The organism is Microcoleus sp. AT8-A3 (assembly GCF_036705675.1).
Taxonomy (GTDB): Bacteria; Cyanobacteriota; Cyanobacteriia; order Cyanobacteriales; family Microcoleaceae; genus Microcoleus.
The window spans coordinates 1-57,671 of sequence record NZ_JAUBVD010000003.1 but is presented as its reverse complement, the minus strand read 5'-3'; the positions used below and the strand labels follow the sequence as shown (position 1 = coordinate 57,671).

Annotated in this window: 54 protein-coding genes and 2 pseudogenes (1 of these 56 running past the window's edge); 34 read left to right on the top strand and 22 right to left on the bottom strand. The window is 44.5% G+C overall.

Features of this window, described 5'->3' with window-relative positions:
* A protein-coding gene (locus QUB51_RS02875; protein WP_333259243.1) for a DUF4336 domain-containing protein crosses the window boundary here: on the top strand, positions 1 to 116 show its 3' portion. It extends 1,090 nt beyond the left edge of the window; the window shows 116 of its 1,206 coding nt (coding positions 1,091–1,206); its start codon lies beyond the left edge, outside the window; it ends in the stop codon at positions 114 to 116.
* Positions 117 to 341: 225 nt separating this feature from the next.
* Here QUB51_RS02875 and QUB51_RS02870 read toward each other — a convergent pair whose 3' ends face one another.
* The 3 genes from QUB51_RS02870 to QUB51_RS02860 form a co-directional block, all read right to left on the bottom strand.
* Positions 342 to 983: a HEPN domain-containing protein gene (locus tag QUB51_RS02870; protein ID WP_333259246.1), complete on the bottom strand. Its 642-nt coding sequence runs from the start codon at positions 981 to 983 to the stop codon at positions 342 to 344.
* A gap of 13 nt (positions 984 to 996) precedes the next feature.
* The gene (locus QUB51_RS02865) at positions 997 to 2,244 is read right to left on the bottom strand and encodes a DUF262 domain-containing protein (protein WP_333259249.1); all 1,248 of its coding nucleotides are present in this window, start codon (positions 2,242 to 2,244) and stop codon (positions 997 to 999) included.
* Positions 2,245 to 2,361: 117 nt separating this feature from the next.
* Positions 2,362 to 4,185, bottom strand: a complete 1,824-nt coding sequence (locus QUB51_RS02860; RefSeq protein ID WP_333259252.1) for a metallophosphoesterase family protein — start codon at positions 4,183 to 4,185, stop codon at positions 2,362 to 2,364.
* A gap of 322 nt (positions 4,186 to 4,507) precedes the next feature.
* Between QUB51_RS02860 and QUB51_RS02855 the strand changes: the two genes are divergently transcribed.
* Together QUB51_RS02855 and QUB51_RS02850 are read left to right on the top strand one after the other, a co-directional pair.
* Positions 4,508 to 5,485 (top strand): acetamidase/formamidase family protein, encoded by a 978-nt coding sequence (locus QUB51_RS02855; protein ID WP_333053653.1) that lies wholly within the window; start codon positions 4,508 to 4,510, stop codon positions 5,483 to 5,485.
* 155 nt (positions 5,486 to 5,640) lie between these two features.
* On the top strand, positions 5,641 to 5,925 hold the full coding sequence (locus tag QUB51_RS02850) for a hypothetical protein (RefSeq protein ID WP_333053652.1): 285 nt from the start codon (positions 5,641 to 5,643) through the stop codon (positions 5,923 to 5,925).
* A 246-nt stretch (positions 5,926 to 6,171) separates the two neighbouring features.
* On the opposite strand, the gene galT is transcribed toward QUB51_RS02850, so the two are convergent.
* Together galT and QUB51_RS02840 are read right to left on the bottom strand one after the other, a co-directional pair.
* Positions 6,172 to 7,218, bottom strand: a complete 1,047-nt coding sequence (gene galT / locus QUB51_RS02845) for a galactose-1-phosphate uridylyltransferase (protein ID WP_333053651.1) — start codon at positions 7,216 to 7,218, stop codon at positions 6,172 to 6,174.
* Between the two features lie 229 nt (positions 7,219 to 7,447).
* Positions 7,448 to 8,128, bottom strand: coding sequence for a restriction endonuclease subunit R (locus QUB51_RS02840; protein WP_333053650.1), 681 nt, complete (start codon positions 8,126 to 8,128; stop codon positions 7,448 to 7,450).
* Between the two features lie 105 nt (positions 8,129 to 8,233).
* Here QUB51_RS02840 and QUB51_RS02835 point away from each other — a divergent pair, with 105 nt between their 5' ends.
* The 3 genes from QUB51_RS02835 (at position 8,234) to acs (ending at position 11,181) form a co-directional block, all read left to right on the top strand.
* The gene (locus QUB51_RS02835) at positions 8,234 to 8,749 is read left to right on the top strand and encodes a DUF433 domain-containing protein (protein ID WP_445243013.1); all 516 of its coding nucleotides are present in this window, start codon (positions 8,234 to 8,236) and stop codon (positions 8,747 to 8,749) included.
* Positions 8,727 to 9,089 carry a DUF5615 family PIN-like protein gene (locus tag QUB51_RS02830; protein WP_333053649.1) on the top strand — a complete coding sequence of 121 codons (363 nt, stop codon included), beginning with the start codon at positions 8,727 to 8,729 and terminating at the stop codon, positions 9,087 to 9,089. Before QUB51_RS02835 ends, QUB51_RS02830 begins: the two co-directional genes overlap by 23 nt.
* 121 nt (positions 9,090 to 9,210) lie before the next feature.
* Positions 9,211 to 11,181: an acetate--CoA ligase gene (gene acs, locus QUB51_RS02825; protein ID WP_333053648.1), complete on the top strand. Its 1,971-nt coding sequence runs from the start codon at positions 9,211 to 9,213 to the stop codon at positions 11,179 to 11,181.
* Positions 11,182 to 11,284: 103 nt separating this feature from the next.
* Here the strand turns inward: acs and QUB51_RS02820 are convergent, their stop codons facing one another.
* Positions 11,285 to 11,572 carry a hypothetical protein gene (locus QUB51_RS02820; protein WP_333202092.1) on the bottom strand — a complete coding sequence of 96 codons (288 nt, stop codon included), beginning with the start codon at positions 11,570 to 11,572 and terminating at the stop codon, positions 11,285 to 11,287.
* A 91-nt stretch (positions 11,573 to 11,663) separates the two neighbouring features.
* Between QUB51_RS02820 and QUB51_RS02815 the strand changes: the two genes are divergently transcribed.
* From QUB51_RS02815 to QUB51_RS02795, 5 genes are all read left to right on the top strand, one after another.
* The gene (locus QUB51_RS02815) at positions 11,664 to 12,080 is read left to right on the top strand and encodes an element excision factor XisH family protein (protein ID WP_333053641.1); all 417 of its coding nucleotides are present in this window, start codon (positions 11,664 to 11,666) and stop codon (positions 12,078 to 12,080) included.
* Positions 12,068 to 12,403 carry a XisI protein gene (locus QUB51_RS02810; RefSeq protein WP_190740648.1) on the top strand — a complete coding sequence of 112 codons (336 nt, stop codon included), beginning with the start codon at positions 12,068 to 12,070 and terminating at the stop codon, positions 12,401 to 12,403. The genes QUB51_RS02815 and QUB51_RS02810 overlap by 13 nt, the downstream gene beginning before the upstream one ends.
* A 3-nt stretch (positions 12,404 to 12,406) precedes the next feature.
* On the top strand, positions 12,407 to 12,985 hold the full coding sequence (locus QUB51_RS02805) for an ACP phosphodiesterase (RefSeq protein ID WP_333053640.1): 579 nt from the start codon (positions 12,407 to 12,409) through the stop codon (positions 12,983 to 12,985).
* A 96-nt stretch (positions 12,986 to 13,081) separates the two neighbouring features.
* The gene (locus QUB51_RS02800; RefSeq protein ID WP_333259257.1) at positions 13,082 to 13,978 is read left to right on the top strand and encodes a thermonuclease family protein; all 897 of its coding nucleotides are present in this window, start codon (positions 13,082 to 13,084) and stop codon (positions 13,976 to 13,978) included.
* A gap of 291 nt (positions 13,979 to 14,269) precedes the next feature.
* Positions 14,270 to 15,058, top strand: a complete 789-nt coding sequence (locus QUB51_RS02795) for a class II glutamine amidotransferase (protein WP_333053638.1) — start codon at positions 14,270 to 14,272, stop codon at positions 15,056 to 15,058.
* Positions 15,059 to 15,133: 75 nt separating this feature from the next.
* Here the strand turns inward: QUB51_RS02795 and QUB51_RS02790 are convergent.
* The 3 genes and pseudogenes from QUB51_RS02790 to QUB51_RS02780 form a co-directional block, all read right to left on the bottom strand.
* Positions 15,134 to 15,556, bottom strand: a pseudogene (locus QUB51_RS02790) (ISAzo13-like element transposase-related protein); the annotation flags it as partial.
* A gap of 107 nt (positions 15,557 to 15,663) precedes the next feature.
* Positions 15,664 to 16,924, bottom strand: a pseudogene (locus tag QUB51_RS02785) (ISAs1 family transposase).
* A 133-nt stretch (positions 16,925 to 17,057) separates the two neighbouring features.
* A complete protein-coding gene (locus QUB51_RS02780) occupies positions 17,058 to 17,375 on the bottom strand; it encodes an ISAzo13-like element transposase-related protein (RefSeq protein WP_333055873.1) in 318 nt (105 codons plus the stop codon).
* Between the two features lie 717 nt (positions 17,376 to 18,092).
* Between QUB51_RS02780 and QUB51_RS30340 the strand changes: the two genes are divergently transcribed.
* Complete coding sequence (locus tag QUB51_RS30340; protein ID WP_445243083.1) at positions 18,093 to 18,443, top strand: ISAs1 family transposase; 351 nt, start codon at positions 18,093 to 18,095, stop codon at positions 18,441 to 18,443.
* Between the two features lie 353 nt (positions 18,444 to 18,796).
* On the opposite strand, the gene xseB is transcribed toward QUB51_RS30340, so the two are convergent.
* Both xseB and xseA read right to left on the bottom strand, forming a co-directional pair.
* Complete coding sequence (gene xseB / locus QUB51_RS02775) at positions 18,797 to 19,024, bottom strand: exodeoxyribonuclease VII small subunit (protein ID WP_190740787.1); 228 nt, start codon at positions 19,022 to 19,024, stop codon at positions 18,797 to 18,799.
* Entirely contained in the window at positions 19,021 to 20,190 is a 1,170-nt protein-coding gene (xseA, locus tag QUB51_RS02770; RefSeq protein ID WP_333055874.1) for an exodeoxyribonuclease VII large subunit, read from the bottom strand. Before xseA ends, xseB begins: the two co-directional genes overlap by 4 nt.
* 258 nt (positions 20,191 to 20,448) lie before the next feature.
* Between xseA and QUB51_RS02765 the strand changes: the two genes are divergently transcribed.
* A complete protein-coding gene (locus tag QUB51_RS02765) occupies positions 20,449 to 21,240 on the top strand; it encodes a hypothetical protein (RefSeq protein WP_333055875.1) in 792 nt (263 codons plus the stop codon).
* 116 nt (positions 21,241 to 21,356) lie between these two features.
* Here the strand turns inward: QUB51_RS02765 and gmk are convergent, their stop codons facing one another.
* The 3 genes from gmk to QUB51_RS02750 form a co-directional block, all read right to left on the bottom strand.
* Positions 21,357 to 21,911, bottom strand: a complete 555-nt coding sequence (gene gmk / locus QUB51_RS02760) for a guanylate kinase (RefSeq protein ID WP_333055876.1) — start codon at positions 21,909 to 21,911, stop codon at positions 21,357 to 21,359.
* Positions 21,912 to 21,989: 78 nt separating this feature from the next.
* On the bottom strand, positions 21,990 to 22,256 hold the full coding sequence (gene remA / locus QUB51_RS02755; protein ID WP_172193250.1) for an extracellular matrix/biofilm regulator RemA: 267 nt from the start codon (positions 22,254 to 22,256) through the stop codon (positions 21,990 to 21,992).
* 865 nt (positions 22,257 to 23,121) lie between these two features.
* Positions 23,122 to 24,660: a PAS domain S-box protein gene (locus QUB51_RS02750; RefSeq protein ID WP_333055877.1), complete on the bottom strand. Its 1,539-nt coding sequence runs from the start codon at positions 24,658 to 24,660 to the stop codon at positions 23,122 to 23,124.
* Between the two features lie 320 nt (positions 24,661 to 24,980).
* On the opposite strand from QUB51_RS02750, the gene QUB51_RS02745 reads away from it, so the two are divergent.
* The 7 genes from QUB51_RS02745 to QUB51_RS02715 all read left to right on the top strand — a co-directional run bounded on the left by QUB51_RS02745 (position 24,981) and on the right by QUB51_RS02715 (position 33,899).
* Entirely contained in the window at positions 24,981 to 25,631 is a 651-nt protein-coding gene (locus QUB51_RS02745) for a DUF3386 domain-containing protein (protein ID WP_333259261.1), read from the top strand.
* Positions 25,632 to 26,292: 661 nt separating this feature from the next.
* Positions 26,293 to 26,529: a NifU family protein gene (locus QUB51_RS02740; RefSeq protein WP_006632519.1), complete on the top strand. Its 237-nt coding sequence runs from the start codon at positions 26,293 to 26,295 to the stop codon at positions 26,527 to 26,529.
* Between the two features lie 255 nt (positions 26,530 to 26,784).
* On the top strand, positions 26,785 to 29,031 hold the full coding sequence (locus tag QUB51_RS02735) for a glycoside hydrolase (RefSeq protein WP_333208143.1): 2,247 nt from the start codon (positions 26,785 to 26,787) through the stop codon (positions 29,029 to 29,031).
* 350 nt (positions 29,032 to 29,381) lie between these two features.
* Positions 29,382 to 31,943, top strand: coding sequence for a PAS domain S-box protein (locus QUB51_RS02730; RefSeq protein WP_333259264.1), 2,562 nt, complete (start codon positions 29,382 to 29,384; stop codon positions 31,941 to 31,943).
* A 564-nt stretch (positions 31,944 to 32,507) separates the two neighbouring features.
* Complete coding sequence (locus QUB51_RS02725; RefSeq protein WP_333055881.1) at positions 32,508 to 32,900, top strand: response regulator; 393 nt, start codon at positions 32,508 to 32,510, stop codon at positions 32,898 to 32,900.
* 461 nt (positions 32,901 to 33,361) lie between these two features.
* Positions 33,362 to 33,580, top strand: coding sequence for a hypothetical protein (locus QUB51_RS02720; RefSeq protein WP_333055882.1), 219 nt, complete (start codon positions 33,362 to 33,364; stop codon positions 33,578 to 33,580).
* Between the two features lie 106 nt (positions 33,581 to 33,686).
* Complete coding sequence (locus QUB51_RS02715; RefSeq protein WP_333055883.1) at positions 33,687 to 33,899, top strand: hypothetical protein; 213 nt, start codon at positions 33,687 to 33,689, stop codon at positions 33,897 to 33,899.
* 198 nt (positions 33,900 to 34,097) lie between these two features.
* On the opposite strand, the gene QUB51_RS02710 is transcribed toward QUB51_RS02715, so the two are convergent.
* Positions 34,098 to 34,241 (bottom strand): chlorophyll a/b-binding protein, encoded by a 144-nt coding sequence (locus QUB51_RS02710; protein WP_096831166.1) that lies wholly within the window; start codon positions 34,239 to 34,241, stop codon positions 34,098 to 34,100.
* Positions 34,242 to 34,902: 661 nt separating this feature from the next.
* Between QUB51_RS02710 and QUB51_RS02705 the strand changes: the two genes are divergently transcribed.
* The 3 genes from QUB51_RS02705 (at position 34,903) to QUB51_RS02695 (ending at position 37,131) form a co-directional block, all read left to right on the top strand.
* Positions 34,903 to 35,433 (top strand): NYN domain-containing protein, encoded by a 531-nt coding sequence (locus QUB51_RS02705; protein WP_333208141.1) that lies wholly within the window; start codon positions 34,903 to 34,905, stop codon positions 35,431 to 35,433.
* Between the two features lie 369 nt (positions 35,434 to 35,802).
* On the top strand, positions 35,803 to 36,483 hold the full coding sequence (rnc, locus tag QUB51_RS02700) for a ribonuclease III (protein ID WP_333246263.1): 681 nt from the start codon (positions 35,803 to 35,805) through the stop codon (positions 36,481 to 36,483).
* Between the two features lie 219 nt (positions 36,484 to 36,702).
* Positions 36,703 to 37,131, top strand: a complete 429-nt coding sequence (locus QUB51_RS02695) for a DUF1824 family protein (protein WP_333259267.1) — start codon at positions 36,703 to 36,705, stop codon at positions 37,129 to 37,131.
* Between the two features lie 329 nt (positions 37,132 to 37,460).
* Here QUB51_RS02695 and glgA read toward each other — a convergent pair whose 3' ends face one another.
* Complete coding sequence (glgA, locus tag QUB51_RS02690; protein ID WP_333259270.1) at positions 37,461 to 38,888, bottom strand: glycogen synthase GlgA; 1,428 nt, start codon at positions 38,886 to 38,888, stop codon at positions 37,461 to 37,463.
* 494 nt (positions 38,889 to 39,382) lie between these two features.
* Between glgA and QUB51_RS02685 the strand changes: the two genes are divergently transcribed.
* From QUB51_RS02685 to QUB51_RS02665, 5 genes are all read left to right on the top strand, one after another.
* A complete protein-coding gene (locus QUB51_RS02685) occupies positions 39,383 to 40,000 on the top strand; it encodes a COP23 domain-containing protein (protein WP_333259273.1) in 618 nt (205 codons plus the stop codon).
* A gap of 1 nt (position 40,001) precedes the next feature.
* Complete coding sequence (locus QUB51_RS02680; protein WP_333259276.1) at positions 40,002 to 40,808, top strand: serine protease; 807 nt, start codon at positions 40,002 to 40,004, stop codon at positions 40,806 to 40,808.
* A 229-nt stretch (positions 40,809 to 41,037) separates the two neighbouring features.
* Complete coding sequence (locus tag QUB51_RS02675) at positions 41,038 to 41,937, top strand: serine protease (protein ID WP_333259279.1); 900 nt, start codon at positions 41,038 to 41,040, stop codon at positions 41,935 to 41,937.
* Between the two features lie 245 nt (positions 41,938 to 42,182).
* The gene (locus QUB51_RS02670) at positions 42,183 to 44,567 is read left to right on the top strand and encodes a VWD domain-containing protein (RefSeq protein WP_333259282.1); all 2,385 of its coding nucleotides are present in this window, start codon (positions 42,183 to 42,185) and stop codon (positions 44,565 to 44,567) included.
* A gap of 164 nt (positions 44,568 to 44,731) precedes the next feature.
* Entirely contained in the window at positions 44,732 to 44,974 is a 243-nt protein-coding gene (locus tag QUB51_RS02665; RefSeq protein ID WP_015176446.1) for a DUF4926 domain-containing protein, read from the top strand.
* 397 nt (positions 44,975 to 45,371) lie between these two features.
* On the opposite strand, the gene QUB51_RS02660 is transcribed toward QUB51_RS02665, so the two are convergent.
* Positions 45,372 to 46,196: a S1C family serine protease gene (locus tag QUB51_RS02660; protein ID WP_333208137.1), complete on the bottom strand. Its 825-nt coding sequence runs from the start codon at positions 46,194 to 46,196 to the stop codon at positions 45,372 to 45,374.
* Between the two features lie 357 nt (positions 46,197 to 46,553).
* Positions 46,554 to 47,525 carry a hydroxymethylbilane synthase gene (gene hemC, locus QUB51_RS02655; protein ID WP_333055890.1) on the bottom strand — a complete coding sequence of 324 codons (972 nt, stop codon included), beginning with the start codon at positions 47,523 to 47,525 and terminating at the stop codon, positions 46,554 to 46,556.
* 542 nt (positions 47,526 to 48,067) lie between these two features.
* On the opposite strand from hemC, the gene QUB51_RS02650 reads away from it, so the two are divergent.
* Together QUB51_RS02650 and QUB51_RS02645 are read left to right on the top strand one after the other, a co-directional pair.
* On the top strand, positions 48,068 to 48,523 hold the full coding sequence (locus QUB51_RS02650; RefSeq protein ID WP_333055891.1) for a type II toxin-antitoxin system antitoxin SocA domain-containing protein: 456 nt from the start codon (positions 48,068 to 48,070) through the stop codon (positions 48,521 to 48,523).
* Complete coding sequence (locus QUB51_RS02645; RefSeq protein WP_333055892.1) at positions 48,524 to 48,964, top strand: MAG6450 family protein; 441 nt, start codon at positions 48,524 to 48,526, stop codon at positions 48,962 to 48,964.
* Positions 48,965 to 49,063: 99 nt separating this feature from the next.
* Here the strand turns inward: QUB51_RS02645 and QUB51_RS02640 are convergent, their stop codons facing one another.
* On the bottom strand, positions 49,064 to 50,068 hold the full coding sequence (locus QUB51_RS02640) for a hypothetical protein (RefSeq protein ID WP_333055893.1): 1,005 nt from the start codon (positions 50,066 to 50,068) through the stop codon (positions 49,064 to 49,066).
* Between the two features lie 144 nt (positions 50,069 to 50,212).
* Positions 50,213 to 50,773, bottom strand: a complete 561-nt coding sequence (locus tag QUB51_RS02635; protein WP_333208134.1) for a hypothetical protein — start codon at positions 50,771 to 50,773, stop codon at positions 50,213 to 50,215.
* 192 nt (positions 50,774 to 50,965) lie between these two features.
* Between QUB51_RS02635 and QUB51_RS02630 the strand changes: the two genes are divergently transcribed.
* From QUB51_RS02630 to QUB51_RS02620, 3 genes are all read left to right on the top strand, one after another.
* On the top strand, positions 50,966 to 52,051 hold the full coding sequence (locus QUB51_RS02630; RefSeq protein ID WP_333055895.1) for a T4 RnlA family RNA ligase: 1,086 nt from the start codon (positions 50,966 to 50,968) through the stop codon (positions 52,049 to 52,051).
* Positions 52,052 to 52,352: 301 nt separating this feature from the next.
* The gene (locus tag QUB51_RS02625) at positions 52,353 to 53,201 is read left to right on the top strand and encodes a phosphatase domain-containing protein (RefSeq protein ID WP_333208132.1); all 849 of its coding nucleotides are present in this window, start codon (positions 52,353 to 52,355) and stop codon (positions 53,199 to 53,201) included.
* A 70-nt stretch (positions 53,202 to 53,271) separates the two neighbouring features.
* The gene (locus QUB51_RS02620) at positions 53,272 to 53,856 is read left to right on the top strand and encodes a Uma2 family endonuclease (RefSeq protein ID WP_333055897.1); all 585 of its coding nucleotides are present in this window, start codon (positions 53,272 to 53,274) and stop codon (positions 53,854 to 53,856) included.
* Between the two features lie 253 nt (positions 53,857 to 54,109).
* Here QUB51_RS02620 and QUB51_RS02615 read toward each other — a convergent pair whose 3' ends face one another.
* Both QUB51_RS02615 and QUB51_RS02610 read right to left on the bottom strand, forming a co-directional pair.
* Complete coding sequence (locus QUB51_RS02615; protein WP_333259288.1) at positions 54,110 to 55,645, bottom strand: mercuric reductase; 1,536 nt, start codon at positions 55,643 to 55,645, stop codon at positions 54,110 to 54,112.
* A 16-nt stretch (positions 55,646 to 55,661) separates the two neighbouring features.
* A complete protein-coding gene (locus tag QUB51_RS02610) occupies positions 55,662 to 56,393 on the bottom strand; it encodes a TVP38/TMEM64 family protein (protein ID WP_333055899.1) in 732 nt (243 codons plus the stop codon).
* 77 nt (positions 56,394 to 56,470) lie between these two features.
* Here QUB51_RS02610 and QUB51_RS02605 point away from each other — a divergent pair, with 77 nt between their 5' ends.
* Positions 56,471 to 57,499, top strand: a complete 1,029-nt coding sequence (locus tag QUB51_RS02605) for an isochorismatase (RefSeq protein WP_333055900.1) — start codon at positions 56,471 to 56,473, stop codon at positions 57,497 to 57,499.
* Positions 57,500 to 57,671: the final 172 nt, after the last annotated feature.

The following is a 57,671-nucleotide window of genomic DNA, read 5'->3' as shown; positions in this document are numbered from 1 at the left end:
TGGAAAAACACTCGCCTGTTAATTCTTTACCCGAAGATGATTTTAAATTGCTCAGGCAGATTGATGCGGGTTTGAATAAAACAGGTTTGGTTCCGCCTGCGAAAGACAAGGTTTAATCGGAAATTTTGCACCATTCTGAATAAGCTGTTTGAGCACAGGCAAGATGCCTGTGCCACAAAAAAATAAAGTATTGTGGAACGGGCCGGAGAGCCCGTTTGAGCACAGGCAAGATGCCTGTGCCACAAAAAAATAAAGTATTGTGGAACGGGCCGGAGAGCCCGTTCCGGCTAGAAGCCTACCAAAAAGATTAAACTCTTGACAATTGGTGTCGGTTTATTCATTTATCTCATTAAATTATTAATCATCTCATCCACCCTCAAAAGTTCTTGAATAATTTGCTCTACCCTCTGCAGTTCATGTATAGGATTTATGCTTCTAATAGTTTTCGGGGATGTAGCTGAAGTATGTGCCGCCACACCTCTTTCTTCCCCTAACGTATTCATGGTAGCCAGCCAAACAGAATCTAAATCATCGGTATCTATTCCTATTGGCAAAAGCAACGCCAGAAGATTAGATTCTTTGATGCCATGATTCTGGTCAATACTTCGCTTAAAACTATTAATAGCTAAATCTATTTTTTTGTTGACTTTTATTTTTTCCGGTGGCAAAGCTTTACTTCCCTTAGTTGGAGTCAGTGTATCTGGTGGTGCTTCCATCATTTGACCAGAAAAGCCAAGCAAGCAGATTAAAGTACGGCAACTCTTACCCTGACTATCCCAATTCTTTTTAGCATTAAGGGCTACTTCCCAAACTCTGTCCTCAAAATAAGCCTCAATTTCGGCATGAACTAAAACTCTGTAGGCAAGAGTTAAGGCTAGCTGCCGCTCGGAATATGAACCTAGAGGATTAATCTTAGGAAAAAATTGTTTTTTTAACCTATTTAACTGCTGGGTTAGAGTACGAAATCTAACGGATTTTGGCATACCTCTTAATAACTTACCTCAAACCGTTAAAGATAATATGGTTATCTACGAGTTCAGGTACATTAAACTCTACATCCAAAACCTTTAACAAAGCTTTGCCCCACAGTGAGAGACGAGTATGAGTTTCGCGAATGCTAGTTGTGCTTTTCTCAACAGCTTCTCTGAATTCGCTATTAGATGATGAACATAACTCTTTAAAAGCTTTTTGCACACCCGCCGGATTCTTCTCAGCAACTTCACTAATAACTGGATCTGAAAAATAAAAAACCATTACATCTAAAATAGCTCGATTAAACTTGCCTCGGTAACTATTAGAACTACTCAACCACACACGAAATATATTTTCTTCTCCAAATATTGTAGTGGTTGTTTGCACTGCCTTTTCAAATTGGCTAACTGTATATCTGACCTCAGTTTCTTTCTCTTTCCAATCCTTGTTGAGCTTTTTGCAAGTCATATCCAGGAACACTTTAAGATTACCGCGATAATCGGATAAAAAATGATGGAATCCTACATATCGCAGTAATAATTCGACATCGCGCATCCGAGGATCGGGATTTTGGGATTTAAGTATTTTTCTTAAAGCCTGATTTTTAATTGATTCGTCATCTAAAAAATTGATGAAATCACCTGGATGCAATGCTTGCCTGAGTTCTTGTGGAGATAGCGGAGTATTTTCTACATTCAGACGGAGAAAAATTTTGTAGAGTAAACTTTCTGTATGCCAATTCCGAATCAATGTAGTACGAAGAGTTTGATTATCCAGTGCATCAAGTACAGAACTATGGAGAAGATCGTTTTTTAGATCCTCATGCGTACAACCATTGAGTTCAGGTCTAAATTCTAAGTTTTTCAAAGCAAAACTATCGTTGGGAGTTTCGCTCCTTCCATAAAATTGCAGAATCGTAAGCAAGCGTTGCTTGCCGTCAAGAACTACAAATTTTCCGCGTTTTTTATCTTGAGAAGCCAAAACTATATCTGGAATGGGAAATCCTAGAAAAATAGATTCAATAAACCTGCTTTTACGAGTTATATCCCAAGCATCTCGCCTTTGAAATCTTGGATTAAGTTGAATATTGTCACGAACAAGTTGATCGAGTATGGTGGCTGTCGTCCAGTCATTTCCAGCTACAATTATTTCGGAAATTTCGTCTAAGACTGATTTGGGATTACCATTAGATTCAAGCTCATAATCTAGAGCTTCCTCTTCCTCATCGAAGCTTACTTCTTCTTGTTTTTCTAAGAGGTTTAGTTCAGGCATGACCGCGCTCTACTGGGTAATTTTAATTTGGATACATTATACCTAAGTATAGCAGAAGTCAGAAGCCTTAAGTTATCATAGCAGTAACTAATTTATCGATTATGAAAACGATCGCTTTTAATTTTTACGGATTTTTAAGCTAGATGGCGAATTTTTCAACTTAAACTCATCAAACTTCACCACTTCCGACTCCGGTTTCCGCGTATCAAAATAGTAGCTGCTAACCGTACCCTCCCCCGTATCAAAAATAGTAAAAGCCGTAATATCATTGCTATCAATATAAGGCAGCGGCCGCCCGTCTTCTCCCAACAAAGGCGCAACAGTCGGCACCACAGGTTCCAATCCGTTCGGGTCTCCAATAGCGCTGTAATCTTCCCGATATGCCGGCGGCACAAATCGGCGCTTTTCCCCCGCAAAAGCACCGTAACTGTTGCCCACATTAGAACTCTCCAAAAAGTGCATTCCGCTGGAACTTACAAACCGATTCCACAAGTGCGAATGTCCGTAAAATACCAACTGCACGCCCGCTGTTTCTAGTAGCGGCACTACATCCCGAATCAGATAATCTTGCTGTTTCGGATACTCGTAACGCACCATTTTAATCTCGCCATCGAGAGCGCGATCGACTATTTGCACAGGGTCAGTATAAGCAGGTACAATATTGTCACCCAGAGAATGGGGCGGGTGGTGAAACATCACAATTTTATATTTTGCCTGCTGGAATTCCGAGCTTTTTAACTCTTGTTGCAGCCAATTATATTGAGCGCTGCCCTTGACAATCGGCTCAAAAATATGCTGTCCGTATCCCCATTTTTCGGGATGATTAAAATCTTCGTCCCGTTCCCGATACCTGCCTCTCGCACGCGGATCTAAATTCGGAGTCCGCCAGATATTCGTAACATACAAAGTCACTAAGCGTACATCCCCAAAAGTCACAGCATAGTAATTTTTGCCTCCAGGTAAATTGAAAATTTCGTCATAGGTATCGCTATTAAAACTCTTGTTTTTTAGCCAGATTTCCCGCACTGAAGAGTCATTATTAAGATTCAAAGAGGCAGCACGTTGAGCGTATATTTTCTCCGCAGCGGCGCGGGGAAAAGGATCGTTAAATTGGTCATCGAGTTTGCTGTTGGTTGCAAAGCGACCCATGATTTCGTGATTGCCAATGGCCGGAAATAAAGGCGCGTGTTGAATCAGTTCGCCGCCGCTGTAAACGGTTTTGATGCCGTTTTTGTCGAGTTCGGAAAATGCGCGACCTTGCAGAGACGGAAAGAAGGCGCGGCCTCGGTAATCGTCAAACCATTCAGAAGCGCGATCGGGTATATTAATTAAATCCCCTGCCATAAAAACCGCGTCAACTCTCCCAATTGTTTCGGCTACTTTCTGGAGATTTGCTGCTGTCATCGGCATCAATTGATGGTCAGAAGTGAGGAGAATTTTGAGCGCACTTCCTGCTGCTGGCGTGGGAGAAAGAGTGAAAATTTTGCTACTGACAGATGCGCCGTCTTTCCTTTCGCTGGTGACTCGATAAGGAATGCGAACACCGGGCATTAAATTGGGGACTTCTGCTTCGTGGCGCCAGATGTCGCGGACAATTGGATTGCTGTCAATGATGCTTTGTTTCATTTCATCGGAAATGCGCGAGTCTTTGTCTTCGCGAGTGCGGCTTAGCTTGGTAGTATTTGCCGTCACGACTTGATTCAATTTTTCGCCGTAATCAACTGTGTTGCGAGTACCGGCAAACTCTGTGAACCAGACAACTCGCACCGAGTTTGCTGTTGGGACTTGCAGAAACGGGTCGGTTAAAAGCTGAGGTTTGTTAAGGTAAGATTGCATCATGAAACCTAGCAATAGGACAATCAAAATCAAAACACCAAAAAACCAGGGATTGCGAGAATAACCTTGAGAAAATTCTACTTTATTGGGCAAAGGCGTTAACATAATTCATTAGTCATTAGTTTGTAAGGGCGGGTTGCACCAGCCAAACAGAACTCCCCACCCCAATAATATATAAACCCGCGCCACCCACTTTAAATTTTAAACTACCCACGTTATCAAAAAGTTAAGAAATTAGTAAAATATTTCCGATAAAAGAAACCTCCACCCTTTTTGGAAATCTTCTGAGTTCTCCATTCTCTTTCTCTGTGCCCTCTGCGCCCTCTGCGGTTCATAAAAAAAAATCAAAAATGACTGAGACTTGCGATATAACATTCTTAACACCCTGACTTCAATCTAAAATCTAAAATCTAAAATCTAAAATCCCATGACCCGCCACCTTCTCAAGGCTAACTGCAAAACCGTACACTTGGGCGGTTTTTCTCCGAATATCGAACCTGCTTTAACTGTCGATTCGGGCGATCGCATCGATATCGAAACCTATTCAGGATATTATGTTGCTGACAAGGCCCCGCCCGAATTTCTCACCCCCGAATTTTTAGATATTTGTCAGAATTTGCCTCCCAACCGCAAAGTTGGGCCGGGGCCCCACTTGCTGACAGGCCCGATTTATGTTAACCATGCCGAACCGGGAGACGTTTTAGAAATTCACATTGAGGATGTTTACCCAAGTTTGCCCGTAGGATTTAATGCAATTCGCGCCGGATGGGGTTCTTTACCTGAGTATTTCCCCGAACCTAAATTGCGGTTTATTCCGCTAGATTTAGAGCAAAAAACTGCTGAATTTCCCACAGGTAGCGGCATTCGGATTCCCCTGCATCCTTTTTTTGGAATTATCGGCGTTGCTAATGCACAAATCAACCGTTCTTCTATTCCTCCAGAGCGCTACGGCGGCAATATGGACAATCAGGAACTCCAAGCAGGAACGCGGTTATTTTTACCTGTTTTTCTGCGCGGCGGTTTACTGTCCATTGGCGACGGACATTCGGCACAAGGAGATGGTGAAGTTGACGGTACTGCGATTGAAACTTCGATGAACGGGACTATTCAGATCATCTTACGCAAGGATTTATTTCTGATATTTCCGTTTGCGGAAACGCCCACTCATATTGTGATTATGGGATTCGGTAGAACATTAGATGAAGCGTTTGAGCTGGCAGTAAAACAGACGGTTTATTGGCTGCAAAAGTTTGCAGGTTTCCAAGAGGAAGATGCTTATGTTTTGTGTTCGCTTGCGGTAAATTTTCGGATTACGCAGGCTGTTAACAATCCTCAAAAAGGAGTTCACGGAATGATTCCCAAGTGTATTCTGCTCGATGTGAACATTATTGACCACCGAGTTTGAGGTAATATGATAACACGCGAGCGACCAAAAAATTAGGATCGCGATCGCACAAACTACACAAATTTGTCACTGCTGTGGTCGATCGGGATCGCGTTCCTGTTGACAATTAAGCTTAAAATGGATAAGTTACCAGTTCTACCTCAATCGAACTCAACATGAAAAACCAGACTGACGATGTTGCCAAAAAAGATTTAGTCGATCGAGCTTTTGGGAGTGCAGCAATACCAGATCCAACAGCGTGGGTGCACGAACATTATTTTCTGGCTAATTTCGCTGATACTCTGGCCCACATCCAAGAACATATGTCTGAAGACAGTTGCGAAATCGGCGAGAATGTTGAATCGGGTGAGGGAATATTATCGATCGATGCTAAAATTAGAGATATGTTGAGAGCTACTTTTAGCGACGACGGCTGGCAGTATGTCGAAAGTTTATTGTGAGTTTGGTAAAATCCATAAGTATTTGTACGTTCATAATTTGAGAGCGTAAGTTATAGCAGTTTAAAAAAGAATCCAACTTTATGCCGGTGATCTAAACCATTAGATCATGCGTTATGCCCAATTCTTTAATCTCAAATCTCAAATAATATCAATTTCTTCCCTCAACGCAGACTCGCAACTCAGAATAGCTGGGTGCATTTCCACCCCCAGTTTAAGTAAACTTGACCTATTGTGATGTAGGATACTTTAGATGGGGGGGAAATTACTGTCGCTAGGAATTTCGATCGATCGCAAAAACGCTGCACTTTCTTCGGGCAAAGCAGTATTGATAAACATCCCGCTGCCCAACTCAAATCCAGCTTGCTTGGTGACTCTGGGAATAATTGCGATATACCAGTGAAAGTATTTTGTTCCCCCTTCGGCGATCGGTGCCGATCGAATAGTATAGTTGTAATCGGGATTGTTTAATCCGTAATAAAGCTTAGCCAGTACAGTTTTCAAAGTATCAGCAAGATCCGTAATTTCCCCATCAGTAAGGTCATCAAATGAAGAGGAATGTCGGCGCGGAAAAATCCAAGTGTGAAACGGTGAAAGTGCAGCGTAAGGGATAAAAGCCACAAAATGTTCACTCTCACAAATCACTCTTTCCTCCGCCGCTAATTCATCTTCCAAAGTTCGGCAAAACAGACATTCTCCGGTGTCATCAAAATATCTAATAGCTTCGTCGATGCGGCTGCGAAATTGGCTGGGTACAACGGGCGTCGCTGCTATCTGCGAGTGGGGGTGTTCGAGAGAAGTTCCGGCAGTTTCCCCGTGATTTTTGAAGATAATAATAGTTTCAATGTGGGGATTTTTTCTAATTTCTACATAGCGCTGGCGGTATACTAAAAGTATGTTTTCAACTTCTTCAACACTCAACAAAGCTGTCGTCAAATCGTGTCGCGGATGTTCGACAATTACTTCGTGCACGCCGATTCCCGCCATCGTGCGGTGAATTCCCGATGATATCCTCATCCATTTGGCTGTCGGGGAGAGGGCGGGATATTTGTTGTGAATTGCCCGGACTTTCCAGCCCGTGCGTGAAGCGAAGCTATCCCGTAGGGAATCGCCCAAACGGCAAGTTTCTAAGGTTCCGTCTTCCTCATTTCCCACGCAAAACGGGCAATCGGCACGGTGCGGGGGCACTACTGCAGCCGACTTTTTTTTGTTAGCGAATTGATCCGGTCTTGTCGCCCGTTCGGTGGCGATGATTACCCAATCTCTGGTAATTAAATTTTGTCTAAGTTCAGACATTTTTTTACCTTCAGTTGCAGGGTTTAAACGTTGATAATTCTATAAAATAATTGGTATTATGTCACTAGCTATTGCATTTCTTTAACAGATATTGATTTATAAATTTTCCAGCATTTTTCCAACAGAAATTAACAACATTTGGCATCGACGATAGAGGGCGATTACGACTAAATTGGTACAGAATATCTGTCTAGGCAGTACGGGTAAGCACAGATTTTAACTGCAGAGATTAAGCCAACTGCAACTGCACATTCTGCAACTTGCAAATCGCTTTCAACACTTGCGCCAACAAGAGCGATCGCTCTCGGTCAATCAAATTCAATTCCGGTAAAATCTGATAAGTACAAGGATTTCCCCGCGTCAGATACACAAACTGATAGTTACGTCCATTCGTGGTCAATCCCCAAACAGACGATTGCTGCTGCAAACTTTTATAAGCATAAGTCAGCAATTGCGGCAAACCGGCCCAAGGATCGATCCTCTTCGAGGGCTTCGCTAACGCACTATTTTTCGCCTCCACTACCAAAATCCAAAACTGTGCCGCCGCGAGCTCTGCATCCGGCTGATTTACCGCTAAGACATCCAAGCGGCCTTTAATTAAAGTATCCGCATCCTCAACCTCGATGGGGATGCTATCTTCCATTGTCAGCACCACAGGAACTTTAAAAAATCCCGTTAATTTCATTAACGGTGAAAGTGACAAAAACTTAACCAATTCTTCAGAAACCTTTCCCACTTCTAGATAGCGCCAAAAGTCATTGCTGATTTGCAATAATTCCTGCTGTTCAAAATCCGTCAGAGGTTCCAGAGAGAAAAAATCAGTAAATCCTCCTCCTGTTTGTCTTTCCAATTTGAGAAGGCGGTGAACGTCATTTAGCGATAGTTGGCTTGCTTCAAAATTTTGCGTCATGGCTTTTGTGCGATCGGCTGTTTATGTCAATTATAAAAGAATTACCATCGGATTTGTTATGATATAATCATACCAGATATCGCTCCTGTAAATCGGGTAGATTGTATGAAAGCAATTAAAGTGATGGCAACGATCGACGATCGAGGACAATTGTGCGTTGGTGAACCGCTCAATTTATATCGCAACAGCCGAGCCGAAGTAATTGTGCTGGTTCCAGAAGGAACAGACATTAATAAAGAGAAGCAATCTCATGAAGCCAACCACCAAACCACGCAACTAGAAGACTATTTCAACTTCCTCAGACCTGACGATATTCGGCTCAAAGGTTCCCGGATCGGCATCGAAACCATTCTCTATGAATACCTGTTTCGCGCTCGAACTCCCGAAGAAATAGCTAACATTTATACATCGCTCACCCTCGAACAAGTTTATGCGACCATTTTGTACTACCTGCACAACAAAGAAGCAGTCGGTAAATACATAACCGAATGGTTGGAATGGGGCGAAAAAATGCGAGAAGAACAGCGCCGCAATCCTCCTCCTGTGGCCGAAAAACTTCGCAAACTGAGAGCAGAAAGAGATGCAAGGAGAAAAGCTGATGGCAATCCAGTATCTCTTTGATGAAAATGTCGATCCTGCCTATCCTAGCCAAATTCGCAGACGCAATCCCGATCTGGTTGTTCTAGCAGTGGGAGAACTAACAGCACCTTCTAAAGGGACTCTCGATCCAGAAATTCTTATTTGGTGCGAAATCCACAATTTCATTCTTGTTACCAACAACCGCCGCTCTATGCCCGTTCATTTAACAGATCATTTAGAGCAAAATCGCCATCTTCCCGGAATCTTTCTCCTGAATTCCAAGCTGAGTATTGGTCAAAATATTGACGAACTGATTTTGATTTATGAAGCATCATTTGAGAATGAGTACGAAGATAGAATTTACAATTTACCAGTGCTCTAATTTCTCATGCAGATCCAACATTTACAAAATTCCCCAAAGTCTTAAGGAAAATAAACATACTTTTGCCCCAACTTATGCAAACAATAGTTAAAAAGACTAACCGAAGTTAAAGTTAAAAGCAATGTCGCAAGATACCATCGAATCAATTCTGCATGAAAAACGGCTATTTCAGCCGCCCGCTGAATTCTCCCAAAAAGCTCACATCAAAAGCCTAGAAGAGTACCAAGCCCTCTACGACAAAGCCAAAGCTGACCCCCAAGCATTCTGGGCAGAACTTGCAGCCCAAGAATTAGACTGGTTCCAAAACTGGGATACCGTGCTCGACTGGCAGCCGCCTGTTGCTAAATGGTTTGTCAACGGTAAAATTAATATTTCTTACAATTGTCTCGATCGCCACTTAACCACTTGGCGCAAAAATAAAGCCGCCCTGATTTGGGAAGGCGAACCCGGAGACTCCCGCACCCTCACCTACGCGCAACTCCACCGCGAAGTCTGCCAAATGGCGAACGTCATCAAACAATTGGGAGTCCAAAAGGGCGATCGCGTCGGCATTTATATGCCCATGATTCCCGAAGCTGCGATCGCCATGCTAGCCTGCGCCAGAATCGGTGCAGTACACAGCGTTGTTTTTGGCGGTTTTAGTGCAGAAGCTTTGCGCGATCGACTCAACGACGGCCAAGCAAAACTCGTCATCACCGCTGACGGTGGCTTCCGCAAAGATACCGCCGTCGGCCTCAAAACACAAGTAGACAAAGCATTAGCAAATAATGCCACACCCAGCGTTACCAACGTTCTCGTAGTTCAGCGCACCAAACAGAAAATTGACATGGAACCCGGGCGCGATCATTGGTGGCACGATTTGCAAAAAGGTGTATCGGCAAATTGTCCCGCCGAACCGATGGACAGCGAAGATATGCTGTTCGTACTCTACACCAGTGGCAGTACCGGCAAACCGAAAGGTGTCGTCCATACAACCGGTGGTTATAACCTTTATACCCACATGACAACCAAATGGATATTCGACCTCCAAGATACCGATGTTTACTGGTGTACTGCTGATGTCGGCTGGATTACTGGACACAGTTATATTGTCTACGGGCCGCTGTCCAACGGTGCGACAACTTTAATGTATGAAGGTGCTCCTCGCCCTTCAAATCCTGGCTGTTTTTGGGATGTAATTGAAAAATACGGCGTCACCGTTTTCTACACTGCACCTACTGCGATCAGAACATTCATGAAAATGGGCGAACACTTGCCCAACGCGCGCAATTTGTCCTCTTTACGATTGTTAGGAACTGTCGGCGAACCGATCAATCCTGAAGCTTGGATGTGGTATCAACGAGTAATTGGCAAGTCGAATTGTCCGATCGTCGATACTTGGTGGCAAACAGAAACCGGCGGAATTATGATTACCGCTTTGCCCGGTGCAATTCCTACAAAACCCGGTTCTGCAACCCTACCGTTCCCCGGAATTGTGGCTGATGTTGTTGACCAAGATGGCGAACCAGTAACTAACGAAAGCGGCGGTTATTTAGTGGTGAAACATCCTTGGCCGGGAATGATGCGGACACTTTACAACGATGCCGATCGCTTCCGCCGCACTTATTGGGAATATTTGCACCCGAAAGATGGCGAATTTGTGTACTTTGCAGGGGACGGCGCGCACAAGGACAAAGACGGTTATTTCTGGGTAATGGGCCGCGTTGACGATGTAATTAATGTGGCCGGACACCGACTCGGCACAATGGAAGTCGAGTCAGCTTTGGTATCGCATCCAGCGGTGGCGGAAGCTGCGGTTGTTGGTAAACCGGATGAGATTAAAGGTGAGGAAATTGTGGCTTTTGTCACGCTGGACAACTCGCAGCAACCTAGCGATGAATTGGCTAAGGAATTGAAGCAGCACGTTGTTAAGGAAATTGGGGCGATCGCCCGTCCGGGAGAAATTCGATTTACTGATGCTTTACCGAAGACTCGAAGCGGGAAGATTATGCGGCGTTTGCTGCGTTCTTTGGCTGCGGGACAAGAGGTTTCTGGGGATACTTCGACTTTGGAAGATCGGACGGTTTTGGATAAGTTGCGCGGTGGTGCGTAGGGGTATTTTGTAACCGCAGATGTAGGCAGATGAACGCGGATGAACGCTGATGAAATTCCCATCAGCTCATCTGCGTTTATCTGCGGTTTAATTGTTAATTGGTTTATTTACCGCGCCACAGATGAACCGCATCTGGGTTAATTTGCGACCTTACCTGTAGCCAATCCTCTAACAAGTAATCATCATCAACTGCTTCAGAATGCTGTTCGTCTTTGAGAATTGCTAAGACGTGGACTCCAGACGGATAGTTGACATGACGAATTTCTGGGTCATATCCCAAGTCTTGAATTTTTGCTAAAATGCGATCGACAGCACCGGCAACAGTAAGATCGACGGCAAGAATAATTTGACCTAGTTTAGCACCCGGTTTTACACATTCCAGAACAGCCATTATTCTTTCTCCTTGTAGTTGCGGTTTAAGATAATTGCATAATAATTTGCTATTATATAACCGTGAAGTCTTATATTGCTCGTGTTGTTCTATGCCCGCTTTAGACCTGTACCACAATACAGTTAAAAAATCTCTCCTCAATGATGGGTGGATAATTACTCACGATCCTCTCCATCTGAAATGGGGGAAAAAAGATATGTATGTGGATCTGGGAGCAAAACAGGTGCTGGCTGCAGAACGAGGAGAACAGAAAATTGCTGTGGAAGTCAAAAGCTTTGTCAGCGATTCAGAAATGCAGGACTTGAGAGAGGCGATCGGACAATTTACTATTTATCGATCTGTGCTTCAGAGAACTTATCCAGAACATACGCTTTATCTGGCTGTTCGCGATATCACCTATGAATCTCTATTTGAAGAACCGATCGGTCAATTAATGATTGAAGATGAAAAGCTCAAGCTGATTGTATTCGACCCAAATCAAGAGGCGATCGTAAAATGGATACTTTAGCTAACTTTAGAACCACCATTAAAACAGTTCTCGAACCTTACACAAAAATTCCTTACTCTCATGGCGATATAATTTGTAAAGCCGTGTTTGATGAAAAATCTGATTGTTACCTGCTAGTTACTTTAGGCTGGGATAAAGCCAAACGAATTCACGGCTGTTTGGTTCATATAGATATTATTGATGATAAGATTTGGGTACAGCGAGATGAGACAGAATACGGCGTGACAAAAGAACTTGTAGCTGCTGGAATTTCCAAGGATTCCATTGTTTTAGGTTTTCATCCCGCCGATGTCAGACCTCATACAGGTTATGCAGTTGTGTAGTTAATGAATTATTTGGCTCATCTATTCTTATCAAAAGGCACGCCAGAATCCTTGATTGGCAACCTCTTAGGAGATTTTGTCAAAGGTTCGGCAATCAACCTTTATCCCGATGAAATTAGAAAAGGCATCGATTTGCACCGCAAAGTAGATAGCTACACCGACTCTCACGCAATAGTGCGATCGAGTAAAAGCCTTGTTTGCGCCGAGAGACGCAGGTTTGCTGGAGTTTTGATTGACGTGTTTTACGACCACTTCTTAGCTAAAAATTGGCTCGAATATTCAGAAATTCCGCTCCCCGATTTTTCTCGCCATGTCTATAAAATCCTGCAAGACAACCGCGATATATTGCCTGAATCTCTCCAGCGGGTGCTGCCCACAATAATTGCCCGCGACTTGCTTTCATCTTATCAGGACATCGCCGAAATCGGCATCACTCTTACAAGAATGTCTGCCCGAATCAAGCGGACAAATAACTTGGCAAGCGGCATAGAAGATTTGACAGCTAACTATCAGCGATTAGAATCAGATTTTCGAGAGTTTTTCCCAGACTTGATAAAATACGCCACAGTTGACAAATATTAATACAAACAACAAAAATTACAGTTGCTAGTGATAACGAACTCGTGTATACTCCAAGCGATACCTGCATGAAATCTCAAGTGCAACAGGGTTCAAAATATGGCAACCAGAATTCCGAACCTGCAAATAACTAAAGTAGTTGATGGCGACAGCATCAAAATTTCTCTCAACGGCAAAACCGAGTCTCTGCGGCTGATTTGCGTCGATACAGAAGAAAGTCATCCGGGAGGCTCCAAACCTGTAACTGCGGCGGGGAAAGCAGGTACGGAAATGGCTAAAAAATACTTTGCGACAGCAGATGGCGGACTTGCTAAAATTGACATAGAATTTGATACAGACGATTCGGTTGAAGTGGCTCTACAAAAACACCGCGACAACTACGGGCGTCTCCTCTGTTACGTACATAAAGACGGAGAAAATTACAATCTTAAACTGATTGAAGAAGGCTGGAGTCCCTACTTTGTAAAATACGGGCGCTCCAGATTGTATCACCGACAAATGACTGAGGCAGAATCGGCAGCAAAAGCTTACAATCTGATGATTTGGAATCCGATTATCAATGCCAAAATCCCCTCTCGCAACTATGCTAATTTACTGCCTTGGTGGTCGATGCGAGGCTCGATTGTTGAAGAATTTCGGTTGTCGGAAGCAACCGCAGGAGCGCTTTCTTTGAGGTTGGACTACCCGAAAATATTAGCGGCTTCTGAGAAAGCTAAATCTATTACTATTTTCTGCGATTTGCAGGCGGGAATTACTAAAAGGATCGGCGGCAGCGCTGTAATTTATGCTGGTTCGGTGTATCATAAATTAGATTTGTGGATACCGGATTCTGAAACTGATGAAAGAGCTCCCTTGAAGCGGCTAATCGAGAAGCGTTATGCGGGTCTGGGACGGGGATATGTGTATGTCAGTGGGAAGGTAGAACATTACAAAGGGAAGCCTCAAATAGTTTTGAAGGATATCAAACAACTTTCAGACTTTCCCCCACAAAAGTGAATATTACATAAATTTAATTAACAAAATTGCAGGACAAATGGAACGATGAAGACTGTTCTCCGGGGAACGCGATTGAATTTTGGGCGATTCCCTACCGCAACGGGCCCGCTTAACGAACGGGATAGCTTGGCTTCGCGCATTTTTTAAATTTTAAGTAGCATGACGGTTTAAAATCAAAAAATATTGTGTTTTTTTATTAGGCTAAATCAATTCATACTATAATAGTATAATCGCCAATCTGTAGCTGCCAATAGCTGCGACATCTATCCAAACTCCAGAAATTTAAAAGCTATGTGCCAATTACTGGGAATGAACTGCAATGTTCCAACAGATATTTGCTTTTCTTTTGAGGGTTTTTCTGCAAGAGGTGGCAGAACAGACGTTCATCAAGACGGTTGGGGAATTGCTTTCTTTGAAGGTTTGGGATGTCGCCTTTTTATAGACTCTAAACCTGCGATTGCTTCTCCGGTTGCTGAAGTAGTGCGCCGCTATCCCATTCATTCAACTAACGTCATTGCTCACATCCGCAAAGCTACGCAAGGCGAAATTGCTCTGGAAAACTGCCACCCTTTTATTCGGGAACTATGGGGACGTTATTGGGTGTTTGCTCACAACGGAAATCTCGAAAATTTTTATCCAGAATGTGCCGGAGTTTACAAACCGGTTGGCAAAACTGACAGCGAAAAAGCATTCTGTTTGATATTAGAAAAGCTGCGCTCTACTTTTCCTCAAAGTAAGCCTGCTGTAGCGGAAATTTACCCGGTACTGGAGGAAATTACTAAAAGTTTGGCAGAGTACGGAATTTTTAATTATTTACTTTCGGATGGAGAACACTTGTTCACCCACTGTTCTACTAATCTGCATTATATTGTGCGACAAGCACCTTTTGCTAGCGCTCACTCGATCGACGAAGATGTAACAGTCGATTTTCGGGAATTGACCAATGAGGGCGATCGCGTGGCTGTTATTGCCACTTTTCCGCTGACTGATAACGAAGTTTGGACGCAAATTCAGCCAGGAGAATTGCTGGTATTTCAGGATGGTTTGCCTGTCTCTTCTGGGCTGCTGGAGTTAAGTTAACGAGATTTAAACAAATTTAAAGCCTAAACAGAGCATCCAACCTGCTAAGGAATGAAAAATAAATAATTTAATGAATTACTCAGGTTGGGGTACGGCTCGATAATTCCATTTGGGCAAATATTCGTCAAAAAGAATTTGCATAGTATTTTTGAAGTTATCAGCTACCTTCCTACCAGTTTTATAAACTTTATTAAGGATATTTACAGCTACAGATAGTCCCGTTTTAGTGTGAGTTTTTTCGACGAGAGCTTTGACTAATTCTAAACTTGTAAAAATTACTCCTTGACAAGCCCTGGTAATATGAGGAAAAAGTCTATAGCGGTTCTTAAAAAAGTGAGGTATGCCCTATGCCCATGAGTACCTCATCTTTCTGAGAAAGGCTATATGTTTGAGCGGATTATATTTAGATATATAAGGAGGATAATGAGCAATTCCGATCTCTATTCCTATTTCATTAACTAATTTATGCAAATCTGATTTAAAAATATAATGATTAGCATTATTACTACCTCACCCATCACATTTTGCCAAGATAGAACTAGCGTTAGGGTAGGTAGCTTTACCATAATTATTCCACCATTTTTTTCAGGGTAAGAGCATCTCAATTAGGCTTGACACAAGGACTCAGAAGAATCTAATGTAGGGTCAAGAAAACAAGAAAAGAGAACTTGAATCATATAATCGTTATCCATAGCAGTGCGTTTCATTTTTTGTCTGAGACTGCGTTTGTAAGTCAGTTCTCGATTGAGGGCATTAAGAGCGATGCGTCGTAAAAGAGCAAAATTCCGAGGACTGTGGAAAGAGCGAATGCGACAAGCATCCGAGCGCGAATGTACAGTCAAGAGTCCAATGAGCCTGGTTTTCAATACCCCAATGTTTTCGGATAGCCAGACCAATAAGTTGAGCATTACTGTGTAAAGAAGTCAAATAAAATTGCACCTCACGGGTAGTTTTGTTCCAGAGATGACGGACTCGTACAACCATGACAACGCTTTGAAGTCCTGCCCATAATCGGGGTTGATAAAGATGATTAATTGCAGAAACCGGAACCGACCAGACTTGACGAATTTCTCGGCGATGGTGTCCTTTTTCGATGCGTTTTTCATAACTGACATCAATGCCTTGAAATTGCTGAGAAGAAGCTGTTTCAAACCATTCTTGAACCTGATTGTAGAGAGTGGGATGATTTGCCTTGAGCGCCAAAACGTAATCTCCTTTCTTGTCGATAATCTTTTTGGCAATTTCTGTTTGTGTCCCCATTGCATCAATAGTGATAATGGAACCGGTGATATCCAGTAATTCTAATAATGCAGGAATAGCAGTAATTTCATTAGATTTATCTTCTACTTTCATCTGTCCCAAAACTAAACGTTGTTCACTCGACCAGGCACTAATAATATGGAGTGCCGATTTACCTTGATTTCGGTCATACGAACCCCTAATGGTCTTCCCATCTATGGGGATTATTTCTCCTCCCATCTTGGTGACAAGGGTTTCTACCCATTGAAGAAAACAACGATTCAATTCTTCTGGGTTAATAAACTCAAATACCCGACGAAAAGTGTCATCAGAGGGAATACCGTGAGGTAATGCCAAAAACTTTTCTAACCACTGTTTTTTGCTAATGCCATAATTTTCCATGTCTTCCCATCCTTGCGCTCCAGCAATTACTGCTAAAATCGCAATTACTAAGATATCTGTGAGTTGATGTTTCTTCGTTCTCTCCACTCTGGGATCTTTAATATCTTGGAAGTGCTGAACTAAACTTTTTTGAATACAAGCGATATCTGCCACTTCTGTTAGCTTTCTCTCAGGAGGAAAATTTTTCTGAGTATCGGCAGTTTTGTTGTCAAAGCCTTGAAACATATAGGGTATTTTTTGAGATTTTCAACTACAGTATTACTGTCATCTCACTGATCTGTGTTAGGAGTCAAGTGTGCTGTCTACACAGTCTCTTATGCTTATTTTGTTAACTTTGTCAAGTTCATATTATACCAAATTAGATGAGCTTACCCTGCCATTTTTTTAAAGACTCACAGGCGAATTCACTGGTATTTTTACTATTTCTTAATGTTATATATCCTCGGTTTTGTTGAGAATCATAAACCCCATGTGGGCTCACTTTACCGTGACCTAAACTCCAAAAATCCCGATCGAAAGTAGTGACAGGTTCCTTTGTATAGAGAGTTCCCGGAGGATACAAATTTCCTAAAACTTTTTTCTTTTTGGTATCAAAACGGTTGGATAGGATTGCTGGCTTCTCTATACTCCGTATCCACTTTCGCAATATTTTAAAATTGAGCGTCACGATTTTCATTAATTACTATTATTTGTTTTTTGTTTTCGTTTCAAATACCAATGATTTTTTAATAGTTTTGCCACTAAGGAATGAGAATTAAATAACTTACAATCCGTGATGGTTCTTGTGGGATGGGCGTCCTGCTCGTCCAGAAAGGGCGGGCTATAAGCCCAACCCCTACTCCCCACTTTCAAGAGTGTAAATTATTTAATTCGCGATCGTAAGGGGAGACTAATGGTAAAACCTGCCGCTTGTATTGCAGAAGCTATTTCTTTATGGGTCAAATTAGTTTATTTGATTAACTCATTCATTGGGTTTCAGGCTGTGTGATTTTTTAAAATGTATAAAAATTCTGCATCAATGGCGATTTTAGTAGACAGAATACTTTTTCTTTCCCCTCCTCTCTTTCTGATCCTGGAACTATTCAGTGTCTCTGAGTCCATTTTTTCTAAATCTTCTATTACCTTGATGATAGTATTTCGACTGCATCCCAAAATTTGCATTACATACCTAATTCCACCCCATCCTAATTTTTGAGCTTAAGAAAGCTGCATATCTTCTTTTGTTTTTTTCTGATAATAATGATGTATAAAGTTTTTTAATTTTTGACTCAATTCAATTAGACTCAGACCGGGAGTTAAAAGTAAATTAGAAGAGTTAACTATAAAAATCAGTTGTGAGTTGTTCTCTGTAGGAGTAAAAATTGTCATCTCACACTTTATTTCATTATAACCGATAACTCATCAACTTATTTATTTTTCATTTCTAACTTCCTTAGATAGTGATGCTCAACTTTTAGGTCGAGCTCTCCGAAAACATTGGGGGATTGAAAATGAGGCTCATTGGGCTTTAGATTCTACCTTTGCTGAAGATGCCTGCCGGATTCGCTTTTTCCACAGTCCCCAGAATTTAGCTGTCCTGCGACGGCTCGCGCTCAATGCCTTCAATCGTGAACTGACTTACAAACGTAGTTTTAGACAAAAAATGAAAAGGGCAGCTATGGATAGTGATGATCTGATTCAAATTATTCGTTCTTGTTTTGCTGACAATATATTAGATTCTTTTGAGTCCTTTTGTCAAGGGTGATTGAGATGCTTTTACCATGTATTAATTCGCGGATTGGATGCTGAAAATTTACGGGAAATTGGTGTACGATCCGAGGGAAGAAGCTTTGGGAGTATCAAGCAATATCGGAAGATGAATTTGACTAAAAAAATCAAATAAAGGAGTGATGCAAAGTAACCTGGTTTTAAGGTAAAGAATGTCGATTTTGATTCGGCGTTGGGTAATAAGAAAGGGGGTAGCGAACCCGGATTGAGTATTATCAGTTTAACACTCCTCATAGCGAAGATTTTTGCGAGGAGACAGGGAATTAATTCCCTGTCTGGATTTCGGCAAAACGCGCTATTTTATCCACATTAATCAGAGTTTATCTCCGGTTAAAAATCGGGTTCTGCAGCCAAAAGCTCGATCGACAAATCCATCTGTTCCTTCCCCCGCGCCAAAAAGCTTTCGCACTGCTGCCAACACTCTACAGCCACCCCAAACTGCTCGAAAACCTCCTCTAGGGGCAACTCTCCCGATTCCACCCGATCGATAATTGCTTCAATTCGATCGACCGTTTCCTCATAATTCCAGTCAGACTGGCGCAACTGCGAATCAATCATAACTTGTCTTCCGCATCCAATACTTCTACAATCTTAACTTTCAGCCGGCCCCGACTCAACCTCACAGTCAATTCCTCTCCCAATTCCAAACCGTCAGTTGTGCGGACGATCGTACCGTCACTTTGGATTACCGCCGCATAACCCCTTTGCAAAACCGCCGCCGGATTCAGTGCGGATAACTTTTCTTGCAATACTTCCAGTTTACCAGTTGCCTGCCGCAAAGTTCGGGATGTCGCAGGCAAACGTTTTAATCGATTTTGTAACTGTTGCAAATGCTCTTCTTCTGCCTGAAATCTGGCCCGCACAGCACTTGCTAAATTGACCATTCGCTGCTTGTGTTCAAAGTAAATATCTGCTAAAATTGGTACAGCTTGAGCCGCCGCCGCAGTAGGAGTGTGGGCTCGTTTATCTGCTACTAAATCGGCGAGAGATTCGTCTCTTTCGTGCCCGATACCAGTGATAATTGGAATCGCACAATTGGCGATCGCCCTGACAACTCTCTCATCATTAAAACAAGCCAAATCTTCCGCCGCCCCGCCGCCCCGCCCTAACACGATCACCTCCGCCCTACCGTCCAATTCTACACGGGCGATCGCCCTAGCAATCGCAGCAGCAGCGAATTCCCCCTGCACTCCTGTCGGCGACAGCAACACCCGCAAACCCGGATATCTTTGGGCTAGAGTGCGCTGAATGTCTCCCCAAGCAGCGCCAGTATCGGATGTCACCACGGCCACAATTTGCGGGTGTGCGGGAATCGGGCGCTTTCGGGCGGGATCGAAGAAACCCTCAGCATCCAAGCGCGATCGCAATTGCTGCAACCGCAAAGCCTGCAATCCTTCCCCAGCCGGCAGCGATTGCACAACCGTCAACTGGTACTCGCCGCGATTTTTGTAAACCCGGATGCTTCCCAAAACCAGCAACTGTTCCCCTTTTGCGGGAATTTGCACCAATTTTGGCCGCTGAGAATTCCACACCACGCAGCGAATCGCAGCGCTTTTGTCGGTGTCGCAGAGAGTGAAAAAGCAGCCGCTGGGGTGGTGCGAAACGTTCGACACCTCGCCTGTCAGCCAAATTGATTGCAGGTTGCGATCGCCCTCCAACAAGTCTTGCAGGTAAGATGTTAGTCCAGCAACAGATAAAGCTGTATCGGGAAGAATTGAAGTCATCCAATTTTAGATTTTAGATTTTAGATATTAGATTTTAGATTTAGGCTACTATCAATGCTTCGGACAGTGTGTGATTGCCAAGCGTAAAATAAGGGTTTCAGGGCGATTGTGCAATCTCCTTCATAACGGAAAATCACTGATTTCAGAAGACAATCTAAAAATACTCCGGACTATTGTACTATATCTAAGGTAATTTATTTGTAGGCTGAGCGGGCGATCGTAAATTTAACTGCAAACAAACTAATGATATCAGATACAATGACTTCGATTAATGTGCTGCGCCAAGAGGCTGCGGCGATCGGCATTACTGAGGAAGAAGCCAGAAAATATGGCGACCTCCGACATAAAAGAACTTGGTCTTTGGCGATCGAACATCACCTCTCAATGCAAGATTTTGCCGTTGGCGAAGCCCTCGAAGAGGATCGCATAGAACAATCCTTCACAACTTCCGAACCCGATTCCTCCAGCGCACTCAACCACTCTCAGACTGAAGAGTCGAAAGACTATGGTATTCAGCTAACTGCGAACCTAGGCGAATCTAGAGTAACCAGGGAGAACCAAACAGCCTCTGTTGCTTCGCCACAACAGCAAGCAGTAGCAATCGGGCGATCGCCCGGTAATTCCGACCACCGCAGCGACCACAACCGAGGTTTTAAACAAGTAGTTCAAAATCATATTAAAGCATTAACAATCGCATCCGCCTCCCGCACAAATCTACTCCATTCACAACTGGGCAATTGGGTGTGTCCTGAGTGTGGGTCGGAGGGCGAACTGGGTTGTTACCTTTGCGCCGGAGAAGGCAATGTAGGGGACATTGCAGCTATTGGCTGGACGCTAGCTTATATGGAAATGTTGGGCTGTTCTGCTCGCGAAATTGAACCGTTGAGAAAAATTTCTCCTTCACTTAATATTCTGGAATTGAATTTAAAAGTTTGTGTTGCTATCAAACAAAGTAGCGAAGTTTTAGCCAGGACGGAGAAATGGGTAAGATTGAAGGAACAAGGAATGCACGACACTGATTTTGACACGGATACACGGATTAATTCTTAATGGTGATTCAGAAGTTAGAAGAAAAAACAACTATCAGTGTATCCGTGACTTTTGTGTCGTGCTGTTGGGCCTTAATATCAATAAAACTTCAAAATTCACTCATACCCACCTAAAAATTACTCCAAATTAAGTATTGATTCTAGCTTTTTCAAAGCAACTTCCAAATCGTCATTAACAACTTGGAAATCGAATTCCCCCGCCGCTTCAATTTCCTCTTTAGCCCGCACCAACCGACGGGCGATCGCAGTTTCAGAATCTTGACCCCGACTCCGCAGCCGGCGCTCCAACTCTTCCCAAGAAGGAGGTAAAATAAAAATTCGCAGCGCCTCTGGAAAATTATTCCTAATTTGCCTTGCCCCTTCCAGCTCAATTTCCAGGATTACCGATTTTCCCTCACCGATTCCTTGTTTAAGACCAAAATAAGGAGTACCGTAAAAATTACCGGCAAACTGGGCCCATTCCGCCAACTCTCCAGCCTCAACCATTTTTTCAAAACGGCTGCGGCTGACAAAATAATAGTGTTGTCCCTCAATTTCTCCCTCGCGGGGCTCACGAGTTGTCACCGATACCGAAAGATACAATTCGGAATGGCGATTGAGGAGCGATCGTACTAAGGTGCCTTTCCCCACACCGCTAGGCCCCGTCAGAACAATTAATTTACCAGATTTCATTTTTAGAAAAGAAACGTGTAACAATTTAAGTTTCTGCTTACTTTAGACCGTAAGCGCTCAAATTGCAACTGACAAACCTCAATCATCCCTACCTTGACCGTCTTTGCCGATCGCAAAACGATTAGCAACAGTTTCCGGCTGAATCGCCGAGAGGATGACGTGACTCGAATCTGTAATAATTACCGCCCTCGTGCGGCGGCCGTAAGTAGCGTCAACCAGTTGTCCCCGCTCCCGTGCATCAGTAATAATCCGCTTAATTGGCGCTGACTCAGGACTGACAATGGCAATCACTCGATTAGCAGACACAATGTTACCAAAACCGATATTAATTAATTGAATATCCATGAAATTCTTAATTTGTAGGTGAACGATTGACTATCAATCCTTACTTTTGATCATATAATATACAAAGATTTTTTCTGACAATCCTCAAATTAATCCCAACTAAGTTTTTTATTTCCTACCTAAAAATTTTACCCTTTTGACGCCTAGTACCCCGTTCTTTATCAAAAATTTAAAAAAGACTCGCTGTTGTCGCTCTATCTTAAAGATTCAGTAAAAGCGTCGATTTTGAGTTGCAAATGATAGCATTAGCTGTATCGAGACAACATCCAGTAAATGTTGCGAAATATAAATTTAATTTCCCAGATAGCAATACTCCGGACAGTTTTTAAGGATCGCGAATTAAATAACTTACAATTTTAATTGTTATTGTGGGATGGGCTCTTATAGCCCGTCCACTCATGACGGGCTATAAGAGCCCATCCCACTTTCAAGAGTGGAAGTTATTTAATTCTCATTCCTTACTGGAGTAAGCGTAACAGCAAACTTTATGACAGCGAAACCTCTAAATCCTTAAAACGGCAAAACCATAAATGTGGGGAATATGGCTTAAAAATGCTAGGCGATGAAAGGGTTAATCTACATCATGTAGACGGCAACCATAGTAACTCGAAAATAAACAGCCTTCTAGCGGTTCACTCTCATCTATCACGATTATATTCACATGAGCAAAAGCGAAAGCTGAGAACATCGGGCTCTGTATGCGGAGAAATTCGCACGTACATATCTAAATGGGAGGGGCAGGGAATAATATCTCCCCTCCACCCAACCAATTCTCAAGTGCTTTTGTCAAGCATGATTGAGAGCCTCTTACCCTGCAATCATAAGATTGCACTTTCGCACTTTTAATGATTGTAACTTGAGATAATTACCCGCCACCCTTTTTTTTCGGTATTTTTGGAGGGCTGACATAGCGCGCCCAAAAAGGTTCTTCCATATCTTTCATCGCTGCTAGTTTTTGGCGCTCTTCCTCTATGCGCTTGCGTTCTGAAAGATTAGAAAATATGTTGATACTGCCGACAGTTTGGCCGCCCGCATCTCGCACAGGTGCGGCCCAAAGCCAAACATCGATCGAACTACCGTCTTTTTTCAACAAAGATATTTCCAAACCGTTTTGCGGTTTGCCATTAGACGCAGACTTTAGCAGCGCGTAAAAATCTTGCTTTTGGCCTTCAGGAATATTCGGTAAAGGTTTCCCTAAAACCTCAGCCGCAGCCCAGCCAAAAAGTTGTTCGGCGGCGCGGTTCCAAACAACGGTATTGCCGTCATTGCTGGTACAGTTAATCGCCAGCGGCGCCGATGCTATCTGGGCTTGCAAAACTTGGTTAACGAGTTGCAGTTTCAATTCTACTTGCTTGCGATCGGTAATTTCCTGACAAGCGCCCCACAACCGGACAACCCGTTCAGCAGTTTTGTCCCACACCACTTGCCAGTAGTCCCGCACCCAGCGCACCTCGCCTTTTTGATTAATAATGCGATACTCATTAGCTCCAGTGCGGCTGAAAGTACAGCCTTCTAACTGTTTAATTAACATTTCCCTGTCGTCGGGATGAACGAGTTCGGAGTTCCACCAACCAAACGATTCTAATTCTTCAGGAACGCAACCGGTGCAGCGCTCAAAAGCTTCTGTCGCCCACTCGCAGGCGAACTTGCCATCGGGAAGTCCCTTAAAAGAATAGGCAAAATCCGAAGTAATTTGCGACATAACTCTGTAGTGCAGTTCCGAATCTCGGACAGCGACTTCCGCTTGCTTTCGTTCCCCTATTTCCCGCGAATTAATTATAATTCCCTGCACGCTAGAATCGTAAAGCAAACTGTTACCTATTGACTCCATGTAGATCCAAGAACCGTCAGCGTGGCGTTTCCGATATTCGATTGCCCCCCCAATTCCGGGAGCTTCTAACAACTTACCAAAATACGTCTGCCAAGCTAGCAAATCGTCTGGATGGATTAACTCGCCGTGAAATTTGCCAATTCTATCTTCTGGGTTGTAGCCCAAAAGCCGCTGTAGAGAGCCGCTGTGGTATCTAACTCGCCCATCGGAGCCGACAATGCTAATTAGATCGGGAGAATTACGCAGCATAGCTTGCAGTTTGGCTTCACTTTTAGTTAAGGCTTGAGTGTCCCTGCGATGCTGGCTGATTTGTTTTTCCAACTGCTCCCGTAGCTGTCTGATTTGCCCTACTTGCTGGGCTACAGTGCGCTCCAATAGGCGATTGTTTTTTTCAATTTTAACCAGCTTTGCCGCGTTATTTGTGGCGCTTTCAAACAAGCGGCTGCCTGCAATTTCCTGTAGAGAATTTGATAAATCTTCCAAAGTTTTTGTGAAAATTGCCTGTTGCGGGTGTGGCAATTCCCTAGCTTGTTCCTGCAATGTTTCTAAGTGTTTGTAGACAGTTTCTAGCATTTTATTAAGGGGGGAATCTAATAGTTGCCGGCGGGTGCAACCCCTAAAAAGCGGACACAAGTTTTTTCAACATAACCCATAACTAAGACTGGTGTGTGGCGATCGACCCATCGCGCTCTCAATAACCAGGCATTTTGGGACTTTCTCTTCAAATCATAGCAACCGATAGAGAAAGTAAATTCTTGTTGCGCCCTAATTGCCAGCCCAGCCGCACCCCCAAGAAGTGATCGCCAGGAGTGCGGGTAACTCTCCTACCCAGTGAATGTAGGGCTTCTCGCGGTTAAGCTAAACTAGATGGGTGTCAAGAGAAAGAGGGATTTATGACAGAGCAAGCCAACGCTCGCGATTTGTTTCGCGCTGCTTACGAACACCGCTATACCTGGGATGCCAATTTTCCCGGTTACAGTGCCGATATTGAACTCAAACAGGGCGACGAAGTATATACGGGTCATGTTTCCATCAAACCCGACATGAGCGTGGAAGTCAGCGGCATTGAAGATGAGGAAGTGCAGCAAAGCGTCTACACCCAAATGCGTGATATTGTCACCCACCGCAAACGATCGACATTTGAAAAATCTCACGGCAAAAATAGCTTCACCCTGGGCGAGAAGGACAGCACCGACGCTGTGGACATCTTGGTACAAGGCGACTCAATGGGATCGAATTATAAAATCCGAGGTCTCTCAATTTGTCAAGTCAGCCGGGTGATGGGCCGCATGGCTTTCGTAATTGACACGCACAAAAGCTTAGAGACACCCGAAGGTTCTTTGGCCAGCCACTACGATGCCGTTTTCCGCAACCCTCAAACCGACGAAATCATCAAAGAACTCGAATTTGAAGATACCTTTGAGAAGATAGGCGACTATTATGTCATGACCAAGCAAGTAGTTCGAGCCAAAGAAAAAGGTCAACTGACAACAACCGAGTTCAACTACTCTAACGTCAAACTGCTAGAACCAGCAGTAGTGTAGCGCCCTCAAAAACCCAATTTCTTAAATAAAAGGGTTTTTTTGGTTAACGTATCAGAATCAACTTGATTTGGCGGCAAGTAACGCTACGATCGAACGAGAGAGCGAATTGGGATCGAGCATCAGCGTAAGGAACCCCACGCCTAAAGGCGGAGGCTTTTAAGACTGTCCGGCTCTTTGAGCGGGATTGAATCGAGAGCTTACCTTACCAGCCTAAGTCTTTACTGACTACGTTTTTTGAGTCACGACACCGGAGAATGCGAAGCTAGTTTTCCGCTCTGTCGCTAGTGGTTAAACATCTGTACAAGGGTTAAGGACGTGCTGCTAGCCTAACAAGCTCTTAAAACATTGGCGAAGCTAACATTACCCCGCAAGGGAGTTTGAGGCAACCATACCTCACTGGAGAGGCAACCATACCTCTCCAACCCCGAAAGGGGATTTTAATGCGACGGTCGTCGCTGCCGCTGTCCTCCCCATGCCTAAAGTCAGGGGCTTCTCGCTCGTTTTTCGGTGACAGAAACCGGGTTTGCTGCAGCCAGCTCATTTGAGTACGCAAGTCTTTTTTCAACAAGCCCGGTTTCTTAAATCTCGCGCGGTTGAGAATGCTGCCCTTGAGTCAAATCGAACTTTCATCACCTGCAAAAAATCATCACAGAGGCGAAATATGACACTAGCACTAACCAGAGATAACGTCGAAACAGTTCTCGATGAAATGCGCCCCTACCTGATATCCGACGGTGGCAACGTCGAACTCGTAGAAATTGACGGCCCAGTGGTACACCTGAGACTGCAAGGAGCTTGTGGCTCTTGCCCGAGTTCCACAATGACTCTGAGAATGGGGATTGAACGTCGCCTGCGCGAGGCTATCCCAGAAATTGCCGAAGTCGAACAGGTAATGTAATTAGTCAGTTGGCAATTGGTAGTTGGCAATTGGTAGTTGGCAGTTGACGGTTGACGGTTGACGGTTGACTGTTACCAATTACCAGTTGACGGTTGACTGTTGGCAGTTGGCTGTTAACAGTTGGCTGTTACCAATTACCAGTTGACTGTTGACTGTTACCAATTACCCAATTTAATTGCCAATTACCAATTACCCAATTTAATTACCAATTACCAATTACCAATTACCAAATTCAATTACCAATTACTAAATTCAATGTCTCACCCCCTTTATGTAGCCTTCATTTGGCACCAACACCAACCGCTCTACAAATCCAGAGTATCCGCTAGCGCAGGAGCAGCTCAGTACCGACTGCCTTGGGTGCGCTTGCACGGAGTCAAAGACTACTTGGATTTAGTGCTCCTCCTGGCAAAATATCCCAAGCTTCATCAAACCGTAAACTTGGTTCCCTCCTTGATTTTGCAGATAGAAGACTGCATCGCAGATAAAGCATTAGACCCTTACTTGACGGTGACATTAAAGTCAGCAGAAATTTTAACCCTCCCAGAACAAGAGTTCATTTTAGAACACTTTTTTGACGCCAATTACCACACTCTGATTCAGCCACACCCCCGCTACGCTCAACTCTACACTCAGCGGCAGGAAAAAGGCATTCAGTGGTGTTTGGAAAACTGGAAATTGCAGGATTTTAGCGACTTGCTGGCCTGGCACAATTTAGCTTGGATTGACCCGCTGTTTTGGGACGACCCGGAGATTGCAGGGTGGCTGAAACAAGGACAAAATTTTAGTTTGGTAGACAGAAAAAACATCTACTCAAAACAAAAAGAAATCCTCGCTCGCATCATCCCCCAGCACCGTAAAATGCAAGCTGAGGGACAGTTGGAAGTCTCCACAACCCCCTACACGCACCCGATTTTACCGCTGCTTGCTGACACTAATGGCGGCCGCATAGCTATTCCAAACATGACGCTGCCACAACACCGGTTTCAGTGGGAAGAAGATATTCCCCGACACCTGAGAAAAGCCTGGGAAATGTATGAAGACCGGTTTGATTGCCAACCGCGCGGTTTGTGGCCGTCGGAACAAGCAGTCAGCCCGGAAATTTTGCCCTACATTGCCAAACAAGGCTTTAAATGGATAGTCTCGGACGAAGCAGTTTTGGGGTGGACAATTAAACACTTTTTCCACCGCGACGCGACAGGGAATGTCTACGAACCAGAATTCTTATATCGCCCTTACCGTTTAGAAACTCCTGACGGGGATTTAGCCATAGTATTTAGAGACCACAGATTGTCGGACTTGATCGGGTTTACCTACGGTTCGATGGAACCGGAAAAAGCAGCATCAGATTTAGTGGGACACTTAGAGGCGATCGGCAGAACTCTCAAAAACCGACAGTCAGGCGGCCAAACAGCTTTAGAAAATCCCTGGTTAGTGACGATCGCCCTCGACGGCGAAAATTGCTGGGAATTCTATCCCCAAGACGGCAAACCGTTCTTAGAATCCCTCTATCAAACTCTCAGCGACAATCCAGATATCAAATTAGTCACAGTCTCGGAATTTCTCGACAAATTCCCAGCAACCGAAACAATTCCCGCAGCCCAACTGCACACTGGTTCCTGGGTGGACGGTTCTCTCACAACTTGGATCGGCGATCCCGCGAAAAATCGCGCTTGGGACTTGTTAGAGCCTGCGAGACAAATGCTGGCAAACCATCCAGAGGCCACAGAAGAAAGCAACCCAGAAGCTTGGGAAGCGCTGTATGCGGCCGAAGGTTCCGACTGGTTCTGGTGGTTTGGCGAAGGCCACACGTCGAACCAAGATGCCATGTTCGACCAGCTATTTCGCGAACACGTAGCGGCGATTTACGAAGCTCTCGGCGAGCCTGTACCCCCGGAAGTGCGGCGGCAAGTAGAGGTGCACTCTGTTCAAGGCGACCACCTGCCGCTGAGCTTTATTCACCCGGTGATTGACGGTATCGGCAACGAACAGGATTGGGACAAAGCCGGTCGGATTGAAGTTGGGGGAGCAAGGGGTACGATGCACCGGAGTTCGGCAATTCAGCGCCTTTGGTACGGCGTTGACCACTTGAATTTTTACATTCGTGCCGACTTCAAGGTAGGGGTGCGGCCGGGAATTGATTGCCCGCAGCAGTTAAATTTGTTCTGGTTTTATCCCGATCGCACCATGCACAACAGTCTGATTCCGCTGTCGGGTTTGCCTGACGAAGCACCGCTAAACTATAGATACCACCATCAGTTAGAGATTAATTTGCTGACGAAATCGATTTGGTTTCAGGAAGCAGAAGATGGCGATCGGTGGCTGCCCCGCATTAGCCGCGCCCAAGTGGGAGTGGATAAATGTTTGGAGGTAGCAGTGCCCTGGGCGGATTTGCAGATTATGCCCGACTGGCAGGTGAGGCTGATTGCGGTTTTATCGGATGGGAGTAGTTACTCTACCTGTATGCCGTTCGATTCTTTGATTCCGATCGGAATGCCGTAAAAAGTCATTAGTCATTAGGCTGTAGGGGCGGGTTTCACCAGCTTTCATAGAACTGCTAACCCAAATAAATATAAACCCGCCCCCTGAATTAGTCATTAGTCATTAGTGATTTTTTGAACCAACAAACAATTAAATAATTATCAAATTATATCCAATTGGGGATTCTACTCTGGCTGCCTAATGCCTTGATAATTTCGGTCGCATCCGGTCGAGCGAAAACTATAAAATATGTCTGTAATGAGGGCTTCATCACTCATGAAAAAGAGGAATAAAGTCATCACTACAAACCTTATTGTAATAGTTATTTTACCGGAAATCATATCATTAGTCATGGGGAAATTAACAAACTAATGAGCCGCATTTTACTATTGGTCGATCGCCACCAACAACTTAATTTGCCGATCGCCCACCTCAACACCGAGCATGAGGTGATTGTACTCGATCGCGCTTTAAATCCCAACTCCGAATTTCCCATTCCCCAAATCGCTTTTGACTTGTGCATTCTCGACGAGGCCTCTTTCGATCGCATCGGGCCGCTGGTAGAATCATTAAAAACTGCCGCCGAACCGATATTTTTACCGTTCTTGCTGGTTAGTCAATCCCAAACGCCTGCTCTTTCTGAGCAGCCATTTTCGCAGCAGCCCAAACAACTCGAACGCAGAATAGACGATTTGATAGTAAGTCCCGTCGAACTCGCCCAACTGCATTGGCGGGTAGAGAATTTGTTGGCCCGCAGGCGGCAGTCGCTAGAACTCCACAGACTTCAGGAAATAATTAAAGAACGGACTTTTACAGAAAGTTTGTTAAAGGACTCGCTGCAAACGGCAAACGAAAACCTGCAACGGGAAATCGCCAAGCGGGCCGAGGTAGAAACTGCACTGCGAGAAAACTCCTATCTCAACTTGCTGATGAATGCCATGCCAGATATTGTCTGCTTCAAAGATGGCGAGGGCAGGTGGCAGGAGGCAAATCAAGCGATATTGGAAGTGTTCGAGCTAGAAAAAATAGACTACCGTGGCCTTAAAGATTCTCAGCTAGGAGAACTCAGCAGTTTTTACCGCGAGGCGTTACAGGCTTGCGAGGTGAGCGATCGAGAAGCGTGGGAAAAAGGTAAGCTTTCTAGGGGGGAAGAAATGATTCCCCGATCGGACGGTACTGTGAATATCTACGACGTGATTAAAGTACCCGTATTTCACCCCGACGGCAGACGCAAAAGTATCGTGATTTTGGGCCGCGACATCACCGAATACAAGCAAGCTAGAGACGAACTCGTGCGCTTGGCGTCGATTGTCGAGTCTTCCGATGACGGCATCGTCAGCAAAACCCTCACCGGGACAATTCAGAGCTGGAACACAGGAGCAGAGAAGATTTATGGCTACTGTGCGGCGGAAATCAAGGGGAAGTCTATAGAGATTCTAGCCATACCCGAACGCCCCAAGGAAATGCCTCAAATATTGGAAAATATTAGAGCTGGAGCCACCATCGACCATTATGAAACCGTACACTTGCGGAAAGATGGCCAACAGATAGATGTCTCCCTCACGATTTCTCCGATTAAAGACGCGACTGGAGCGGTAACGGGCGTTTCGACAATCTCTCGCGACATCAGTGACAGCAAGCGAGTCGAAAAAGCCTTTGAACAACTCCGCCACCAAACAGAAATGATTTTGTTCTCCGCAGGAGAAGGAATTTGCGGGTTGAACAAACAGGGAAAAGTAACTTTTGTCAATCCTGCGGCGGTGAGAATGGCTGGGTGCGAATCGAAGCAATTGATCGATCGACCGCTTTATGAAAGCTTACACCGTGCACAGCAAGAATGCTCAAGGGCGATCGAGCAACTGTCACCTGCAACAGACATCAATTCAGGGTCGGAACTTGTCCCACACTGCGCCGCACAGCAGGCGGGCAAACTGCTGCCGAACCGGGTAAGTTCTCAAATTTTAGCCACCTTGGAAGACGGAGAGGCGCGGCGCGTCACCGATGAGATTTTTTGGCGGCGAGACGGCAGCAGTTTTCCGGTTGAGTACGTTGTCGCTCCGATGCGAGAACAAGGCGAAATTATTGGAGCTGTAGTGACTTTTAAAGATATCACGGAGCAGCTTGCCGTCGAGCGCATGAAAGATGAATTCATCTCTGTTGTCAGCCACGAACTGCGGACGCCGATGACCTCGATTCACGGCGCCCTCGGCCTCCTCAACAGCGGCCTGCTCGACGCTTACCCCCAGAAAGCTAAGCGGATGCTGGAGATTGCTGTCACTAATACTGACCGCTTGGTGCGCTTGGTCAACGACATCCTAGATTTAGAGCGGATGGAGTCGAGTTACAGCACTGCCGTCAAACAAACTTGCAATGTGGCTGAGCTGATGTTGCAGGCGGCTGACGAGATGCAGGGAATGGCGAAGCCGGCGGGAGTTACTCTGTCGGTGAAGCCTGTGGGGGCGCAATTGCAAGCTGTTCCCGATCGGCTAATTCAAGCCTTGACAAATTTACTAAGTAATGCTATAAAATTTTCTCCCTCCGGCGCTACGGTTTGGCTGAGCGGGGAGTTGAGCCACAATCTGGATTTGGCAGAAAAAGCAGCCCACAAGTCGGTGTCGTCTCCGTCTTTGTTGTCTCCTGAGCCGGCCGCCGCGCCTCCGCATATGCCAGTTCCGACCTCGTGGTACATCGTGATTGCTGTGAAAGACCAAGGGCGGGGTATTCCGCCAGACAAACTGGAGATGGTCTTTGAACGCTTTCAACAAGTTGATGCTTCTGATTCTCGCCAGAAAGGAGGTACTGGTTTGGGGCTGGCTATTTGTCGCAGTATCGTGGAGCAGCACGGCGGGCGGATGTGGGTGGAGAGCGTTGTGGGGGAGGGCAGCACTTTTTTCTTAAGTCTGCCACTTCTTGCGGGAGGGGCTGGCAACTGAAAGTTAATTTCTACTCTGGTGTACCCAAAGTTACTGATTTTGTGCAGATTGTTCGATCGAGTCAATCGATTTTAGATTTTAGATTTTAGATTTTAGATTAAAGAATTGAAGTATTGAAGTATTGACGCCACGGATAAATACGTTAGGCAAGTTGCATCGGATACAGGTTTTTTATTTCTGGACGGATGAATCCGGGGGCTTGTATCCTGGATGCTTGATTGTCACCGACAAACAATCTCAGCCTTTTGGATTAATCGGGGACTGCGAGCAAAAATCTCGATTAGAGGTGGAAAAGCGGCTTTTTTTGGGGGGGAGATTTTACAGCAACCGCGCCCGAAGGTTAGGATATTCTTAATTGTTGAAACTCAGGCGGTCGATTGCAACGGAGGTGTTCTTTTTTCCTTCTTTTTACCCGGTCGCGAAGTCTCCGGGAGCCGAAAGGCCTTCAACATCTGCTATACAGTTTTGAAAATTTACTGTAAAGTCCGATCGGGTAAGATAATTTGCTTTACAAAATATTCACATTTCGCCTCTAATCTGCGATCAGTTCTCTTTTCTAAAAAAATGTTAATTTTGACTGCCAAGCGCATCTTGGTTATTGACGATGCGGAAGATATTCGGGAAGTAGCTCAAGTCAGTCTTGAGCTGGTGGGGGGCTGGGAAGTCCTGACAGCGAGTTCTGGCCGCGAGGGTGTTGCTAAGGCTCTTGCCGAACAGCCTGATGCTATTCTATTGGACGTGATGATGCCCGACCAAGACGGGCCTACTACTTTTCAACAGTTACAAGCTAATAAGGCTACGCAGCACATTCCGGTAATTTTATTGACAGCTAAGGCTCTGGCTGGGGACAGGCGGATGTTCGCTGATTTGGGGGTGGTGAGCGTGATTGCTAAGCCTTTTGAACCGATGTTTTTGGCGGATCAGGTCGCTGAGGCTTTGGGCTGGAAGCAAGAATAGATCGATCGCGCGCATTGAATTGTGCAGCTTTTCAAGCAGTAGTTTTGCAGGCAAAGAGAGTTAAAAAAACTTGGTTTCTTGGATATGGTTCCTTAGATCGAATTAGGGCGATCGGACAGGATATATGTAGCAATTTAGACCCCGCACCTTTGGTCCGGTCAGCTTAAGACTCAAAACCTCAGTCCGGTATCAGTTTCCACCCTATCGGTATTGGGGTGAAATTGATACCAATAGGGATGCCTAAGTCCCTATTGGTAGTGCGTCCATTTAACCGAATTCGGCCTCAGCCATGAACTCAGTATTCCTACTGATTTATCCGCGAAATATAAGCTGGCAGGATTATTTTACTTTTTGTAACAACTCACTCGTCTTCATAAGTTCTTCAGGTTTTAGTTTTATGTTTAAGCAGAACGTCAGGGATCGCTCCTGACTGTTGGCAGACACATTGGGAGAAGACGATTATGCCCTCAGCTTACATTTTGCTACTAATAGTTTCTCTGGCAGCAGTCTGGATTTACTGGCAAACCTCTCAAGATATTTTTGTTCTTGTGGCTTGGGCCGGGCTGGGTTGTTTTATTTGGGGTTTCTCTTGGGCTCCTTGGAGCGTTCAGCTTTTGATTGTGGTGTTACTCTTGGGCCTCCAAAAGTGCTACTTGCGCGACGCCCAAAGCTATGAGTGAAAAAAAATTTTTATTTTTGTGCCTGGAATTGAGATGTGCAGGCTTTCGTGAATCTCTCTAATGATTGGGTTATCGCTCCATATCTTCAAAAAAGGTTTAAAATATCATGAATAGTTGCCCTTGTTGCTCCTCTAAATTGCTCCGCCACGCTCGCCACAATCGCGTTTATTGGTTCTGCTCGCACTGCTGGCAGGAAATGCCGGATCTGTCGGAGATGATTTTACGTAACAGCGTGCGGAATCACAAACGCGATGGTTTGGTGAAGGTTGCGAGTTTGACTCCTAAATTGAGGATTTTTGATTCTGTAGAAATTGCTTAGTTTCCTGGAGTTAGTCTCGCGATAAATATTGAGACTGAAAAGATTTTTGTTTGTGCCCTCAGTGGGATTTTTGGATAAAAAATGCACTCATCCCCTTCCGTGTGAAGTGAAGGGGACTTATTAGCGGGGGGGATGAGTGCACTTGTGATGGGGTCGATCGCCCTACAGAATTTCAGCTATTGTATGCAGTTAAGCTGATTACATCAAACCGATTTGAGAGAGAATGCCTTGACCGGTGATGTATTCGGTAGCTAGGCCGATAACGAAGCCCAACATTGCCAAACGGCCGTTCCAGGTTTCAGCAAACTCAGTGAAGCCAACTTTTGCGTCTTTGTTTTCCATGACCATAAACCTCGTTTAATTTCAACCTTATGTAACTAAACTTAACACAGCAGTATAAAGTTTGCAACATATTTTTACATTGGGTTTTTACGACTTAGGCATGGGGGCCCAGAAACCGGGTTTTTTACCCAATCTGCGGGCTGTAACGCGTTTTCTCGTAAAAAACCCGGTTTCTTTGGTTGTGATGCGTCCAGGACTGTCTGAAAAAAATCAGGTAAATGTACCACTAGCCCTTGACATCCGATACTTAAACTGTTATGTTCCAATGATACAGCTCAGATAGACACCCGCATTCAAAAGCAAAGAGTGTTGGTTAAGTCGTCTCAGCGGTAGGATGTGCAGATTTCGGGTAAGCGTCCTAAAGCCCCGTTGATATAGACATTCAAGTTAATGTCGTTTCAACTGGAATAAATAGGTCAGTTGGCACGACATTTGTTTGAATTTCTATATCAACGGGTTTTTAGGACGCCTGTCCGAAATCTGCATATCCTATCGCTGAGACGCTAACCAAGCAAGTACACACTAAATTAATAGTATGTAAGTCAAGAGTTTTGTTAAATGGGAAATGTCCCTCTTGAGCAAACTCAAAAACAATACTTCTTTGGTTAGATGCTTAATTTATTGATGCTGTCCTGCAAACATAGTTTTAGGACACATAAAAATGAAGAAAAATCATTCAGCAATTGGCAAAGAAACAAAGCAGTCTCAGGCTTTAGTCTCTATTTTCTGCGATCTGCAGAACGTCCTCGACTTAACGCAAAAACAAGCTGAATTATTGGTCGCTTTTGCCAAATCAAAAGGGCGTTTAGATTGTCTCAAAGCTTACTATAACTCGCAGTATGAAAATCAATTGCTAGCCAAGAATCAATTAGAGTATCTGGGTTTTCAGGGCGTTGATGTTCCCTCCCACAAGAACAGTGCAGATAAACAATTGATCTTTGACTGCATTAAACGAGTTGCCATCAAACCTTCTCCTGAGATAATTATCCTAGTGTCAGGAGATCGGGATTTTGCAGGTTTAATCAGTGTGATGCTTGAGCTTGGAAAAAAAGTCATAGTTTTTGCACAGCGCTGTAGAGCAAACAAAAAACTGATTAAGCTAGTTGGTGATGATAACTTTCATTATATAGACGAGCTGCCTAGTTTGTTCGCAGGGAATACTCAGAATAAAGCAGATAAATTATCTGCATAAAGTTACACAGTCCGCCAGGGAATGAATTCCCTGTCTAATAGCTAAAGTCGGTTAAAACCGACTGACATACAGTTAAAAAAGACACAATCTTCAGTCCTCTTCAGAGGACTTTAGCTATGAGCCAGGGGTTTTAACCCCTGGCGGACTGGCGGACTAACGGACTAACGGACTAATAGTATAACGGCCAAATATCTGTTAAAAATTACCCCGCCGCAGATAGCAAAAATCCAGTTTATTTGATAAACTAGATTCTCCAAACCTACCGCTATCTGCGGCTCTTTCATGTCCACCTAATAACACCCAACTCCAAAAAAAGAATAAACATTCCCACCTCCCATGCAATTAACTAATCCAACAAAAGAAATACAAATGACCCTTCCCGAATTCAAAAATGAAAAACTGCTGCGCCAAGCACTAACCCATCGTTCCTACGTCAACGAAAACCCCACATTCCGCGAAGAAGACAACGAACGCTTAGAATTTCTTGGCGATGCTTTGCTCACTTTTCTCAGCGGCGAATATCTCTATCAGCGTCATCCTGAAATGGGAGAAGACCAACTGACTCGCCGACGTTCTGCATTAGTAGATGAAAAACAATTAGCCAGATTTGCTACTGAAATCAATTTAGATTTAAAAATGCGGCTGGGAAAAGGAGCTTATCGAGAAGGTGGGATTACTAATCCCAATTTGCTCAGCAGCACTTTTGAAGCATTTATTGGCGCTTACTATCTCGATACGCAAGATATGGACAAAGTTAGCCAGTTTGTGTGGCAAATGTTTGATTCGGTTCCCGAAAATGTGGTCGAAACTCGATCGACTGTAGACTCGAAAAATCGCTTTCAGGAATGGGTACAAGCCAATGGTGACACGACTCCCCCCAAATACGTGACAGTCCAAGCAGGAGGCACACCCCACAAGCCGGAATTTCTCGCTAAAGTTTATGTTGCAGAGAAACTCTATGGAGAAGGTAAAGGCAAAAGCAAAAAAGATGCTGAGAAAAATGCGGCTGAAGATGCGCTAGCAAAGCTGAAAAAACGCGGACTGATCTAAACTTGAAAACATCGGTAAAAACTACTAGCTTTTTTGTGCGATTCGGGCGTTGGCGAAGCTCTCGAAGACGATCGCCCGAATTGATGGCCAGAGCACACAATGGGCTATAATCAGGACTTGTGCAAGTGTTACCTCCGTCGATCGAGGGTTGCAATGGCAGAAATTCGTTGACGAGTGCCCGATTGTCGATCGTAATTTTGGGAAATATCAGAGCAATTCATGTCTACTCAAAACCCGACTACCCTAACTGTTGAAGAAGCACAGCAAATCCTCAAAGATTTCACTTGTCTGGATATGCAATCTGTAGCCTTGCCGCTGGAAAAAAAGGCACTCCGTCAAGCGATTTTGCTGGTAGCAAGTTTGTCGGATTATCAAATGTTGGGAGTGTGCGCTTCTTCGACGGATGAGGGGTTTTTAGCTTTAGAAGCTTATTTAAAAGCTTTGGGATATCAAGCTGTTTTAGATCCCAATGCTGTCTCGACCTTTGCGGGTTCGGTTTATATTAAGTTCAATACTTTGAAGGGGTCGTATTATGTTGACGGCTATCCCGGAACTTACCGGGGCGTTTTGATTTCGTGTCAATCTTCCTCAGAAGATGGAGTTAGTGGAACTTACGGTCATTTACCTCTCGATTTATTTGTTGATTAATTTGTCAGTAGTCAGTAGTCCGTAGTCAGTAGTCATTAGTCATTAGTCATTAGTCAGTAGTCATTAGTCAGTAGTCAGTAGTCAGTAGTCATTAGTCAGTAGTCAGTAGTCAGTAGTCAGTCGATCGATTAAATTGAATCAAAAACCGACTGAAAGCATCCAGGATACAAGCCCCCGGATTCATCCGTGGGGTCAATGCTTCAATCTAAAATTTAAAATCTAAAATCTAAAATCGATTGACTGATGCACCTTACTAAGCTGTAGGGTGCGTCAGCCGATCGCCCCTCGATTCAGTCGAATCAAACAGCGACTGACGCACCTTACTAAGATTAACCCTTACCAAGGATCAATTCTGGCTCTGGTTCCGGTGCGGTTTCTTCCGGCGGCAATCCCAAAATATCGCTGTACAAGTGGACGTATTTCCGTGCCGAAATATCCCAGCTAAAATCTTCTCTCATGCCGCGCTGTTGCAGTTCTCTCCACTTATCTTTGTAGCGGAAACCTTCCCAAGTTCTGATCATGCAGGTGAACAAGTCGAGGGGTTCGTAGCGATCGAAACAGTAACCGGTACCGGTATTGTCGATCGGGTTGTTGTGGGAAACGGTATCGACTAAACCGCCGGTGCGACGAACCATTGGCACGCACCCGTAGCGGAGGGCGAGCATTTGGCTGATGCCGCAGGGCTCGAAACGGCTGGGCATCAGGAAGCTGTCGCAGCCTGCGTAAACGCGCCGGGAAAGGGCCTCGTTGTAAAGTAGTTGGGTGGACATCCTACCGGGATAGCGGGCTGTCATTTGCCAGAGTTGGGTTTCGTAGTAGCGATCGCCCGTTCCGAGTACAATAAATTGAGCGTCGGTATAGGCCATGAACAGATCGAGCATTTGAATTATCAAATCCAATCCCTTCTGTTCTACCAGCCTTGTCACCATCCCGATCAAAAAGGCATTTTTATTCACTTCCAAACCGACTTCTTCTTGCAGCGCAATTTTATTAGCGGGGCGCTTTTCAATAGTATCAACACTAAATTGTTGATGGAGGTACTTGTCAGTTGCTGGGTTGTAAGATTCTGTATCAATTCCGTTCAAAATGCCCGATACTTTACCGCCGATGTAAGACAGCAAACCTTCCAAAGTTTCCCCATAAGCTGGGGTTTTGATTTGCTCGGCGTAAGTCGGCGAAACTGTATTTACTCGATCGGCAAACTGTACTGCAGCAGCCATTGTATTGTGACCTTGCATATACCAAGGACACCAAGTCATCTGTTCCAAACGCCAGCGCCACGGCCCTTGATAAGCTAAATTGTGAATAGTAAAAACCGTGCTGATATCGGGGTCTTGGCTCATCCAAACAGGTATCATCCCCGTATGCCAGTCGTGACAGTGAATAATTTGGGGCTTCCAGTGATTCCAGGCAAATTCAGCCGCAGCATTGGCAAAGAAAGTGAACCTCCAATCTTCATCTACACCGCCGTAAACGCGACGCGGTAAGAAAGATGGATGTTGCAATAAGTATAAAGGTACATCGGTTCCCGGCAAAACAGTTTCAAACACCGAGAAGCTTTGGAACATGGCAGACCCATCCCAAACAGGTTTTTTGGGAACGTCCATTTTGTCGGGGACGAAACCGTAGTAGGGCATGAAGATGCGGACATCGTGGCCCATGCGCCGCAGAAATTTCGGCAAAGCGCCGACGACATCGCCCATACCGCCCACTTTGGCGAGGGGTGATGCTTCGGCGGATACAAATAAAATACGCATTATTTTTTTGTGTTCCTTGAGATTGTTACTCTAGATTAAGTTTAAATGGCGAGTGGCACAATATTAACGCGCCTTCCAAAAACAAGTATAAATCTGAGTTGCTGTAGCGATCGCACTTTACTCAAGAATGCGATCTCCCTTTTTCCATCCGCGTCGCTGTGCGGTGAAAAAAATAGCGATCGCCCCACCTTTTACTAGCCAAAAACTTATTTCTGATTGAGGCGTTGACAGGCTGTTGAAAAGGATTTACAATAATGATTAACAATAGAGAGAAAAACTCAAGTGTATCTATTAGTGTATCTATTGTAGCTGTAAGGTTGTGAGTATCGACAGCATTTGACCTTAAAAACTACTGAATATCAAGTCACTGCGCCTAGTCTGTGACGAATGTGAGTTTCGCGGGGCTGGGGGAAGTGGCAAAGAACTTTGTATCTTTTTGCCACTTCCCCCAGCCTGTTGTTTTAGGAAACAAATTGTAATGTGAGGTAAAGTTGATGAAAAGTGAGATTAAACGACAATTTCTAACTGTCTTAGCAGGGGCGATCGCGATCGGCAGCCTAGCTTTGAGCGCTAAACCCAGCCAAAGCCAATCAGCGTCAGGCTTTATGTGTGACACATCCTCCGGTTCACCATCGACGGTGTACCAAAACCGCCAAGGGGCACGGGAGGTTTGGATTAACTGGGTTTCCGACTACTTCCGCGACTCTGGCTACGATCCCATGACGCGCTGCCGCGAAGTTAGCGGGCGCTTGGAAACCTTCCGCCAGAACAAACAGCTAAAGTTTGTGACAGTTGGCTACATGAACGGACAGCGAGTGATTTGCACCGCTAGTCAAGTCAACTCACGCTGCGACGGCTTAATTTATACACTCAAACCAGGTCAAGACGCGGTTCGCACATTGTATCAATTCATGGGGTTGCGCGAGGGGCAAGCGGGTGCGCCGGCCCTGTCTGAAAGCGATGCGATGCCTTACATTGACGCGCGCCCGCGGTTACAGGAGGAAGGCGGCAACTCTGTAGCGCCTCCTGCGCCGGCTAACAATCAGCCAGCACCGGCTAACAATCAGCCGGCACCTCAACAGCCCACTGGTGGTGGAATGCGGGAGCTTTAAGGTGAGCAATTTGCTACGCATGGTGGCAATTTGTGCGATCGCGGCGAGTCTTTTTCCAATAAGAATCGCCGCTCAACCGGTGATGACGAATTATGGGGTTGCTGATAGTCAAAGTGCCAATATTGAGCGCTTGGCGAGGTTGATGACGGTGCGAATTTTAACACCGAATGCTTCTGGTTCGGGGGCGATCGTCCGGCGACAGGGGCAAGTTTATACGGTGCTGACGAGTTGGCACGTTGTGGCTTTCAGCCAGCAGCATACCATTATTGCGCCCGACGGCCAGAGGTATCGGCTTTTGAGAGCGCCGTTGCAGTTGGGAAATGCGGATCTGGCGATCGTCCAATTTCGCAGTTCCATTCAGTATCAAGTAACCAGAATTAGCACTGATTTATTAACAGTAGGAGCACCTGTATTTGCCGCAGGATTTCCGATGTATCGGGGAGGTAGTTCAACTACTACATTCGACCAAGGAATTCGGGCATTTCGGTTTACTCAAGGTGTTGTATCAGTGCTGCCGCCAAAATCACTCGCTCAAGGCTATCGTTTGGGTTACACAAACGATATTGCTGTCGGGATGAGTGGCGGGCCAATTTTTAACAGTCAGGGGTTATTAATTGGCATTAATGGGCGGGTAAAAAATCGCGATCCAGATTTTGGAGTGTATGCGTTTGAAGATGGAACAGAACCGTCAGGGACAATGTTAGAGCAAATGGTTAATTCTAGTTGGGGAATTCCAATTAGTACCTATTTGCGATTTATTTCGTCTTACAGTCGATCGGCGAATTACCCACTATCCGCCAGGGATTAAAATCCACGGGGCTTTTAGCTAAAGTCCTCTAAAGAGGACTGAATTTTTCAGTCACTCGGCGATTGAAATCGCTTCTACAAAAACGAAGTCCGCCTACGCGGACTAAGAAATAAATGGGATATTTAGTCCACTTAAGTGGACTTATGCTTTGAGACAGGGATTTCAATCCCTGTCGGATCGGCGAGAAAGTGCAAGATATTTAGTTTCACCTTATCAACGGAGTTAGTTTATGAATTTAGGTTTTAATCGGTCTAATTACATTCCCGGCATTCTAGCCGGAACGGCAGTGGTAGCAACAGTTTTAATCAGTCAGCCCGCAATGGCAAAAACGGCTAGAGAAGTAGCTCGAATTGCCGTTCCTACTACAGTACAAATTAATAATACTCTAGCTAGCGATAAAGGCGGTTCAGGGGTAATCATTGCTAAGAAAGGCAAGATTTACACGGTGTTGACGGCGAATCATGTGGTGATAAATCCTAATTCCGAGTATGTGATTGTTACTTCTAAGAAGAAAGAGCATAAGGTGACGGAAGTGAAGGGTTTTCAGAATAATGACATCGGGCCGGATTTAGCAGTTGTGATGTTTGAGAGTGACGAGGAATATTCTGTTGCACCGATTAGTAATTCCGATGAAGCGGAGATCGGTTCAGGGGTTTATATTTCGGGGTATCCTTTGCCTGCAGGTGTGGGTAGTCAAGAACGGGAATATCAGTTTACGAATGGGCAAGTTACTAATGTGCGATCGAGTAACGATCAAGGATATACGATGCGTTACGACGCAGTGACGCGGCGGGGAATGAGCGGCGGGCCAGTATTTGATGTTAGCGGCCGAGTGATTGGAATTCACGGACAGGGAGATACAGTTGGTCGAGTGCAAAATGAGGCTGGGGGAAGGCAAGAAGAAGTAAAAACGGGGTTTAATTCAGCGATTCCGATTAATACTTTTGTGGGGATGATGTCGCAGGTGGGGATGGAGAAATCTGCTTTGAAGGTGGATGAGAAACCTGCGGAAAATGCGGATGCGGAAGAGGTAAAACCTGGGGAAGCGCAGGGTTGGTTTGGAGATTTTGCTCAAGAGGTATTTAAGGATGTGATTCAGAGGGGAATTCGGAGACTTTTGCCGTTTTAGAGTTGTAGGGGCGGGTTCACGGATCAATTTTGCCACCCACCGATAATCTTAATAAACCCGCCCCCACCCAATCAATAACCCCCGAATAACTATTCCCGCCTCACCGTTAAATTCAATTAATTCTCGCTCTATGGGTGGGGTGGGGGCGGGTTTACATAATTTTGGGATGGGTGTCGAATATCTAGGCGAACCCGCCCCTACAGGGTTAATGGGAACATTATTTAATCATTGAGTTGAGGTAAATTATGCGTCGTATTCGTCTTTTTGCTCTGGGTATTGTCAGCTTTTTTGCAGTTTTAATGAGTGCTTTGCTGGCTCCTGGTACGATTGTCAATCGGGCTTTATCGGCTGCACTTTGTACGGTTTTTAGTTTTAATTCTACGATTTGTACGGTGAATTTAGCTAAGTCTTCGGATCGCGTGGTGGCGGCGACTCCGCCTGCTGTGGAAAGGAATATTTCGGATTGGTTGGTGCAGCGAGCTCCGGGGGAGTTTGATGATGCACCGAGTGTGCGACCTGGGAGTAATCCGCAGGCGCCGCCGTTTCCTCAAGATCCGGGGCCGAATCAGCCAGTGCGTCCTGATTTTGATAATGATCGTCAGCCATCCGATCAGCGAAATCCTGACAATATTAAGCAATCAGGCTCTAACCTCTGGTTCTATAGGGCATATATTTCATCAAATGCGAACGAAGACGATCTGCTTTTCGCCACCGTCTTTGATATTCAGCAGAGTGAAGCGGGAGAAAGTCAAGTTAATGTCTGCAAGGATAGTTGCCTCAATGCTATAGGCAATCTAAACTTGCAGGATGAAGACTTTCAAGTGGAAGATACAGCGTGGATAGCACAAGGAGCAGATTTAAAAACCACAACAGTTTCAGGCAAAAATCACAAACTTTACTGGGGTGAGCTTGAGTCCTCTACAGCAAGTGAAAAAATATTTTTTTCGATTGTAAACCTAAATTATGATACAAATTTTCAGAGCGCTATTTCAATTAAAAATCTTCAGAAAAGCCCGTCAATGGCAGGCAGGATGCCTACCCCACAAAAGTCTTTGTCTTTGGAGATGCCTATTGATTATGCTTCAATAAGAGCCAGTAATGTTAGTTTTACAGGAGAAGAATTAACAAAACTTACTGACGTGGATAGGTTTGAGTGGAGTGGAAAACAAACTCCGACACCAAACGAACTCAAGAACATCGCCAAAAATAAATCTCCAGGACAATATAAGGCTGCTTTGGACACAGCATTAAAAACACTCAAAGAAAAATCTTCTCAAGGATATAGATTTGTTGAAAAGAATATTCCCAAGCTAGGAAAACTTATTAGTTCGCCTCAAACAGCTCGCGATCTTGGAAATTTTGTCAGTGGAATTAGTAGAAATGGTAAGGTTATTATACCCTTCTTAAGGGGTGTAGGATCGGTTGGTCTGAGATTAATACCTGTTGTTGGTCAAGTTGTTACACTTGCTTCTCTCGCCTACACAGTTTATGAGGCTATTCAATTGTATAATAGCATCCCTAAAGATGAGCTTGGTTATAGAAACTGGTGCAGGGAACATCCAAACTGGTGTGGTATTTTTAGTGTAATGGAAGGTTATAGGGATGTTTTTTCACAGGCTTTTCAGGGGGTGGGTGAGATTGCAACTGATATAATTGGATCAGCTACAAAGAACCTAGTTCAGGGATCTTCTTGGGGCGATCCACATCTCACAACCTTTGACGGTCAAAAATACGATCACCACGCAATCGGTGAATTTGTCCTAACTCGATCGAAAGACAAACGATTCGAGGTACAAGTTCGTGAAGCCCCCTATGGATCGAGCTCATCGCTGGGAATAAATATCGCCGCCGCTATGCGAGTCGGCAACGATCGCGTCGCCATCTATTCCCAAGATTTCCCTGATAACAACACCCAAGATCCCTTGCGCGTTAACGGCAAAACCATCTCAGGGGAAAAACAAAACCTATCCGGTGGTGGCTTTGTTGCTCGCACGGGCAGTGGCAGCTACCTCGTGCAGTGGCCAAGTGGTGAGCAAGTAACTGTGAAGATTTTTAACAAGCTTGTTGAAGTGACACCGGGCGTAACCGAAGGCGATCGCGGTCAACTCGAAGGCTTACTCGGCAACTTCAACGGCAACCCCTCAGACGACTTTATGACTCGTGATGGTCGCGTCATTGCAGAAAATAAAGAAGCGATGAACATTGCGCGATCGGTATTAAGCAACTTTGATGTTAGCCGCTGGATTCCTATACCTATTGATCCATTGACGGAAGCCTTTTTAGAATCCATTCATCGTCAATTTGGCGATAGTTGGCGTGTTTCCCAAACAGAATCGCTGTTTGATTATCCCGCTGGCAAAAATACGGATAACTTCACGAAGAAATCCTTTCCTAATGGTTTCGTAATCTTGCGGATGCTTGCCCCCCAAGCCGTACAACTTGCGGAAGAAACTTGTCGTAAAGCTGAAGTACCAAACGAACGCCTAGAAGGATGTTTATTTGATGTGGCGGCCAGTGGCGATGTCAGCCTTGCTAATGTGGCTGCTAACATCCTTAAAAACGAAGTTAAGCAACGAGTTGAACAAGAAATTCGTAATCGCGTTCCTGTTCCGATTCCTTTACCCTTCTAATTCGCGATCGCTCTTTTCATACCCTTTCAAAAAAAGAGCGATCGCCTTTCTAAATGGCAAGGGCGATCGCTCTTTAAATAATATATAATTTTAAATTGACCATACTAATATTACAAAACCCAGTAAATGAAACTACCTAATGCTCCCAATAAGGAGGTATGAAAATGAAATTTCCCTTGTTTAAAAGAGTAGCATTACGAACCGATGTACCCAAGTACAAACTCTGTCGAGGAGATATTGCCACTATTGTTGAGCATCATCCCCACCCCGATGAGGATGGCTACAGTCTCGAAGTTTTTAATGCTTTAGGTGAAACTATAGCCGTAATTACCTTAGCTGAGTCGGAAATTGAACCGTTGATGTCTAATGAAGTTTTGCGTGTCAGGACTTTGACCGAGGCTGCATGAACATTCCTGGACGCACGGGCGGTCAGAAACCGGGTTTGTTACCAAATCTGCGATGTTCCAACGAAGTATTTTGGTAAAAAAACCCGGTTTTTTGGCTCTGACTCCCAAGTAATAGAAGTAGCACTGAAGTTATTGCGGAGTCTGGAACTAGAGTCGGCCTACCGAGAAGCATCTCTAGAAAATGACCCGGAGTGGGACGCGACAGTTGCAGATGGACTGACAGATGAAACGTGGTGAAATTTACTATATATCTGCGATCGAAAATAGCGAGAACTCTTTCGCAAAAAACAGGCAATCTTTCTTATCCCATCTGCGTTTATTTCCGGTAAAAAAAGAACGATCGCCCTTATTTCGATCGAGGGCGATCGCCCGAATGACATATTACAGAAACTCCCGACTAATTCTGAGAATTGTCCTCAATAGTCTCCTCAAATCCCGCTAGAAAATCATCCAAAGCTTCAGAGGCGATCGCCAAATTAATACTGTCGGCATCTTCCAATCCCCAGGTATTCACACCAACCACTTGACCAGCCATATTAATCAACGGGCCGCCCGAATTTCCCGGATTAATCGCCGCATCAGTTTGCAACACCTTCACCTCAGCAACATCTTCTTCATCGTCGCCTTCTTCATATTCCTCTGGTTCGCGAATTGCACTAATAATACCTTGAGTTACAGTTGAAGCAAACTGCCCCAAAGGATTGCCCACAGCAATTACTCTATCTCCCACTTTCACATCCAAAGACAACTCTAGGGGAGGATATTCTTGGGGAGACTCGACTTGTTCCCCTGTGTTCGGGTCGAAGGTAAAATCGCTAATTAAGAGTAATGCTAAATCTTCTTCAGCATTACCAGTAAACACCACCTCTGCTAATCTCAATTTTCCGTCGTGAGTTTCGACTAAAACCTGTTCGATTTCATCTTCTTCATAGAAGTAATCTTCATCGGCAATATCTTCTACAACGTGATAGTTCGTGACAATTATGTCCGGCGATACAAAGAACCCGCTTCCTGAAGAAATCTCTTCTTCTGTATCCCAATCCATGACGTAAATTGAAACTACGGACGGCAAGACTTGCTCGACTACATCCGAAAAACTTCCGGCTTGAGTTTTGAACTCTTTCAATTGCTTCTGCAAAGCTTGTTGGTCTGCTTGCATTTTGCTATAGAGTTGCTGAACCTTTTTCACTTCCAGCTTTAATTGAGTTTCTCTAGCGCTCATAGTGGGCTTTTACCTGAAATAAATTGCTGATTAATTTTGGATGTTTGATTGTAGATTTTGGATGGAGAGGTTAAGAACTCTAGGACTTACGAAAAAAAACCGGTTTTTACCATAAATCTTGGGCTATACAGCGAGACTTACATCAGAAACCGGGTTGCTTAACACCCGTGCGGAGCGTCCTAAATTAGTCAGATATTTTTGAAATCTATCGCGCAAGTCCTACCTAAAATCCCATCAAAAATCTACAATCAGACTGCTACTCTACCTGTTTTGCCAAAGCAAACCGCCTGTTATTTTTATTCTACAAAAGGCGATATATCGCGTCTAAAAGCATTGACAAAGAGATGCCGATCGCCTTTAGGAACCACGTTGAACTTCGACAAATATTTCCTCCAAAATTGCACTAGCACCCTGTTGGCGCAGGCGGTGAGCGAGGTCAATTCCGATCATTTCAGCAGTCTCGGCGGCGCCGGAAACACTATCTTTGACGAATCGCTGGCCGTCGAGACTCGATACCATTCCGGTTAAGGTTAATTGACCGTTTTCTATTTTGGTATTGACGCCGATCGGCACTTGACAGCCGCCTTCTAATTCCCGCAGAAATGCGCGTTCAGCATAACATCTTTGGGCGGTTTCCGAGTGTTCGAGAGCTTTAATCAGTGCCATGATTTCTGTGTCTCCGGCGCGGCATTCGATGCCCAAAGCACCTTGTCCGACGGCGTGAAGGGAGATTTCAGCAGGGATAATTTGGTGGATGCGATCGCCCATTCCCAATCTTTCGAGGCCGGCAACTGCTAAAATAATCGCGTCGTAACCGCCCTCATCTAATTTAGCGAGTCGAGTATTGAGATTGCCGCGAATATCTTTAAATTCAAAATGAGGGAAATGATGCCGCAGTTGAGCCAGTCGCCGCAGAGAAGAAGTCCCGATTACTGAACCTTCTGGGAGGGTGTCGAGTTGCTTGTCTTTGTGCTTGGAGTGAACTACCAGGGCGTCAGCGGGATTTTCCCGTTCGGTGACGCATCCTAAAATTAAACCTTCGGGCAAATTGGTAGGCAAATCTTTGAGGGAATGAACGGCAAAGTCCGTTTCATTGTTAATCATCCCCGTTTCTAATTCTTTGGTGAAAAGTCCTTTATCGCCAATTTTAGCGAGGGCGACATCAAGAATTATGTCCCCTTGGGTGGACATGGTGTGGACTTCAAAAGTATGTTGCGGGAAGTGTTTCTGTAGCTGTTCTTGCACCCAGTGGGTTTGCACGAGAGCGAGTTGGCTTTTGCGGGAACCGATGCGAACGGTTCGGGAAGGGGCAGATGTGGTTGGGGACATAAGATCGATCGGAGGATAGCTTGAAATCAGCCAATATATTCACCTGATCTAGCGTACCGCAGGTGGGGACTTTAATTGCTGGTTGGGACAATTCGGGCGATAAAATAGAAATACCAGATTTTGACCGCCTGTTTGAAAAAAGGATGTAACGGTAGGCAAGCTCCAAACCTTTACATAATAAGCCATTGCCAATCTAAAATCTAAAATCTAAAATCTAAAATGGTATGACCGCCAGTAGCAGTGAGTCTTGATGATGTTTCTCATCCAGCATTGGGAGTCGCTGGCATGGGGGCGATCGACATTCTGAAGCAAAGCCTGCGGGCGATGTAAGATTTACCTAGGGTCGAGCCGGATGAACCTGCTTGACATGAGGAGTTAGCTTAGCTGCTGCGAGAAAGAATTAGCTCAAAGGTTGCGAGATTTGGGGATAGAAATGTAGTTGCGAGGGGAAAAGGGCGATCGAAGTTGCGATCGTACTTCTAAAGCCACCAAATAGCTTACCATCAAAAGTGAATTTGTCAAATTACTAAAATCCTAAAACTATGAAAAGTGCTCTTGAAGTAGCTCGTTACTTTTTATGTCGTGTCGATCGAGAAGCAGGCGATACCATTTCTCCTCTGAAACTGCAAAAGCTCGTCTATTATGCACAAGCTTGGAGTTTAGTCTTTAGAAGCCAGCCGCTATTTGATCAAGATATTGAAGCTTGGGTTTCCGGCCCCATTGTCCGCGATGTTTGGGATGAGTACAAAGCTTACAAATATAGCGATATTCCTGCTCCCGATAATTTGGAATCAGAATTTGATGAAGATGAGATCGAGGTTCTCGAAGAAGTTTGGAATGCTTATGGAGAATTAAGTGCTAAACATCTTGCAGAATTGACGCAATCGGAGACACCTTGGCTCAACGCCCGCAAGGGATTAGAACCCGCCGAAACCTCAACTCAAATCATCTCCCACGAGGATATGAAATCCTGCTATGCACCTTTGGTGGAGGCGTAAGTGGGGAAAAAAAGTCAAATACCCAAGCCATCTCAAAAAAAGCAACAAAGTAGAATTCCAGAGCAAGCAACTCAGTTAAATCGACCAAGCAGTACAGATGATCAGCATCCTAGCTTCAGATTTACCTATGCAGATAAAAATCGTTGGCTTTTGTCTGACTGGACATCATCAGAAATCACTGACCTAATTGAAGGGCTAAAGAAAATTGAGAAATATACTTGGGGCCAAATCAAAGGTCACGGATCAAAAAAACGAGGTGAATCAGTGGGAACTGGTTATAAGTTGATTAACATTCATCCGACTTTGCCTGACAATATTCCTGAAGATGAGAGGTTATCCGAAATGCGAATTGATGAGAAAAAACGGATATTTGGGTTTCGCGTTCAGTCTGTTTACTACATCATTTGGTTTGACCGCGACCATTCTGTTTGTCCAGAATAAAGTTTATGAGGAGTGAAAAAGGTCGATTCCCTACCCTTCGGGAACCCCTGCGGGAAGATAGCTTCGCTCGCGCGTACCTTTTCCATTTCCCACCCAAATTTAACGTTGCCCTGCTTGAAGTGCCGAATTCGCTATCTGAACAACTTCTTGCTGCCGTGCGTTTTTCCTTGTGACTCGGTACAGCACCCCCAGCCTTTGCCACTCAACAAAAGCAGTGCAGTAAGCACCGCAATTATTGAAATAAATCCCCCTGAATCCGCCCGCCAATTCAACGCTTCTGTAAGTATCCTGTGGCAATTGCGAAGGAGGCGAAAACGGTTCATTTCTTTTAGCTTCGATTGTGCCGAAATAACAGGCTCCCGCACGGCATCCTTTGCCTAAATACATTCCCACAATGTAACCGTCGGCCCCCGCTTGCACATCAAAATCAAGTTGCTGAATGTCTGATAAAGGAAGTCTACTCGGAAGAAAAACAGGCACTCGCGTTTTGCCTTTGATTTGTCTAAAGATGTTACTAGCAGGAAAACGACTGTTAGCCTGTTTTGCACCTGAGTTATCGGGGATTGGGGGAATTTTTTGGACAAAATTCCTCCACTGCACAACTCTATTTTTAGCAATGTTAAAAGTGGGAATCGAGTATTTTTCTAGCGCAAAAGAAGGGCGACCGTTTGTGAGGTTGAAGTTGCGGCGAATCACTGTAATTTCGGGTTTCCCTAAGCCGTAAGCTGTGGCTATGGAACGGGCGAGATTGCAGCTAATTTTGAAGCGTCCCATCTCAATATTGCCATTTTCCGCTTGATAAGACCAATTGTAACCCTCAGAAGCACGATCGCGATCGCACAGAAAATGAGAAATCTCAAACATCTTGGCAATATGAACATCGTACAATCGCAACTTACCGCCGTTGGCAGATTTTGCAGTGTTGCGATCGGGTACAATAAATTGTATCGGTTGCCAGCTATCTTCAGGGGAATAATTAAACCAGCGGATTTCTGTAATGGGGAGTTCAGTCCTTGCTAACGCTGAGTTTGGTGTCAAAGGTGCGATAGTAAAAGCAGTCACCACACAAGCAAAAATCGCCGCAAATAGCCATCTTCTCCTCATCCTGATTTCCCCCTAAGTAGGTCAGCGCAAAAAAACCATAGCATCTTGTAAGAGGCGAGTGCGAGTTAAGATATATCATACAATAACGGTCAGGTACGCACCGAGCACCCTACAGATAAAAGTTGTGCCTCCCCACTACAAAACTTAACGCTTCCGAGCTAGAATAGCAGAATTTGCTATTAAAATTAAATCAGATTCTCGTCCGTTCTTAAGGGCTACGGTATACATAAAACCCCGACTTTTCCACTCGATAGTTGCTGTGCAGTAAGCCCCGCAACCGTTATGATAAACTCCTTTCACTCGGTCAGCCAGTTGAACATTTTTTAAAGTCTTAGTTACCCCTTCTACTTTGGTAGAAAACTCACCGCCTTTCTGACCTCTAATTTCCCCAAAACTGCAAGCTCCCGCACCTCGGCAATCTGCTGTATACTCCATAGAAATAGTATAGCTGTCTGTTTTCGCTTGACTTTGATAGTAAAGCTTCTGCGAAATAGGAAGCCGACTGGGGAGGAAAATTGGTACTTGTGTTTTGCCTTTTAACTTTTGCAAAATTTGACTTACCGGAACAGCCGTACCCGCTACAGCAACAGATTTTGTTTCCGGCGGTAGCTGCGACAATTCGCACGCACCAAAAACTCGCGATACAGGTACTAAAGCAGTCAATACACACGCCGAAGTCGCCAAAAGTAATAATTTATTGTTCACTGTGTTTTTCCCTGATGTCGAAACAGTCCTGTTTTTCGGTGAAGCACATTCACCTATTTACAACGATACTCGAAAATACCAAACTCCCAATAGGCATTCCGCAAAAAAGCAACTTTAACTTTTTTTTTACAAATGCCCTAAAATATGCAGTTACAGATAAAATAGAAAAGGCGACAATTTTAGGAATCGAAGGTGGAACTACAAGAGTATTTACGTCAGCACGGATTGGAAACTTTGTCCGAAACTTATCATATCAAAGTTACCCGCCACCGCCAATATCCCGATTTAGTCTGTCTGAAATACTCGCAGATAGAATCTCCCCTGGGCGAAAAAATAGTCCAGCAGTGCCGAGGCATTATTTTAGATTCATCTCAAGATTGGCAGATAGTTTCTTATCCCTACGACAAATTTTTTAATTACGGAGAAATTCACGCCGCTGCAATTGATTGGACAAATGCCAAAGTTTACCAAAAACTAGACGGTTCTTTGACTGTACTGTATTTTTACAAGGGAGAATGGAGAGTGCAATCTAGTGGCACTCCCGACGCCGCCGGCGAAGTTAACGGTTTTGGATTCAGCTTTGCCGAACTTTTTTGGAAAGTTTGGCAAGAATTGGGATATCAATTGCCACAAGAAACCGACCAGTGTTTTATCTTTGAGTTGATGACGCCTTACAATAGAATAGTTGTCCAGCAACAAAACAATCAAATCGTGCTGCACGGGGTTCGCAACACTCAAACGCTGCTAGAAACAGATCCGAGTATTTGGGCTAATAAATACGGCTGGGAATTGGTAGCATCCTATCCTTTAACTAGCTGGAAAGAAGTTATCGAAGCTGCTCAACATTTAGATCCGATGAATTCGGAAGGGTATATTATCTGCGATGCTGATTTCAACCGAGTTAAAGTAAAGTCTCCGCAATATGTCGCGATTTCCCATCTCCGCGAAGGGTTTTCTACCCGCAGGATGATCGAGATTGTTATAACTAATGAAGGAGAAGAGTTTTTAGCTTATTTTCCTGAGTGGAGTGAGTTGTATCAACAAGTTAAGGACAAATATCAATCTTTGGTTGAAGAAATCGAGGAGGTTTACCGACAGCACGAACATATCGAAGTTCAGAAAGATTTTGCCTTAGCTGTGAAACATTTGCCGTATTCCGGGATTTTGTTTTCTTTGCGGGCCCGAAGAGTTGCGGGAGTGAAAGAAGCTCTCCGCGATGTTACTATTCATAAGATAGAAGAGTTATTGGGTTTAGATTACCTCCATCTAGGTTTGTAGAAGAAGGAAGGCACGACACGGATTTTGACACGGATACACGGATTAATGATCGAGCGTGAGGCAGATGTTGAAGGAAGAGGGAAGTTCGGCAACGGATTATGTAACGGATGTAACGGATGGAATGAAGAGGTAAGCTGTTGCGCGTTTAAATTGCATATTCTGGACGGGCTCGCGTGCCCATCCCACAATAATTTGAGTGATTTTTGACACACAATTTAAATGGAGAACAGCTTAAGTATTTAAACAATGCCCAATGCCCAATGCCCAATGCCCAATTACCAATTACCAATTGCCAATTGCCATGAAAAGAGTTATTATACTTGTCGGCTTACCTGCTTCTGGAAAATCTCAATTTGCTAGGGAATTGCTGCTGTCGGAACCTGCAAAGTGGGTGCGTAGCAATAAAGATTTGCTCAGAGAAATGGCTCACGCTTCTCATTGGTCGCCGGCGAATGAAAAGTTTATTTTGCAGTTGAGAGATACGATTATTTTGATGGCTTTGGAAAGTGGCAAGCACGTCATTGTTGATGATACTAATTTTGGGCCTCACATCGAGCATATCAAGGAGTTGGTTAAAGGTAAAGCTGTTGTCGAAGTTAATGATTTTTTCCTACAAGTTCCGGTTGAGGAATGTATTAAACGGGATTTGAAAAGGCTTAATTCGGTGGGCAAAGATGTGATAATGAAGATGTACAATAAGTACGTGCGGGTTCCCGTTGTGCCGCCGGAATATAACCCGGATTTGCCGGATGCAATTATTGTTGATATGGACGGCACGCTGGCACTTCTCAACGGTAGAAATCCTTTTGATGCTTCGACGTGCGATCGCGATTTACCAAATCAGCCCGTCTTAGATACCGTTCGCAAGTGGCAAACCAGCGCCCATATTATTGTAGTGTCGGGCCGCACAGATGACTGTCAACCTCAAACTGAAAAATGGTTGCAGCAGTACGATGTCAATTATGCTGCTCTTTATATGCGGAAAACGGGAGATATGAGGAAGGATGCGATTATTAAAGATGAATTCTATCGGCAGCATATTGATGGAAAGTATAACATAAAGTTTGTTTTGGACGATCGCCAGCAAGTTGTTGATATGTGGAGAGGCTTGGGATTGACGGTATTCCAAGTAGATGAAGGGGATTTTTGACCTATGGTTTTTCTGAAAATTGTCCCATGCCTAATGCTATAATCAAAGTAACAGTGACAAAAAAATTGTTATGGTAGCCATTCCCCAAGCACCCCAAAAAATGACCGTTGAGGAATATCTCGAATGGGAAGCTCAACAAGAGATTCGCCACGAATATGTCAACGGCGAAGTTTTTGCCATGACGGGTAGTACAATTCCCCATAACGATATTGCACTTAACTTTTACACTGCATTGCGCCCGCATCTACGTTCCACAGGCTGTCGGATGAACGTATCAGACGTGAAATTGCAAGTCAGTTTTCAAAGCCGTTACTACTACCCTGATGTGATAGTCAGTTGCGATCCAGAAGACATTAATTCACGCAATTTCATTCAGAATCCTAAAATCATTGTGGAAGTTCTTTCTCCCAGTACAAGTGCTAAAGATCGGGATGAAAAATTCACTTGTTACCTGAAAATTCCGACTTTGCAAGAGTATATCTTGATTGATTCACAAAAGATTTTTGTTGAGCGTTACTGTCGGGGAGAGGGGAGAATGTGGCTGTACTATTCTTACACTGCTGGGGAGATTATCACTTTATCAAGTATTGGGTTTGATTTGCCGATCGCACTTTTGTATGAAGGTGTTGGATTGGAAACAGAAACAGAAACGTAAATGGGAAGATTGAAACCGCAATCTCTGTAGGGGCGGGTTCACCGAAATCTCGAACAGAAATCAAACAATCTGATAAACCCGCCCCGCCACGGCCCAATTTTACATCAACATTTGATTCAATAAATTAATGGTAAATTTGTATTTGCGATCGGGTGGGGGCGGGTTTAGGAGATTATTAATTTTTTCCATAGATGGTTGGTGAACCCGCCCCTACGGTTCAATTGTACCTGGTGTTGATTCAATACAGTTCAAACTATCGCGTCCAAGCCAGCCAGCGGTTAAACAAATTTTTCACAAACGGAGTCAAACGAGTGCGATTGTAAGCATCTCCCGCTTTCCGAATTGCATCAGCTTGTGTTGGATACGGGTGAATTGTGCTAGCAATCTTTCCCAAACCAATATTGTTAACCATTGCTAAAGTAATTTCGCTTATCATATCCCCAGCGTGTCGCGCTACAATAGTTGCACCTAATATTTTATCGCTGCCTTTCTTGACGTGAATTTTCACAAATCCTTCCTCTTCGCCGTCAATAATTGCCCGATCGACTTGACTGAAAGGAATTAAAAATGTATCGAGATCAATGCCTTTTTCCTTAGCCTCGTGTTCCCCAATTCCGACGCGCGCAATTTCCGGGTTTGTGTAAGTACACCAAGGTATCGTCAAAGCGCTGAGCTTTTTGCGCCCGAAAAATAGAGTGTTTTGAATTACTATTCTCGCGGCAAAATCAGCAGCGTGAGTAAATTTATGTTTCATGCAAATATCGCCGGCGGCATAAATGCGGGGATTAGTAGTTTGCAAGTTGTCGTTGACAAATACGCCTGTTTGTGTATCGTATTCGACGCCGATCGCCTCCAGATTCAATCCTTCGACGTTGGGCGATCGCCCTGTACTCACAATCATTTCATCTACTGTTACCGATGCTTCCTTACCTTGACATTTATAATAAATTACTTTGCCTGCATTGGTTTTCTCAACGCGCTCTATTGTGGATTCTAGTATTAGTTGAATTTCTTCGCGTACAAAAGCCTGCTGCACGATTTTAGCAGCCTCCGCATCTTCTTTGTCTAAAATTTGAGCATTTTTGTGCAGCAATACGACTTCCGAACCCAGCCGCCGAAAGGCTTGAGCCAATTCGCAGCCGATCGGCCCTGCGCCAATTACGGCCAAACGCTGAGGTCTTTCTGTCAGGTTAAAGACAGTTTCATTTGTCAGATATCCAGCTTCTTGTAAACCTGGAATTTGTGGTTGTAGCGCCCTTGCACCTGTGGCAATTACTGCTTTTTTAAAGCGAAGAGTTTGCCCCCCAACTTCTACTGTATTATTGCTAGTAAAACGACCAGAACCTAAAAAAACATCGACTCCTAATTTATCTTGGTAGCGTTGAACAGAATCAACATCGCTGATTCCCGCCCTGATGCGGCGCAGCCGTTCCATCACAGCGGCAAAATCCACTTCTACACTGTCAGAAACATTAACACCAAATTTACTTGCTTCCCAGATATCGCCGACAGTGCGAGACGCTCGAATTAAAGCTTTTGACGGCACGCAACCGACATTCAAACAGTCGCCGCCCATCAAATGTTTTTCAATCAAAGCAACTTTCGCGCCCAAACCTGCGGCACCGGCAGCCACAATTAATCCAGCGGGCCCCGCGCCAATTACTACTAAATTATAAGAACTAGCAGGCTGCGGATTTACCCAATCGGGCGGATGCAAATAGGAGACTAATTTCTGGTTGTGTTCGTCCATCGGGGGGACAGTTACGCGATCGACTTTTGATTGTGACATTGGCAAATTCTCCTAATTAAATACTTTTTTCTAAAGCTTTGCTGGCTATCCGAGTGATAAAGACAGTAACAGCGACAGTAGCGAGAAAACTGATAATATTAATCAACCATTTTACGGCGGAATCTTGAGGATTTGCATACACAGTTTGCGTGCCTATCGCAGCAACCTCTCCCACCAAAGAACCGGAGTAAACGTACATAATTGTACCCGGTATCATGCCAAAGGAACCCAGCACGTAATCTTTCAAAGAAACTTGAGTAATTCCTAGAGCGTAATTCAATAAATTGAAAGGAAATAAAGGACAAAGACGAGTCAAAAAAACTATTTTTAATCCTTGTTGGGAAACTGCGCGATCGAGAGCTTTAAACTTGGGGTGAGATTCCATATATTTTACCACGCGATCGCGGCATAAATAGCGCCCGATCGCAAAAGCAAATACCGCACCTAAAATGGACGCCGCAAATACGTAAACTGAACCCCACCACAGACCAAAAATCGCTCCCCCTCCCAGCGTCAGTACCGAACCCGGTACAAACAGCACAGTAGCCAAGTTATAAGTAGCTACAAAAGCCACTGGCCCCCACCACCCTAAATCCTCGATCCGCATTAACAGAGTTCTCAAAACATCTTGAACGTAGGCAGAGCGAGTTGCTACAATTAAGAGAGCGAGCAAAAGTGCGATCGAAAAAAACAACACTATGCGTTTAAATTTTACCCTAGCATAATCTTGGATTCGTGCTTTTGCCATGATTCACCCGCAAATATTTATCAGCATTATACTCCAAACTTAAATTATTACTGTAAACAACCCTAAAAGCGATCGTCATGACACCACCAGCCCAACTTCCAATCCCCGAATATTTCGACCCCAAAAAAGTAGGCGAAGTCTGGCGAGTACCCTACCTAGAACGCGCCGCCCAAGCGAAAGATTGGGCTACACAGCACAACATCCCGCCCGCCGCCAGCGACAAAAATCAGATTTGTTTGCTGATAATAGACGCCCAAAATACATTTTGCTTGCCCGAGTTTGAATTATTTGTGGGCGGGCGATCCGGTAGTGGTGCCGTTGATGATAACCTGCGACTGTGCGAATTTATTTATCGCAATTTAAACGCAATTACAACCATTGCGCCGACAATGGACACCCACACCGCCATGCAAATTTTTCATCCAATCTTTTGGATAAACGAAGCTGGCGAACACCCCCTACCAGCCGCAACTTCTATTACACTCGAAGATGTCCAAAAAGGCATTTGGAAAGTCAATCCCGCCGTAGCCGATAGCATCAGCGGGGCTAATTTTTCAGCACTGAAAAAACAGGCTTTCCACTACGTCAAAAAACTCAGCGCCGATGGGAAATATCCCCTGACAATTTGGCCCTATCACTCAATGTTAGGTGGCATCGGACACGCGCTGGTTTCTGCGGTGGAAGAAGCTGTATTTTTTCATACTATAGCCCGCAACAGCCAAGCACTTTTTGAGATCAAAGGCGGGAATCCACTGACTGAAAACTATTCGGTTTTGCGGCCGGAAGTTTTAGAGGGATTCGACGGCAATCCGATTGCGGAAAAGAATGCTAAGTTTATTGATAAATTACTCGATTTTGATGCAGTAGTTATTGCCGGACAAGCGAAAAGTCACTGCGTTGCTTGGACAATTGATGATTTGTTAACGGAAATTTTGGCGCGAGATCCGAGTTTGGCAAAGAAGGTTTATTTGCTGGAAGATTGCACTTCGCCTGTGGTTGTTCCGGGTGTTGTTGATTTCACGGAACAAGCCGATGCAGCTTATCAAAAATTTGCGGTGGCGGGAATGAATGTGGTTAAATCTACTGAGTTAATTTTGGGCGATTAAAGACGTTTTTTTAGGTGGGGTTTTTCAGAGCAAAAAAAGTATCCATGATTAACCAGATGCGGTAATTTTTGTTCGATTAGCACTCGGCTGCGATCGGGAGCATCCCGGTTTTGCGCTTTTGATCATCAAACGGATATTGATCCGTTAAGGTAGGCGCACCGAAGCTTAAGCA

Coding starts and splice junctions, on each gene's coding strand:
- QUB51_RS02870 (WP_333259246.1), bottom strand. CDS start 983: ATGCCAAAATCCGTTAGATTTCGTACTCTAACCCAGCAGTTAAATAGG.
- QUB51_RS02865 (WP_333259249.1), bottom strand. CDS start 2,244: ATGCCTGAACTAAACCTCTTAGAAAAACAAGAAGAAGTAAGCTTCGAT.
- QUB51_RS02860 (WP_333259252.1), bottom strand. CDS start 4,185: ATGTTAACGCCTTTGCCCAATAAAGTAGAATTTTCTCAAGGTTATTCT.
- QUB51_RS02855 (WP_333053653.1), top strand. CDS start 4,508: ATGACCCGCCACCTTCTCAAGGCTAACTGCAAAACCGTACACTTGGGC.
- QUB51_RS02850 (WP_333053652.1), top strand. CDS start 5,641: ATGAAAAACCAGACTGACGATGTTGCCAAAAAAGATTTAGTCGATCGA.
- galT (WP_333053651.1), bottom strand. CDS start 7,218: ATGTCTGAACTTAGACAAAATTTAATTACCAGAGATTGGGTAATCATC.
- QUB51_RS02840 (WP_333053650.1), bottom strand. CDS start 8,128: ATGACGCAAAATTTTGAAGCAAGCCAACTATCGCTAAATGACGTTCAC.
- QUB51_RS02835 (WP_445243013.1), top strand. CDS start 8,234: ATGAAAGCAATTAAAGTGATGGCAACGATCGACGATCGAGGACAATTG.
- QUB51_RS02830 (WP_333053649.1), top strand. CDS start 8,727: ATGGCAATCCAGTATCTCTTTGATGAAAATGTCGATCCTGCCTATCCT.
- acs (WP_333053648.1), top strand. CDS start 9,211: ATGTCGCAAGATACCATCGAATCAATTCTGCATGAAAAACGGCTATTT.
- QUB51_RS02820 (WP_333202092.1), bottom strand. CDS start 11,572: ATGGCTGTTCTGGAATGTGTAAAACCGGGTGCTAAACTAGGTCAAATT.
- QUB51_RS02815 (WP_333053641.1), top strand. CDS start 11,664: ATGCCCGCTTTAGACCTGTACCACAATACAGTTAAAAAATCTCTCCTC.
- QUB51_RS02810 (WP_190740648.1), top strand. CDS start 12,068: ATGGATACTTTAGCTAACTTTAGAACCACCATTAAAACAGTTCTCGAA.
- QUB51_RS02805 (WP_333053640.1), top strand. CDS start 12,407: ATGAATTATTTGGCTCATCTATTCTTATCAAAAGGCACGCCAGAATCC.
- QUB51_RS02800 (WP_333259257.1), top strand. CDS start 13,082: ATGGCAACCAGAATTCCGAACCTGCAAATAACTAAAGTAGTTGATGGC.
- QUB51_RS02795 (WP_333053638.1), top strand. CDS start 14,270: ATGTGCCAATTACTGGGAATGAACTGCAATGTTCCAACAGATATTTGC.
- QUB51_RS02780 (WP_333055873.1), bottom strand. CDS start 17,375: ATGAAAATCGTGACGCTCAATTTTAAAATATTGCGAAAGTGGATACGG.
- xseB (WP_190740787.1), bottom strand. CDS start 19,024: ATGATTGATTCGCAGTTGCGCCAGTCTGACTGGAATTATGAGGAAACG.
- xseA (WP_333055874.1), bottom strand. CDS start 20,190: ATGACTTCAATTCTTCCCGATACAGCTTTATCTGTTGCTGGACTAACA.
- QUB51_RS02765 (WP_333055875.1), top strand. CDS start 20,449: ATGACTTCGATTAATGTGCTGCGCCAAGAGGCTGCGGCGATCGGCATT.
- gmk (WP_333055876.1), bottom strand. CDS start 21,911: ATGAAATCTGGTAAATTAATTGTTCTGACGGGGCCTAGCGGTGTGGGG.
- remA (WP_172193250.1), bottom strand. CDS start 22,256: ATGGATATTCAATTAATTAATATCGGTTTTGGTAACATTGTGTCTGCT.
- QUB51_RS02750 (WP_333055877.1), bottom strand. CDS start 24,660: ATGCTAGAAACTGTCTACAAACACTTAGAAACATTGCAGGAACAAGCT.
- QUB51_RS02745 (WP_333259261.1), top strand. CDS start 24,981: ATGACAGAGCAAGCCAACGCTCGCGATTTGTTTCGCGCTGCTTACGAA.
- QUB51_RS02740 (WP_006632519.1), top strand. CDS start 26,293: ATGACACTAGCACTAACCAGAGATAACGTCGAAACAGTTCTCGATGAA.
- QUB51_RS02735 (WP_333208143.1), top strand. CDS start 26,785: ATGTCTCACCCCCTTTATGTAGCCTTCATTTGGCACCAACACCAACCG.
- QUB51_RS02730 (WP_333259264.1), top strand. CDS start 29,382: ATGAGCCGCATTTTACTATTGGTCGATCGCCACCAACAACTTAATTTG.
- QUB51_RS02725 (WP_333055881.1), top strand. CDS start 32,508: ATGTTAATTTTGACTGCCAAGCGCATCTTGGTTATTGACGATGCGGAA.
- QUB51_RS02720 (WP_333055882.1), top strand. CDS start 33,362: ATGCCCTCAGCTTACATTTTGCTACTAATAGTTTCTCTGGCAGCAGTC.
- QUB51_RS02715 (WP_333055883.1), top strand. CDS start 33,687: ATGAATAGTTGCCCTTGTTGCTCCTCTAAATTGCTCCGCCACGCTCGC.
- QUB51_RS02710 (WP_096831166.1), bottom strand. CDS start 34,241: ATGGAAAACAAAGACGCAAAAGTTGGCTTCACTGAGTTTGCTGAAACC.
- QUB51_RS02705 (WP_333208141.1), top strand. CDS start 34,903: ATGAAGAAAAATCATTCAGCAATTGGCAAAGAAACAAAGCAGTCTCAG.
- rnc (WP_333246263.1), top strand. CDS start 35,803: ATGACCCTTCCCGAATTCAAAAATGAAAAACTGCTGCGCCAAGCACTA.
- QUB51_RS02695 (WP_333259267.1), top strand. CDS start 36,703: ATGTCTACTCAAAACCCGACTACCCTAACTGTTGAAGAAGCACAGCAA.
- glgA (WP_333259270.1), bottom strand. CDS start 38,888: ATGCGTATTTTATTTGTATCCGCCGAAGCATCACCCCTCGCCAAAGTG.
- QUB51_RS02685 (WP_333259273.1), top strand. CDS start 39,383: ATGAAAAGTGAGATTAAACGACAATTTCTAACTGTCTTAGCAGGGGCG.
- QUB51_RS02675 (WP_333259279.1), top strand. CDS start 41,038: ATGAATTTAGGTTTTAATCGGTCTAATTACATTCCCGGCATTCTAGCC.
- QUB51_RS02670 (WP_333259282.1), top strand. CDS start 42,183: ATGCGTCGTATTCGTCTTTTTGCTCTGGGTATTGTCAGCTTTTTTGCA.
- QUB51_RS02665 (WP_015176446.1), top strand. CDS start 44,732: ATGAAATTTCCCTTGTTTAAAAGAGTAGCATTACGAACCGATGTACCC.
- QUB51_RS02660 (WP_333208137.1), bottom strand. CDS start 46,196: ATGAGCGCTAGAGAAACTCAATTAAAGCTGGAAGTGAAAAAGGTTCAG.
- hemC (WP_333055890.1), bottom strand. CDS start 47,525: ATGTCCCCAACCACATCTGCCCCTTCCCGAACCGTTCGCATCGGTTCC.
- QUB51_RS02650 (WP_333055891.1), top strand. CDS start 48,068: ATGAAAAGTGCTCTTGAAGTAGCTCGTTACTTTTTATGTCGTGTCGAT.
- QUB51_RS02640 (WP_333055893.1), bottom strand. CDS start 50,068: ATGAGGAGAAGATGGCTATTTGCGGCGATTTTTGCTTGTGTGGTGACT.
- QUB51_RS02625 (WP_333208132.1), top strand. CDS start 52,353: ATGAAAAGAGTTATTATACTTGTCGGCTTACCTGCTTCTGGAAAATCT.
- QUB51_RS02620 (WP_333055897.1), top strand. CDS start 53,272: ATGGTAGCCATTCCCCAAGCACCCCAAAAAATGACCGTTGAGGAATAT.
- QUB51_RS02615 (WP_333259288.1), bottom strand. CDS start 55,645: ATGTCACAATCAAAAGTCGATCGCGTAACTGTCCCCCCGATGGACGAA.
- QUB51_RS02610 (WP_333055899.1), bottom strand. CDS start 56,393: ATGGCAAAAGCACGAATCCAAGATTATGCTAGGGTAAAATTTAAACGC.
- QUB51_RS02605 (WP_333055900.1), top strand. CDS start 56,471: ATGACACCACCAGCCCAACTTCCAATCCCCGAATATTTCGACCCCAAA.